Source organism: Xanthomonas sp. 1678, from assembly GCF_031455575.1.
In the GTDB taxonomy this organism is placed as follows: domain Bacteria; phylum Pseudomonadota; class Gammaproteobacteria; order Xanthomonadales; family Xanthomonadaceae; genus Xanthomonas_A.
This window is the reverse complement of record NZ_JAVDSZ010000009.1, coordinates 167,669-225,339: the sequence shown is the minus strand read 5'-3', so window position 1 is coordinate 225,339 and position 57,671 is coordinate 167,669. Positions and strand designations below refer to the sequence as shown.

Here is a 57,671-nt window from a genome sequence, read left to right as displayed (position 1 = left end):
CTATCCGGAGCTAACGCTCGTGGCAGCGCCCGCCGTCAGAGCGGCGCCACCGCAATGGTCTGCTGCAGCACGTGCTGCGCGCCCGGGGCCAGGTCGATCACCTCGGGGCCGGCGTTGGCCGCTTCCAGGCAGACGAACTGGCGCCAGTGGGCGCCGACGTCGGCCATCTTCTGCGCGCCGGCTTCGCCCGGGTTCCAGGCCACCAGGGTGCGGCTGCCGGCGGTGGCGATCTGGATGCGGCGCTGCAGGCCCGGGTCGAGCAGCGTGTAGCGGCCGCCGGCGCCGGTGTAGATGCGGTCGCTGCGACCGGGATCGCGCGGGTCGTGCAGGCTCCAGTCGCCGTGCTGGCGGTGCGGCGTGGCGTAGCCTTCGAACTTGTCCAGGTAGTCGAGTCCGTCCAGACCCTGCACGCGCACCTGAGTGGCGTCGGCGACATGGAAATAGTTGTGCAGCGCCTGGGTGAAGCGCGCCGGCTCGGAGCCGACGTTGTCGGTGATCAGGCGCTGCTCCAGGGTCGTGCCGATGCGCAGTTGCATGCGCAGGCGCAGCGGCAGGTCGTCGAAGTCCGGCGGCGCCAGGGTCAGCACGATGCTGCCGTCGGCCTCGCGGCGCGCGTCGCGCAGTTGCCACGGCACGGTGCGCACGAAACCGTGCGCCGGCACGTCGTCGGATTGTCCCTGGCGGCCGAAGTACGGCCAGCACACCGGGGTGCCGCCGCGGATCGGCGTGGGCGTGGGCTGCGCGCTCGGCGACAGCCACATCACCTCGGTGCCGCCCTTGGGCACGAACGACAGCAGCTGACCGCCGAACAGGCTGATCGCGGCGGTGGAGTGCGGGGTTTCCACCAGCAGCGAGGGATAGCCGTGGAAATCGCCTGTGCTCAGGCCGGGGATCTCGGACATGGGATGGATGCTCCGTGGCGCGGGGGATTGGACGAAGGCCGGGTAGCGCGCCGGCACGCGGAAGGCGGTGGCCGGCTTGCCGCCGAATGGCGTGGTGGGTGCGGGTGACGGCGCGGGCGTGGGCGGCGTGGCGGCGGGCGCCTCGCGGCGCAACGCATCGAGGATGCGCTGCCCGGCGCGGCCGTCGGCCGGTTGCAGGCCCAGGCGCTGCTGCTCGGCCTGGATCGCGCGGCGGCTGACGCTGCCGATCATGCCGTCGGCCTGGCCGATGGCGTGGCCGCGCGCCAGCAGCAGGGTCTGCAGTTCGCGCCGCTCGGGCCGGCCCAGACCGGGATCGTCGGTGGGCCAGGCAGTGGCCAGGCCGGGCTTGCCGCGCAGCTGGTCGGACAGCAGCGCGATCGCCAGCGCATAGCTTTCTGCGGCGTTGTAGGCGTAGATCGCGTCGTAGTTGCGGAACACCAGGAACGCGGGGCCTTTGCTGCCGGCCGGGATCAGCACCGCGGCCGGCGTCTGCGGCGCCAGCGCGGGCAGCTCGAGCGCGCTGCCATCGACCGCGGTCAGGCCGCGCGCGCGCCAGTCGGACAGCGCACGGCGCTGGGTGCGCCCGGCCAGGGCCGGATCGAAGCCGGCCGGCAGCGTCACCTCCACGCCCCACGGCTGCCCGCTCTGCCAGCCGGCCAGCTTCAGGTAGTTGGCGGTGGAGGCCAATGCATCGGGAATGCTGGCGACCAGGTCGCGGCGGCCGTCGCCATCGCCGTCGACGGCGACGCGGGCATAGGTGCTGGGCATGAACTGGGTATGCCCGAAGGCGCCGGCCCAGGAGCCGGTCAGGTTGTCGGGTTGCAGGTCGCCGGCCTGCAGCAGCTTCAGCAACGCGAACAGTTCGCCGCGGAAGAACGGCTGGCGGCGGCCGTTGCACGACAGGGTCAGCAGCGACACCAGCAGCGGGCGCTTGCCGGAGACGCGGCCGTAGTCGCTCTCCACGCCCCACACCGCGACCACGGTCTCCGCGTCCACGCCGTACTGCTGCGCCACCCGCGCGATCAGCTCGCGGTGCGTGGCCAGCATCGCGCGGCCGTCGGCGACGCGCTGCGTGTCCACCAGCCCGGCCAGGTAGTCCCAGATCGGCGTGGTGAATTCGGGTTGCGCGTCGAGCAGCGGCAGCACGCTCATGTCCGGCTGCACGCCAGCGGTGAAACGGTCGAACGCGGCGGCGGTCACGCCGGTCTTGGCGGCGGCGCCGCGCAGCGTGGACAGGCAACCGGCGAACGCGGGATCCGGCGCCAGCGGCGGCGTGGGCAGGGTCTGCGCGGCGGCACAGGGCGCGGCCAGCAGCAAGGCCCAAGCGAAACGCATCATCGAAACTTCCTCGCCGACGGCAGACTGCGCATCATAAACAACCGTGGCGAATGCGCCGCTCACGGCGGCCGGCTTGGTCTGCGGGCGCACGATAGAACGCACGCGGGCTGCATCGCCGGATGATCCCGGCAACGCGCGTCGTCCGCGCTGCAAGCCGCAGTGCGTTGGCCGGCAGTCAGTCCAGCGCGTCCAGGTAATACCAGCGGCCGTCCTCGCGCACGAAACGGCTGTGTTCGGTCATGCGCACCGCGCTGCCGCCGCCGATGCGATAGCGCGCCAGGAACGCGACCTCGGCCGTGTCGGCGCCAGTGGCCAGCACACTTTGCACGGTCAGGCCGAGCCAGGTGGTCTGCGTGTCCAGCGCCAGCTCGGCCGGGCGCGTGGACGGGTGCCAGCTGGCGCGCAGGTAGTCGGCGTCGCGGCGCACGTAGGCGCAGTAGCGCGAACGCATCAGCGATTCGGCATCGGGCGCGGCGGCGCCGGCATGGTAGGGCCCGCAGCACTGCGCGTACTCGCGCGGGCGGCCGCAGGGACAGGGATCGGCGAGGCGGGGGACGGACGGAGGCATGCGCCGATTGTGCCGGCAGCGGCGGCGCGGCGCACGCCGACGCTGCCGTGCGCGCCCGCCCCGGCTATGCTTGCGCGCCCCCCGCCCGGAGCGCCGCCTTGCTGGAGCTGATCCCGACCGAACTGCCGTGGCTGCTGTGCATCGCCTTCGTCGCCGGGCTGGTGGACGCGGCGGTGGGCGGCGGCGGCCTGATCCAGTTGCCGGGGCTGTTCGCGACGCTGCCGCAGCAAGCGCCGGCGGTGCTGCTGGGCACCAACAAGTTCAGCGCGATGGCCGGCACCGGCGCGTCGGCCTGGCGCTATGCGCGCAGCGTGCGCTTCCCGTGGCGGCCGGTGCTGTACGCCACGGCGGCGGCGTTCGCGTTCTCCTTCCTTGGCGCCACCGCGGTCAGCCTGTTGCCGAAACAGGCGGTGCGGCCGCTGATCCTGATCCTGCTGATCGCGATGCTGGCCTATACGCTGGTCAAGAAGGACTTCGGCGCGTTGCACCGGCCGCGCCAGATCGGCCGCCGCGAACTGGCCATCGCGCTGGCGATGGGCGCGGCGATCGGCTTCTACGACGGCTTCTTCGGGCCCGGCACCGGCAGCTTCCTGATCTTCCTGTTCATCCGCTTCTTCGGCCTGGATTTCCTGCGCGCCTCGGCCGCCTCCAAGGTGGTCAACCTGGCCACCAACCTGGCCGCGCTGTGCTTCTTCGTGCCCAGCGGACAGGTGCTGCTGGCGGTGGCGGTGCCGATGGCCGCGGCCAACGTCGTTGGCGCGGTGGCCGGCACCCGGCTGGCGCTGCGCGGCGGCACCCCGCTGATCCGGCAATTGTTCCTGGTACTGGTGGTGGTGCTGATCGGCAAGATGGGCTGGGACCTGCTGCGCTGAGCGCAGCGCCCCTTGCCGCGAGATGCCTTGCGTGCAGGGCTACTTGCGCTTGGCGCCGCTGCGCGCGGTAGTCGCTTTAGTCGCCTTGCGCGATGTCGCCGCCGCGGCCGTCTTGTTCGGCTTGCCTGGCGCCGGCTTGGCAGCGGCACGTGCGGCGGCGGGTCGCTCGGCCCGCTTTGCAGACGGCGCGCGGGCGGTCTTCGCTGCCGCGGTGGGCTTGGCCTTGGCTGATGCCTTCTTCGCTGCCGCGCGTGGCGCTGCGGTGGCGGGCTTGGCCGGCCCGGATGCACGCTTGCGCGGTGCCGGCGCGGCCGGCGCGCTTGGCGTGGCGTCCTCGGTCGCGAGCGGCTCGCCGCCCGCCATGGCCGCCGCCGGCGCATCGGTGGCGGCGACCATCGCCGCGTCACGCGCCGGCGTATCGTCGCTGCGCGAGCGCTCCGGCAGCTTGAGTCGATGCGCCTGTTCGTCGTACTCGATCAGCAGCACGCCGGAATTGTGGCGGCCGCTGATCTCGACGAAGCAGGCGCCGCCGATGAACGGCTCCAGCGTCATCACCGATTTGAGCGGCGTGGCCACCACCATCTGGAAACCGAAGTTCTCGAAGATGTTCATCGCCAGCGCGGTGAACTCGTTGTCGGCCTTGTCGAACGCCTCGTCGAGCACCACCGCGCAGTAGCGCGGCAGCTCGCCGTCCTCGCCGCCGAGCTGGTAGCGCAGCGCCGCGGCCAGGCAGGTGGTGGCCAGCTTCTGCCGCTGCCCGCCGGACTTGCCGGCGCCACTGCGGTAGATCTCGACCTGGGCGCGGGTCTGCGCATCCAGCTCCACGCCGATGAATTCCACGTGCAGGCGCACGTCCAGCACCTGCTCGCGCCAGCGCCGCAGTTCCGGCTCCTGCGCGCCGAGCCGGGCGACCAGGTCGCGCAACGTGGCGAACTGCGCTTCGGCCAGCGCGCGGTCCTCGGTCTGCTGGTGCGACAACACCGCGCGCAGCTGCTGCTGGAACTCGTGCACCTCGGCCAGGCGGCGATCGCCGACTTCGATGGTGAGGATGGTGCCGCGGTTGAACGGCACCTGTTCCAGGCTGGCGTTGACCTCGTCCATGCGCTGCTTGATGCCCTTGTGCGCCTCGGCGGTATGCCGCTGCAGCGCGAGCAGGTTGTTCTTGCTCTGGGTCTGCAGCAACTCGAAGAAGCGGCCTTCGTGGCGCGGCAGGCCGTCGCTCTCCAGCCGCTCCAGGCGCGCGAGGAAATCGTCGGCGCTGGCCAGGCTGACGGTGAAATCGCCGCTGTCCTCCGGCCATTGCTGGCAATACCTGCGGAAGCACTCCAGCAGCTGCGCGCTGAGCCTGCTGTCGCGGCCCTGGCTGTCGGCCAGTTGCTCGGCCAGGCCGCGTTCGACCACGCGGAAGTGCGCCTCCAGGTTGTCCAGCGACAATGGCGCCAGCTCGGCCAGGCGCTGCCGCAGGCCTTGCAGCTGGGTGGGCGTGAGCGATGCGGCGGCGCCACGTCCGGCGCAGGTCTCGCGCTGCGTCTCCAGCCGGCTGCGCTCGCGCGCCAGCTGCGCGCGTTCCAGGCGCACGTCCTCGTAGGTGCGCTTGGCCTGGTCGCGACGCGCGCGCGCGGTGTCGATCGCCTGGCCCAGCGCGCGCAGGCCGCTGTCGCCTTCGCGCAGTTGGGTGAGCTGCTCCTCGATGTCGCTCAGGCGCTGCAGCTTGGGCCCGACGTCGATCTCGTCCCAGGAGCGCTCCACCAGCGTGTGCGCGGCGAGCTGCCGTTCCTGGTCCTGCTCGCGCCGCTTGCGCAACGCGGCCACATCGGCCTCGCAGTCGGCGATGCGCTGCGCCAGGGTCTGGCCCTCGCGCTCGTAGAGCTTGAGCTTGTCGCGATTGTCGTAGCCGAGCAGCCAGCGCTTGCGGTCGCCGACGGCGTGGCGATCGTCCTTCTCGTAGCGGTCGCCCGGATGCTTGACCTGGCCTTCGCGGGTGATCGCGCGGTCGGCGTTGCGCAGCGCGGCGGCGCTGTCGACGCAGGCGTAGTCGAAGCGGCGCGCCAGTTCGTTACGCAGCCAGTCGGCGAAGGCGTGCTCGCGCAGCTGCAGCTTGCCCGGCAGCGACTGCGGCTCGGGGTCGCGCGGATGCAGCGCATCGTTGCGGCGCACCCGGTAGTACACCAGGCGCGTGCCCAGGTGGGTGCGGTTGACCCAGTCGCTGACCTGCGCGTAGTGGCGCTCGTCCACCAGCAGCGATTGCGCGAAGCCCTGCAGCACGCGTTCGATCGCGCCGCGCCAGGCGGCCTGGTCGTCGCGCACCTGCAGCAGTTCGCCGACGAACGGCAGCGCCGCCTCGCTCAGGCCGGTGTCCTCGCACAGCCGCGCGCGCAGCGCCTGCATCGGCGCCGGGATGCTCGACGGCGCGCGCTTCAGCGCCTCGATCTCGGCGCGGATCTCGGCGAAACGGCGCTCATCATCGCGGCGCGCACCCATGCGCTCGGCGATCGCCTCGTCCAGCGAACTGGCCTGTTCGCGGTTGCCGTCCAGCAGCCCGCGCGCATGCGCGACCTGCTCGGCGAAGCCGCTGGCCCCGGCGGCCAGCGCGGTGCCGAGCTGGCGACAGGCCTGTTCGATTTGCGTCCGGCGGCGCAGCCGCTCGTCGCGCTCGCGTTCGACCCGGGCGCGTTCGCGCTCCAGCGCCTCGACCTGCTCGCCGCCGGCCGCGCGCTGCTCGCGCTCCAGTTCGGCCAGTTTCTGCTCGTGGTTGTCCAGCGACTCGCGGCGTTGGCCCTCCTCGCCGGCCAGGCCGCGGTCCTGGGTGTCCAGCTCCTGCAGGCGCGCATCGAGCAGCGCCACGCGCTGCTGCTCGCGATAGCCGTCCACGCCCAGCTGCAGTTCGCGCAACTCGCCGACGCTGTGGCGCAGCGCCATCAGCGCCGCGTGGTGTTCGCGCGCCGGGCTCAGCGTTTCCACCTGGCGGCGCGCGGTGACCACCGCGTGGTGCGCGCCGTCGAGTTCGGCGAAGTCCTCCACCAGCCGGTCGGCGGCCTCGAACGTGCGCGGCTCGTCGAGCATGAAGCCGCGCAGGAAGGCGTTGAGGTCGCCCAGGTTCTTCGCCGACTGGGTCTTGTGCAGCAGCCGCAGCGCCATCTCGTTGCCGATGCCGAGCAGGTGGCGGAAGCGCTCGGCATAGCCGGCGAAGCCATCGAAGTGGGCCACGTCCTCGCCCAGCCGCGCCTTGAGCTTGCGCAGGTCCAGGTCGAAGCCGTCGAGCTCGCGCGCCACGTCGAACGGACGCTGCGCGACCATGTAGTGGCGGCGCACGTCGGCGGCGGCGTTGCCGCTGCCGGCGATCCAGAACAGGCGTATCAGGCTGACCGCTTCGCCGTGCGCGTTGCGGTATTCCAGCGCCAGCGCCGACCAGGTCGCGCCCTTGCGCAGGTATTGCGTGGCGATCTCGCCGGATGCGCTGTCCTGTTGGTCGGCCCACGCGCCGCGCACGTACGACACCAGGCTGCGGTCGCGCCCGCTGCGCTCGGCCTCGCGCGCGGCGGCGTTGAAGTCGACGATGCTCGGCGGCGTCAACAGCGCCGACATCGCATCGAGCAACGTCGACTTGCCCGAGCCGGAGCGGCCGACGAACAGGAAGCCCTTCTCCGCGATCGGCACCTCGGTCAGCCCGTTGAATGTTCCCCAGTTGTGCACCTGCAAGCGGCGCATGCGGAACTGCTGCGCCCGCTGCTCGGCGAGCGCATCGGCGAACAGCGATTGGCCCGGCTGCGCCGGCAGGAGGTTGGACTGGGAATTCATGGCTCACTCACCAAAACAGGACGACGGGGAACGCACAGACGGGTCATCACCAACGTTTGAAGCGGGTTTTCCAGGTGTTGCGGGGACGCGGGGGCGTTGTGCGCGATGGAGTGGACAGTCACGTGGGCTGTGGACCTGCCGTGCGCTCGGAAGACGCGAGGGCAGTCGCCTTCTTTCTCGCACACGCAAGAACAAGATGACTTGGGCTCGCGATGATGGGGGTAAAAGCCCGTGCTCCACTGCACTCTTCAAACACCACCACACGCCGTACCCTCATCCGCCCTCCGGGCACCTTCTCCCGGAGGGAGAAGGGAACGGCTGGCGGCCTCTCCTTCTTGCGCGGGCGGCGACGTTTCCCGAAAGAGGGCATGGCGCCGGGGGAGAAGGATCATTCCGCTGCTGTCTCCCCCACGCGCAGCTCGCGGTACGCCTGCGCCAGTGCCTGCACGTCCTCGGCCGAGAACAGCAGCTTCAGCACCGGCGACACCTCGTAGCGGTCCTCGCTGCCGCGCAGGCGCGACAACAGCTGGTTCTCGCGCATCTTGCCGATCGCGGTCATCACCCGTCGCGCGAACCCGGCACGGTCGGTGGACACGTTCTTCTCGTACACCGACAGCGCTTCGAGCAGTTGCGCCTCGTCCACCACCGCGCGCTCGCCGCGGGTGTCGGCCTCGGCCAGACGCTGGCGCAGGAACAGCAGCAGCACCGACTCGATGAAGGTCAGCGGCGCGCTGCGCAGCAGCGTCGGCGCCTCCAGTTCGGCGGTGTCGGCCTGGCGGGTGAACGCCACCCCGCCCTCGCGGTCCAGCACCAGTTCCAGGAACAGCTCGCACAGCACGCGGCGGATCGCCGGCTCGTGGCGCAGCAACGCCGGCCACAGCGGCCCGTGCCGTTGCGCGTCCACGCTCGGCCCGGCCAGCAGTTGGCACAGCGCGCGGCGCGCGTCGAACGGCAGCGTGCCGGTATCGCCGAGGAACAGCGTGCCCTCGCCGTGCGGCGCGCCTGCCGCTGCCGGCACGTCGGCGTCGCCGCTGCCGCCTGGGTCGGCGTCCAGGCGTCCATCGTCAGACCAGTTCATTGCGTTTCTCCCGGGTGAACCACACCAGCGGAATGCGCGCACGCCGCAGCGTGCCGTCGCCGCCTTCCCACTGCACCGTTTCCAGTTCGCCGTCGATCACCACGCCGTGGCGGGTGCCGAGCGACAGATAGCCGATGACGCTGCCCAGGCCCTGCGCCGCCGGACGCTGCTGCAGCGCATCGCCGATGGTCAGCCGCGGCTGTTGGCCGAGCAGCTCGTGCAGGTCGCGGCGCAGCGCGCGCACGTCGATCTCCGACTGCGCGACCAGGTCGCCGACGCTGTCCAGCGAAATCTCCGCCGCGTCGGCGGCATGCACGCGGCCGTCGACCTGGGCCAGGCGCGGATCGTGCAAGCGCCACTGCGACAGCGAGCGCAGGCGGCTGCCGCTCAACGCCAGCGTGTAGCCGGTCGCGGCGGCGGCGTGCAGGCTGTCGCGCAGCTGCAGCGCCTCGCCCTGGGCCTGCTTGAGCAACTGGTTGAGGCGGCGCTGCTCCAGGTAGCCGCGACTCTGCACGAAGCCGCGCAGGCTGCGCGCGAAGTGCTGCATCACCGTGTGCACTTCGCCGCCGCGCTCGAGCAGGGTGCCGGTGAGCCCGCGCAGGAAGGCGCGCTCGCGGCGGTCTAGCCGGCGCGCGAAACCGCGCGCGAGCAGCGCGTCCAGCGCCTGGTCGAGCTGGCCGCTCTGCTGCGCATCGTTGAGCAGGTTCCAGAACGCCTGGAAGCTGCGCCCGGCCTCGCTGTCGGCGATCACGTCCACGCCGTCGAACAGCTGCTGCAGCACGTCGCCGCGCGCGCCTTCGTCGTCGATGATGCGCTCGCGGAATTCGCGGTTGAGCCGCTCGAAGTCGTCGCGGACGCGGTGGAAATCCTCGGCCAGTTCGTCGGACAGGTGGATCAGGTCGCGCGCGCGTTCCAGCGCGCGCTTGCCGTCGAGCGCGGCGACGCGGCCGGCGGCCACCCGCTCGATCTCCGCATCGATGCGGTCGCGCTCGGCGCGCAGCGCGGCCAGGCGCGCGTCCGGATCGGACTCGGTCTGCCCGGCCAGCTGCACCAGTTGCTGGATCACCAGCGACAGCCGGCTCTCGGTGGCGTTGCTGGCGCTCTCGCGCAGCCCGGCGATGAAGCGGATCGCCTGCGCGGCCGCGCGCGACAGCTCGTACTCCTCTTCGGTCGCGCCTTCGGGCAGGCGCCGTTCCAGCCAGCCCTGGGCCAACCAATGCGCGAGATAGGCCTGCGCGGTGCGCGGCAGGTCGCGCGAGAGCTGGTCCGCGCGCAGCGCGTCGAGCTGGCGCTGCAGGCGCTCGTGCAGCACCGCCGACGGCAGCCGGCGGTCGCCGTCCAGCAGCAGCGTCTGCAGCAGGCCGATCAGTTCCGGCGCGTGGTCGGCGGCCAGCAGCTTCCACAGCGGCCGTTCGCGCAGCAGGCGATAGCCGGCGATCCGTTCGTGTTGCTTCATGCGCGCCGCGACCGCCGCCCCCGCCACCGCTGGCTCAACGCTTGCCGCTGCCGTCGATGAAGCGCAGGAATTCGGCGCGGGTGCGCGCGTCCTCGCGGAAGGTGCCGAGCATCTTCGAGGTGACCATGCTGACGCCGCGCTTGTGGATGCCGCGGGTGGTCATGCATTCGTGCGCGCCTTCCACCACCACGCCCACGCCCAGCGGCTGCAGCACGTCCTGGATGCACTGCGCGATCTGCGCGGTCATCTTCTCCTGCACCTGGAAGCGCCGCGCATAGGCCTCGACCACGCGCGCCAGCTTGCTGATGCCCACCACCTTGCCGCGAGGCAGGTAGCCGACGTGGACCTTGCCGATGATCGGCGCCATGTGGTGCTCGCAATGGCTTTCGTATTCGATGTCGCGCAGCACGATCAGTTCGTCGTAGCCGGCCACTTCCTCGAAGGTGCGCAGCAGGTACTCGCGCGGATCGGCCTGGTAGCCGCTGAACCAGTCGCCATAGGCCTCGGCCACGCGCCGCGGCGTGTCCAGCAGGCCCTCGCGGTCCGGATCCTCGCCGGCCCAGCGCAGCAGCGTGCGCACGGCGGCTTCGGCCTGGTCCTGGGTGACGGGGGAATCGGGGGTCTTCTTGGAGTCGGCCATGAGCGAAAACGCCCGTGAGGGGGGCTGCATGGTACCCGAGTCGCCTGGGCGTCGCCGAACGCGGCGGCGGGGAGTGCAGCGGTCGAGGATGCGGTCGCGGCTGAAGCCGCTCCTACAGTGCACCCGGCCGGCCTTCCGCACGCCCTCTGTGGGAGCCAATTCAGTCGCGACGAGGGAAGCCGCGGGACTGATGACCGGTCGCGTCGGGGCTGAAGCCCCTCCCACAGTGCACCCGGCCAACCTTCCGCAAGCCTCTGTGGGAGCGACTTCAGTCGCGACGAGGGAAGCCGCGGGACTGATGATCGGGTCGCGTCGGGGCTGAAGCCCCTCCCACAGTGCACCCAGCCGGCCTTCCGCAAGCCCCTGTGGGAGCGACTTCAGTCGCGACGAGTGGAGCCGCCGGTCGAATGACGCCGGGACCAGTCGCGGCTGAAGCCGCTCCTACAGGGAGTTGCGATCGGCCGGCCGGGTGCACTGTAGGCGCGGCTTCAGCCGCGACGGGCGCAGCGGCGAGGCTTCAGGCGACGGAGACGGTCTGGGCTGAAACTCGAAGGCGGTCGCAAGACTTCCCGCGGTGCACGACAGCCGCGGCCAGCCAGGCCACGCGCGCCTCGCTAGTCGGCCGCTTCCGGCGCGGCAAGACCCTTGCTGTAGATGCCCGAGCGGTCGAAGCAGCAGGCGCGGCGCTTGCCGGAGGCGAGCATGTCGCAGGCGGTGGCGATGCGCTTGGTCCGCGTCTCGGCCTTCTTGCCCGAGGTGATCCAGAAGATCCAGTCGCGCCGCGCCACCGCGGTAAGGTCGTCCCACTGCGCACGCGCCGCTGGATGAGCGGCCAGCGCCTGGCGCAGGTCAGGCGGCACCGCCGGTTCCGGCTCCACCGCCACCGGCGCGATCTCCAGCACGACCGTGTCGCCCACCGCGACCCCAGCGGCCTGCTGCAGGGCCTCGTCCACCTTGAGCCAGTGGCTGCCCTGCCCGTCGGGCGCCAGCGTGGCCTGGAACGGATGGCCGGCGAGCGTGCCGTCCACGGTCACCATGCCGCGCGCCGGCAGTTTCGCGCTCGCCTGCGCCGGCAGCAGCAGGAATGCCCAGGGCGCACCCGGCGGCGTCGCCGGCTGCAGCAGCTTCGTCTCAAAGCGGATCGTGGCGGTGACGGTGACCTTGCTCATGCCAGGACGATAGCACCGGCGGACTCGGTGGTTGGCCGCATGGCGTCGAGGCCTCGGGCAGCGCGGTCAGCCCGCCAAGGACACGACCACGGTGCACCGGCCAGGCGGCCTCGGCCTACCTGGAAGCGGGACGGGCGCGGCCTGGCCACGCCCGCCCGACGCCCCGTCAGCTGCGAGCGGCTCGCGCCAGCTTGCGCTCGTGCATCGCGCGCTCGTCGTCCAGCCAGTTCGCGCCCTTGTTGGTCAGGAAGAACATGTAGACCACCAGCGATACCGCGATCACCGCCGTGGCGTACCAGACGAAGGTGGTCACGTGGCCGGTCTTCAACGAGGCCTGGTACAGCAGCGGTGCGGTGCCGCCGAAGGCCGAGTTCGCCAGCGCATAGCCCAGGCCCACGCCCAGCGCGCGGATATGGGTGGGGAACAGCTCAGCCTTCACCACCGCGTTGATCGAGGTGTAGCCGGTCAGGATCACGAAGCCGCCGGTCAGGATCGCGAACGCGGCCAGCCAGTCGGTCTGCTTGGGCAGCTCCAGCACCAGGAACCAGGTGTAGAGCACGCCGCCGATGCCGAAGAACACCAGCAGGGTCTTGCGCCCGACGATGTCCGACAGCCAGCCGCCGACCGGCTGCATCAGCATCAGCACGGTCAGCGCGACCAGGTTGATGATGGTTCCGGCCATCACGTCGTTGCCGGCGAACGCGGTCTGGATCATCTTCGGCCCGGTCACCGAGTAGGTGTAGAAGGCGATGGTGCCGCCCGCGGTGACCAGGAAGCACAGCAGCAGCGGCCGCCACTGGCGCACGAACAGCTCATGCAGCGAGCCGGCCGAGCGGGCGCCGCCTTTCTTGGCCTCGGCGATGGCGTCGGAACCCAGCGACTCGTCCATCGTGCGGCGCAGCCAGAACACCACCAGCGCGCCGATGCCGCCCAGGCCGAAGGCCAGGCGCCAGCCCCACTCGGACACCCAGCCCTTGTCGAAGAAATGCAGCATCACCAGCAACGTGGCCTGCGCCAGCACGTGGCCGCCCACCAGGGTGACGTAGTGGAACGAGGACAGGAAGCCGCGCCGGCCCGGGATCGCCGCCTCGGACATGTAGGTGGCGCTGGTGCCGTACTCGCCGCCGGTGGCGAAGCCCTGCAGCAGCCGCGCCAGCAGCAGCACGATCGGCGCGGCGATGCCGATCGTCGCCACGGTCGGGGTGACCGCGATGACGAACGAGCACAGCGCCATCAGCGACACCGAGATGGTCAGCGCCAGCCGGCGGCCATAGCGGTCGGCGAAGCGCCCGAAGTACCAGGCGCCGATCGGCCGCATCAGGAAGGTCATGGCGAAGATCGCCCAGACGAACATCGTCGCGTTCTTGTCCTCCTTGGAGAAGAACTGCGATTCGAAATAGGTGGCGAAGACCGAATAGACGTAGACGTCGTACCACTCGACCAGGTTGCCGGCCGAGCCCTTGAGCGTGTTGGACACCGAGCGGCGAAGGCTGCCGGGAGCGGCGCCGGAACCGGAACCGGAGACGACCGTGGGCGTGGGGGATGCGCTCATGCGGTGGGACCTGCAGGGTGGACAAGCCTGGGAGTATAGGCAGCGTTCGTATGGGTCATGTCGCGGTGGCCGGCCCGCCGCGGCGGAATCGGCTGATGTTGCCGCCGCTGCAGCGATGCGCTCCGCGCGCAGCAGGGTCCGTCCGAGCGGCGCAGCGGTTGGCGCTCCAGGCCACCAGCGCAGGTACATCCCCGCGTGCCGCGATCGCTTGCAACGCGGGCGCAGCCGACGTTCCACGTCGGGCAGTTCGGGGGGCGCTACGACTCCAGATCCCGGCTCCCACCTCCCGGCCAGCGCCGCGAACACGGCCAGCCCGCGGAGCGCGAACAGGGCACTCCCTGGACAGGTAAAGCAGCATCCGAGGCCGCTGACAACCGTCCGGACGGCACCGCGCCTGCGAAGGGCTGGGACAGACAGCCAATTCAGGCAGCTGACCGCACTCAGAATCGCGCCATTTCACTTCGCCCATGTGACGAATATCATATTTTCCTCTCCTTTTCGCGACGGAGTCGGCATATGGATAGTGACGTGGCCGCATTTACGGACAAATCGGGATTCCGGCTCACCGGGCCGCTGACGGCGCTTCCCAGGCGGCCGCTCGGCCTCAGGCGCAAGCTCAGGCGCACCGCCCACGTCTTCGTCACCCGGCTGCCGTGGCGCTGGCAGGAGCGCCTCTACTTCCTCGATACCTTCGGCCGCTGGCCGAACCTGTACGCGCCGGTCTGTTTCAACGAGAAGGTGCTGTACCGCAAGTCGGTGTACGGCGACCACGAAACCTATCGACGGCTGACCGACAAGATCGCCGTGCGCGACTACGTCGCCGCCCGCATCGGCGCTCGCTACCTGATCCCGCTGCTGTTCAGCACCACCGATCCCACCTCGCTGCTGACCTTCCCGCGCTGGGTGCACACCGTCATCAAGCCCAACCATGGCGCGGGCATGGTGGAGGTACTGCTCGACGAGCCGGACGACCGCCGCAAACAGGCCCTGCTCGACAGCTGCTCGCGCTGGCTGCAGACCGACTACTCCAAGGTGGTGCGCGAGATCCACTACCGCGGCATCCCGCCGTGCATCCTGGTGGAGCAGTACATCGGCGACGGCACCCAGGCGCCGGTCGACTACAAGTTCCACATGTTCAAGCAGCCCGACGGCAGCTTCCAGTACGTCCTGCAGGTGATCTACAACCGCTCGCAGCCGCCGCTGGCGATGACCTTCTTCGTCAACAACCTGGACGAACCGCACCACCGCATCCGCGACGCGGGGCAGGCGCCGCCGTGCGGGCAGGCGCTGCTGCAGGAGGCGCTGGAACTGAGCAAGACACTCGCCGTCGACTTCGATTACGTGCGCGTGGACTGGTACATCCAGGAGGGCCGGATCTATTTCGGCGAACTCACCTTCACCCCGGGTGCGGGACTGGTGACCGGATTGGATCGTGGGCTGGACCGGATCATGGGCGACATGTGGGTGCAGCCGCGCGCGCCGGAGAAACCGACGTTCTCCGCTCTCTGGCGCAAACCGGTCATGGCCATCGGCCCGAACCAGTAGCGCGAAGACCGACACGTTCGTTGCGATCGCGCGACGTCGGCCCATCGGCCTGCGCAAGGCGCGTGAAAAGCGCATGGCGACCAGCCCAAGAACCGGCGTCGACAGAGCCGATGCCAGCGGCGATTTGATCTAATGCCGTCGCAAGCATCGACAGGACACCCGCGTGACCTCTTTCGACCCCGCGACCCGCCCCTTCCGCATCGCCGTGCCGACCGAGCAGGTCGAGGACCTGCAGCGCCGGCTACGCACAGCGCGCTGGCCGATGCCGCTGGACGATACGGCGTGGGAGGACGGCACCAGCCTGGCCTTCCTGCGGCGGCTGGCCGAGCATTGGCAGCATCGTTTCTCGTGGCCGGAACAGGAAGCGCGGCTGAACCGGATGGCGCACTTCAGAACCGAGATCGACGGCTACGACCTGCACTTCGTTCACCAGCGCGGCCAGGGACCGGCGCCGTTGCCGCTGCTGCTGACGCATGGCTGGCCGGGGTCGTTTGCCGAGTTCGAGCGGATCCTGCCGATGCTGACCGATCCCGAGCGGCATGGCGCTGCGGCCGAGGACGCGTTTGACGTGGTGGTGCCGTCGCTGCCGGGATTCGGCTTCTCCGCGGCGCCTCCGCGGGCGGGAACCAGTTCGCGCACCGTCGCCCAGTTGTGGCGAACGCTGATGCAGCGGCTGGGCTATGCGCGCTTCGGCGTACAGGGAGGCGATATCGGTGCCGGCGTCTGCACCTGGATGGGTTACCTGCATCCGCAGGACGTGGTCGGCCTGCATCTCAACTACATCCCCGGCAGCTACCGACCGTCGCTCACCGCCGAAGACGACCCGCTGGCGCCCGAGGAGCAGGCATACCTCGACCGCGCGGCGGCGTTTTCCGCGGCCGAGGGCGCCTATGCCGCGCTGCAGGCCACCAAGCCGCAAACCCTGGCGTTCGCGCTGACCGACTCGCCGATCGGCCTTGCCGGCTGGATCGCCGAGAAGTTCCGCAGCTGGAGCGACTGCAACGGCGACCTGGAACGCGTGGTGCCGCTGGATACGCTGCTCACCGACATCTCGCTGTACTGGTTCGGCAACGCCATCGATGCGTCGCTGCGCATGTACAAGGAAAATCGCCTGGCGCCGCTGCACTTCGCGCACGGCGAGCGGGTGCTGCCGCCGCTCGGCTTCGCACGGTTTCCCAAGGAGCTGCCCACGCCGCCGCGCCGCTACGTGGAGCGCGTGTTTCGGGTGCAACGCTGGACGCAGATGTCCGCCGGCGGCCACTTCGCCGCACTGGAACGCCCCGCCGAACTGGCCGAGGACATTCGTGCGTTCTTCCGTCCCTTGCGCGGGCGCTGACCGCGCCAAGGCGCAACGGCCTGGTCGTGTGGCGATGTGGTCGAAGCAGACGCGCCACCGTCGCCGTCCTGGCAGCCGATCGAGATCCCGCCGCGAAGGCCAACCTGCGTTCCAAGGCCAAGGGCATCCAGGCCTGTCGTTTGGCAGTGGAGATCGGCCATCAGGCCGGTCGATGGCGCCGTGCCGTGCGCACCTCGGCGCGGCCCGGCCGGACGATGGCGTCCCGCCAGCACTAACAGCGCCTAAGCGTGCTGCGACCCGACAAATGAACGGAGCCTCGCACGCGTTACGATGGCGCCCCCACCGGCCGCACCCTGCAGACCCCCCATGAAGGCCCGCACTCCCGACGCAGCCGCGGCGGCATGAGCAACGCGTCGCATCGCGCGGACCCCCGGGCCAAATCCTGGGGCGAACGCCTGGAGCCCTGGATTGCCGCGCTCGTCAGCGCCGTGCTGCACCTGCTGATGCTGCTGCTGTTGCTGCTGGCCGACCCGCCCACCATGACCACCCCGCAAGGCGCCGCCAGCGGCGGCCGGACCAGGGTGGATTTCATCGGCGCCACGCGCCAGCCGGTGCATCCGGCCAAGACGCCGCCCTCGCCCACCCCCGCGCAGAAGCCAGTAGCGGCCAAGAAACGGCGCGCCACCTCGCCGGTGCAGTCCACGCTGGTCGCGCAGTCCGACCATCCCGTGCCACCGCCCGATCCGACCGCCACGGCCAGCACGCCGGCACCGCCTGCGCCCACGCCGGCCGAGCAGCCGGCGCCGCCGCAGCCGGACCCTGACGCGCAGCAGCAGGCCCAGGCCGCCGCCAGCGCACCCGAACCGACACAGCGCCGCGAGACCTGGACCGGGCGGCCGCCAGGCGCCATCGATGAAGACCTCGGCCCCAACGAAGCGGGGCTGGTTCGCGACGGCGGCGGCCGCGGCGGCCGTCGTGGCGACCCCAGCGACGCCGGCCCCAGCATGGAACTGGGCGGCTACCTGGTCTATTACGACCTGCGCAGCGAAACCCTGCTGCGCGCCTGGATGGATCAGGGCATGAAGGAATTCTTCATCCTGCTGCCCGGCACCCAGTACCGCATGGCCTGCCCGCTGGAGATCGCGATGAAGCGCGGCTCCGGCAAGTGCCGCGCGCTGCCGCCGGATTCCCCTGAACTGAAAGCCATTGGCGATGCCCGCGAGGTCATCACCATGCTGCAGGTCTACAAGCAGGGCGAACTGGTGTGGCGCGGCCCGGGGCCGTACAAGTAAGCGGCCAGCAACCCTCCCGGAGAGGAGTTGGGAAAGGGCCCGGCGCGACCGGCAAAAGCCCCTCTCCCCCCGGGAGAGGGGTTGGGGTGAGGGTACGGCGCGAAAGCGTCTCGCGGAGTTAGCTGCACGAGGCTTCGCCCGTACCCTCATCCGCCCCTGCGGGGCACCTTCTCCCGAGGGGAGAAGGGGAGCAACCTAGCCCCTCTCCCCCCGGGAGAGGGGTTGGGGTGAGGGTCCGGCGCGAAAGCGTCTCGCGGAGTTGCTACACGAGGCTTCGCCCGGACCCTCATCCGCCCCTGCGGGGCACCTTCTCCCAGTGGGAGAAGGGAACAGCCGCTAGCCCCTCTCCCTCCGGGAGAGGGGTTGGGGTGAGGGTACGGCGCGAAAGCGTCTCGCGAAGCTGGCTGCACGAGGCTTCGCCCGTACCCTCATCCGCCCCTGCGGGGCACCTTCTCCCAGTGGGAGAAGGGAACAGCCGCTAGCCCCTCTCCCGCCGGGAGAGGGGTTGGGGTGAGGGTACGGCGCGAAAGCGTCTCGCGGAGTTGGCTGCACGAGGCTTCGCCCGCACACTCATCCGCCCCTGCGGGGCACCTTCTCCCAGTGGGAGAAGGGAACAGCCGCTAGCCCCTCTCCCCCCGGGAGAGGGGTTGGGGTGAGGGTACGGCGCGAAAGCGTCTCGCGGAGTTGGCTGCACGAGGCTTCGCCCGTACCCTCATCCGCCCCTGCGGGGCACCTTCTCCCAGTGGGAGAAGGGAACAGCCGCTAGCCCCTCTCCCCCCGGGAGAGGGGTTGGGGTGAGGGTCCGGCGCGAAAGCGTCTCGCGGAGTTGAGTGCACGAGGCTGCGCCGATCCCCGCACCTAGCGTTGCTGCACAGATGCAGCGGCGCTTCCGACTCCTGGTGCCTGCGGCATATCGAAACGTTCGCTCACCTTCTACAACGATGCCAACACGTGGCCGCCCGTCCAGCAACTGAAAGCATGTCTTCAACGCAAAGCCAAACCCAGCGTCGACGCGCGTACTGCCGCGTCCGGCTCGCTTGCACGAATCGCAAGCTATCTACGCTTGCCGACAAGTATTTCGCGTGTCGCCACGCGATCGCAGAACCCTTGCACACGCCCGCCATGCCAGCGACAAGCGCCATCACGCCCCATTTGCAATTGCCCAACCGGGTTGTTGTTAGAGTGCCGGCGCGTCCCTGGCAGCGGCCCGCCTGCGCATCACAGCGGTCCGCAACGTTTGGAATCTTTCGTTCGAATAGGAGTTGTCACGTGCCCTGGAAGTCCACTGTCGCAATGCTCGCCCTGTCCACCGCCGCCCTGCCGGCCTTCGCCCAGCCCGATCGGCAAGTGGTCGAAGACATGGTGACCCGCTCCGCCAATGTCTGCCCCGGCCACAGCACCGAACGCACCACGCCCACCGTGAAAGCCGTCCCCGTCGGCGCCTTGCGCGTCATGCTCGAGCGCGGCCTGGTGATGTGCCCCGACCGTCGCCTCGACGCCGAGGCGCCGGCCGTGTTCTACGGCAGGCTCGGCGTCTTCGCATGGAACCCCGACGTGGCGGCCAGCTCGGGCGTGATCGTCAAGCAGATCGGCAGCATGACCCGCAGCGACGAATTCCCCACCGAGACCTTGGTCTGGGACAGCAAGGGCACCGCGCTCAAGCAGCAGACCGTGCCGATGTTCGAGCCGAGGCCGGGCGCCGCGGTGCTGTACAAGGTGCGCTAAGCCCGGCTTGCGCGCTGCGTTCGAACGGAGGGGTTAGCGGCATTCTCGTTCCCTGAAAGCGCAGGCCGACCGCTGTTCCGAATCTCTTGTCATCGCGCCGCGCGCCGGTCGAAGCAGCCCGGCGCGCCGCTCTTCTTCAGCCGGCATCGGCACCGAAGTCGGCGCGCGTAGGCGCCGCCGCCCGCGTGCAGCGGCGCACGGCGTCGACCAGGCGATGGCCCAGCGCATGGAGCAGCAACGGCACCGTCCAACTGCTCCACAGCAAGATCGCGATCAAATCGGGCGATGGCGTCATGCCCATGCCGATCGCACCAGGCAGCGTCAGCCGGAACGCCACCGGCGCCAACGTCACCAGATACGCCCGCACCATCCACCGCCGGTGCCGCTCCACCTGGCCGCGTCGGATCGCCACGAATCCCATCGAACCGGCGACCAGCCACGCCACACTGGTCGCGGCAAATGCCACGCGGATCGCCAGCGGCGCCGGCGACGTGGCGATCAATCCGACCGCCCCGACCATCGCCACCAGCATGCCGACGAAGTACGCGCGCCCCAGCCAGCGATGCAGCCGCGGAAACCTGCGCCAGCGCTGCGTGGCGAACTGCAGCGTCCCGAGCAACAGGCCCACCGCCCCACCACCGAGATGGCACCACAACCAGCCGCGCCGGGTCAGGAACATGGCATAGGCGGGCGAATCCAGCGCCGCGTACTTGAGATAGACCGAATGCACGAACTCCACGCCCAACGCGGCCAGCGCCAGCCACAGCAACGCCCAGCCCACGCGCGCGGCCGGCCTTGCGCGAGGCGCGGCAACACCCTGGCGAATCGGATCGAGTTTCATGCACGGCTCCTGCGGCCTGCCTGCCCTCGGCAGCGGCACGCTAGCATGGAAGCGCGGCGGATCGCGGCCGCCGCCGGATAACGCGCCGCAAGGAAACGGAGGAACGCGCCCAGCGCGGCTCCCCCGTTCCGTCATGCAGCCCGTGTTCCGACATTGCCGCGAATCGACGCCGCCCGCCTCAGTCCGCGCCAGCCATGCGCACCACCAGTTCGCCGTCCCGCACCTCGATGCGCAGCGTGCTGCCGATGGCGAAGCCCAGTTGCTCCAACCAACGCCCGCGCAAGCGCAGCGACGGCACGCGCTGGTTGCTGGCCGCGTAGTAGCCATAGCCGACCGTGCACCGCTGCGGCGGGCGCGGACGGCGGGGTGCACGCGGCGGGCGTGCAAGATCGGCGGCGTTGGCCGCAGCGACCTCCTCGGGCGTCAGCATCGGCGAGAGCATCGGCTCGACGATGGTCCAGCGAAGGGACGGCGGCTGGCGCGGGGCACGCTTGCGCGGTGCGGCGGCGCTGCGAGAGGGCGGCTTACGCATGGCGCTGCTCTCCTGGCGAAACCGCATCGACGCCGTTACCGCAGAGCCGCTGCTCGTGGATCTCGTCCACGACGCCGCGCACCGCGCGGGCGGCAGCGAAGATGCTCTCGCCCAGGATCGGCACACTCTTGTCGTCCAGCGGCGCACCGCTGCACACCGCCACCATGTCGCTCTGCGCGGTGATGGTGCGCAACAGCGCGTGGAACTGGTCGAGCTGCTGCAGGGTGACGCCGAAGGTGAAGGGCTCTTCCTGCGTGGGTAACGTGGCCGCTGGCGCGGTGTGCCGCAGCGCGGCGGTGGTGCGGGCTTTCGAAGTCGTCATGGCATCCGTCCTCGACGTGGGCGGACGGGGTGTCCGCACAGCCAACGTAGCGCGCTCTTTTTGATATCCAAAAATCAGATATTCACTGGGAGCTTCAGCCGCGCAACGACCCTCGTGACCGTAACCTCGAAGCGGTGCCGTCTGCTCGACCGCTGTCCTGAAGCACCTCGTGTCTCGTTTCGTAGACGACGCAATCGCCAGGCGGACAGCTGCTGATTCTGGCGCTATGTTTGGTTCTGGGACGGGGGTCGCATGGGACGCAAACGGGGAAATACCGCTTTTGATGCGCTGGCTGCGTTGTCGTGGCCGCTTGGGCTAGCGGTGGGCATCGCTGGCTTTCTTGCCGTGCGCTATGGACTCGCATGGTGGCTTTCCCAGCACGGCGGCATGTTGGCACAAGGCATCGCGCAGCACTCGGACAGCGCGCTCGCGCCGCTTGCATGGATCGTGCTGCTCGTCTGCTGGATGGCTGCGCTGCTCTCCTTTCTAGGCGCACGCCACCGCCGCCGCTTGCTGGACACCCGCACCACCCTGGAGAGCCTCGCTGCCGGCGGCTGGCGCCAATTCGAACTACTGGTAGGCGAAGCCTTCCGCCGCCAGGGCTACAGCGTGGAGGAAACCGGCCTGGGCGGTGCCGACGGCGGCATCGACTTGGTCCTGCGCAAGGACGACCGTCGCATGCTAGTGCAATGCAAGCAATGGAAGCGGCAGCAGGTCGGCGTCAGCGTCGTGCGCGAGATGTATGGGCTACTAGCGCATCACCAAGCACACGCTGTGAAGATCGTTTGCATCGGTAGCTATACGAAAGACGCGGCACGGTTTGCACAGGGTAAGCCGATTGAGCTGATCGGTGGCGAGCGCTTGTTAGAGATGATCCAGACTCCGCAACGCGGCGGCGCGGCTGTGGCATCTCTCAACTCAAGGATCGAGCCAGCGCTTGTCCCGGCGATCCACGCTTCTTCTCCATCACCCACGTGCCGACAGTGTGGGAGCGCAATGGTACAGCGGACCAACAGGAGTACGGGCGAAACCTTCCTTGGGTGCAGTCAGTTCCCGCGATGTCGAGGAACTGGATAAGTGAACCTGACCCCGATACTCGCTGCAGCCAGTTCCCGCGATGCCGAGGAAATGCAGCATAAGACTCATACATGGGTTTCGCCATTGACACTGGCCGTAAAATCCAACTTCATTAACCTGCCTCAGGGGATAGGTAGATGCCGACAACACTTGCTGGATCTGTTTGGAGAAAATGGGATCTCCATGTTCATACACCCGAATCGTTCTATCAAAACTATCCAGGAACGAAAGAGGAGGCTTGGGAGGCATTTTTAGCCGACCTAGAAGCACTTCCACCAGAGTTCAAAGTCATCGGAATTAATGACTATGTCCTCGTTGAAGGCTATGAGAGGGTACTCAAGGAAAAGCGCGAACAAGGCCGACTAAAAAACATTGACCTGATCCTCCCGGTTGTTGAACTGCGTCTCGACAAATTCGGCGGCACAGTATCGTCTGTAAAGACTGGCGCTACTTGGAGTCGCATCAATCTACATGTAATTTTCGACCAAGTCGAAGCCCAATTCATCCGCGAACAATTTCTATCCGCGATCTCGCCTCATTACAATCTAATTCCTGGCTCTTCGGGAGAAGGCAAATGGAAAAGAACAATTTCACGAGATAGTATTGAGGCCTTGGGACAAGCCATCATAGATTCCGTTCCTGCAGACCAGTACAATAAATTTGGCAATGCGCTGATCGAGGGCTTCAATAACTTAAGTACGAGCGCCGAAAGCGTCTATAAAGCACTAGAGAACGATGCACTGACGGGAAAACATGTTGTTGCCGTTGGCAAGACCGAGTGGGAGAACCTTAAGTGGAACGACCACACTATTGCAGAGAAAAAGACTCTCATTAATAGCGCACATCTTGTCTTCACGGCAGCGGAAAACGTCATCCGCTACAAAGATGCCCGCACCAAACTTTTCGAAAACGGCGTGAACGATCGTCTACTTGATTGTTCTGATGCTCATTGGCTGAGTACTTCGAAGGACAAGGATAGGATCGGAAATTGCTTCACCTGGGTCAAGGCAGACCCTACTTTTCTCGGGCTATTGCAGGCCATCGAGGAATTCGACGCGCGCATCTTTGTCGGTGAAAGCCCGCCCAAGCGGGCACTCGTAGAGGCAAACAAGACTAAGTTTATCAAGACCGTTACTGTTGGTAAGAAACCAGAATCCAACTTGGCCGAAACGTGGTTTGATCTGAAACTGCCACTGAACAGCGACTTGGTTGCAGTCATCGGAAATAAGGGCAGTGGCAAGAGCGCTTTTTCTGACGTTATAGCGCTAGCGGGCTATACAAGGAACTTTGCAAGGTTTTCGTTCCTAACTCCTTCCCGATTCCGGGGCTCCAAAGGGCGATTGGCATCGCAGTTCAACGCAACGTTGACATGGCATGACGGCACCACAACCTCCATGGATCTCGACAAGGATCCTTTAGTTGGCAGCATTGAGCGGGTCAAGTATCTCCCTCAAATGTATCTTGAAGATCTCTGCAATGAGCTCGGCGACCGTGGATCTCATACCTTCGATGCCGAGTTGCGAAAGATCATCTATTCGCACGTTCCAGAGGAAGATCGACTATCACAACCTTCTATGGACATGCTTCTTGATTTCAGGGTTACGGAGATCAATAAGGCTCGCCAAGCATTGAAGCAGGATGTGTCCAAGATCAACCTACAGATACTTGAATACGAACGTCGGATTTCGCCGGAATTTAAATCATCACTGGAAGAACAACTGGCAGCAAAGAAGGCCGAACTTTCTGCGCATGAAGCATCCAAGCCGCAGCCGGTAGAGGATCCAAACGAGTTGCCCGAGGCTCTTGAGGAGTCCAAAGCTGCATCAGCCGAGATTGAAACCTTAGAACTTTTTATTCAAGAAATCGAGAAAGAGGATTTAGCCCAGCGTGATAAGAAATCCGCTGCAACACGACGTGAAGCCGTAGCACGCAAAATTCAGCAGGCTCTCATTAATTTTGGCAAGCAGCGCGACACTTTCATCTCGGAGCTAAAATCATTGATTGAAGAACTCAACATTGAGTTGCCTGTTGAGTCTTTACTTCGCGTGGAGATTGATATTAACCCCGCAGAGTCGATCGCAAAGGATGCACAAGCGCAAATTGTCGAGATAGAAGCAGCGATACAGAGCTATGCTCCAGGGAGCATCCACCAGCGTAGAAAGGAGGCAATAGCTGCGATTGCTACCGCCAAGAGCAAGTTGGACGAGCGACAGCAACAATTCGTTCGCTACAAGGAGGAGTTGGCATCTTGGGAGCGGAGGAAAGTCGAAGTCAACGGCAGTGCGGATAGACCCGGCACTATTGTCTGGCTAGCAATTGAGATTGCGTCCCTCTCGGATGTACCCGCTCAGTTGGCTGCCCTTAAAACAAAGAGAGCTCAGCTAGCGAGTGAGATTCATGGCCAAATCTGTGCAATGGTTAATGAGTACAAAAGGCTCTATGGCCCAGTACAGGCCTTTGTAGCGGCTGCTCAGCAGATGGATATGGAGCTTCCTCTGGTGTTCAGCGTTCGCATTGAGGATATTGGGTTCGAGGATCAGTTTCTGGGGAGACTGAACCGCCAAGTGAAAGGATCATTCTCCGGAGTTGATGAAAGCATTCAGCGCCTGCGCAGCATGCTTAGTGACATTGATTTCGATAGCTCAGCGGAAGCTGTGGCGTTTGCAACTCACATCGACGAACTGCTTCATGTTGACCGGCGCGATGGGCAGGTGGAACGTGAGACGAGATTGGCAGACCAGTTGCGAAAAGGTGTCGATCCATTGGAAGTTTTAGACTACATTTTCGGATTAGAATATCTAAATCCACGCTACTCACTGACATATGCAGGCCAAGAGATCGGCCAACTTTCGCCCGGTGAGCGCGGGTTATTGCTTTTGGTTTTCTATCTTCTCGTGGACAAGGATGACATTCCAATTATTATTGATCAACCTGAGGAGAATCTTGATAATCAGACTATTTACAAAGTCCTCGTGAAGTGCATCAAGCAGGCAAAGGATCGCCGACAAGTGATTATGGTTACCCACAATCCCAACCTTGCAGTGGTATGCGATGCAGAGCAAATCGTCTATGCATCATGCGACAAGACAGCCAGCAAGTTTGATTACGAAGCGGGAGCGATAGAACAACCGGACATCAATGACCGTGTTGTGCAGATACTTGAGGGGACAAAGCCTGCATTTAAGAACAGGCAAGCAAAATATCGAATGCTGTAAACGTCCGTCGTCAATTAAAAACCGGGGTCAAAAACGGGGTCAGGTTCACTTCCTACTGCCGATGCGTAGGAGTCCGAGGGCGTAGGAAGGAACCCGGGGTCAGAGTGCACTTCTTCCTGGCCACCATCGCCGTGGACGTCGGCTCTAGTCCATCATCTGGGTTGTCCGATTGACGGCTAACCAGAGCGCGCACAGAATCCGGCAAACAGGGTCAAGTTCACTTCCTGTGGCCGTTGCCCCACTCCGCTTCGGACAGAAGCGGAGCTTCTAGTCGATATCGAAAGTTTCGGCAAAGCGACTCGGCATGCTGCCAAGCAGCGCCTCCAGGTAGGCATAGGGCTTGATCGCATCGAGCCAGGCGAAATAGCTTGCCTCCGACACGTGCCTGCGCACACCGGCCAGGACCGCGTGACAACGATCCGGTGACAAGAATGGCAGTGGCGGCGGCTCTGGCTCGTAGACGCCCGAGAAATCGCCCTTCAACGTGTGCGCTCCATGCCACAGAACCTCTGCTGGCGTACCGGAATCGAGATCGGCCAGTTCCACCACACGCCCCGACAGTAAAGGATGGGCGGCTAACAACCAGCCATACAACTGCGTAGTCCATAGCGGGCAACGGATGGCGAATACCGAATCGAGCCAGTCAGCGAGTTCGTGGTTGGCCAAGTACTTCACACAGAAGAACATGCCCGCCGAGAAGTCGCCACACGCCACGCTCCACGCCATGCGCTCCCCCCACCCGTGAACGGATCCTCCGGCGCAGAGACCGCCAGCCGGCCTCCGGCCCAGCGAGAGGGGGTCCATCAGGCAGCGGCCCAACGTCTGCCTCGCATCGTCGGCGAACCCAGGGTATGGCTCATCGATACCGCGCGGATTCACGGCCATGAACGCCGTGACGAGGTGCTGATACAGGCTGTCGAACGACTGTTCCAGGTGGCGGGGAACGAGCTGGGCCAACAAGTAGCGATACCAATTGGTCCACTCGTCCATGGGGCCGAAGCTGGAATTTCCGGAAGCGATTTCCTCAAGCGGTACGCGCAGCTCCTCGAGCGAGAAGCCCTCAAGATCAGCGAGCAGGAAGTCGAACATGCGCCGTTCTTCACCCATGAACCACGCTTCGCCCATCGGATGTGCTGGGCGGCGCAACTGATGGCGCATGCGTTGGACACAGCCGGAATTCAGCCCGTCGCCAGGACGCCAGATGAAAGGATGCGCAATCTCGGGCTGTGGAAGCTGATGCAATGTGGCCATGTGGCGATTCTAGCCTTCACTTCCCGCTGGCCCAATGCATAGCGGCCCAATGGCGTAGGACGCATTGCGCCATGCCCATGGCGAAGGGTGCGGGCTATGTGCACCGAGCCATGCAATCCATCAAGGCCGCCGCCAAGTGAACCTGACCCCATTCCTCGTGCTCGGTGCTGCCCTCACTGGCGATTCTCTTATCTTGGGCGATTTGCTGTTACACCCACGACGGTAGCAATTCGGCCGTGTGACAATATGCCGAGCAATTTGGGATGGTCGGTAATGTCGACAAAATGGTCCGATCGAGTAAAGGGGTGGGCAAAAAGCCGAGTGATCTTGTTCGCCGCCAGCTTTAGCTTGGGGGCTGCGGGTGCTGTTCTGGTCCTTGGCATCCCTGGCGCTTGCGGCAGCTCGGCTGAATGGGCTTCGGCTTTCGGTACCTGTGCGGCCGTGGCGGTTGCTCTCTCGTTGGCATCTGCCGAGGGGAGGCGCCGACAGGTCGAAGCTGCTAATCAAGCTCGCGGAATGCTCGTATTGCTCTTCACGACAGTGGTTGACTGGGAGAAGAGCTTAACCAAGCTTGCCAAGCTCACCGAAAAGCGAAGGGCAATGGCTGTGCTCGAATCGTTCGAGGAAGAAGGGGGCGACGCGTTGCGTACGCCTCTGACGCTGGACAGATACCTGGAGCGGATCCATGTCGTGGGTCCGGCAGCAGCGCCACTGTCTAAAGCGGTGATAAGCGCAACGTTCGCGCGTCGCATGGAGGCCGAAGTGCGGGAGGCATTCGCGACTCCAGGAGCCAAGAGCGAACAAGTGTTGGAGAACTTCCAGATGTTCGTAAGTGTCGCCGCGGATCAGCTCGGGATTGCGATTGGGCAGATGGGGGACTACCTCCACATGGGTAGCCGCTAATTCCGCGCATCGAAGTCCGCTGGACGTGGAAGTCGGGGGCAGAGTGCACTTCTTCCGACCACCATCGCCTGGCGGATGGACCTCTGCACCAGCTAATCACCGGGTAGTCAGATTGACGGCTAGCCAGAGCCCGCCACAGAATCCGCTCCCGCCCCACAGTGGGTTCTCTTCGCCGTTGCGCCTCATGCAGCACGCTCCCCCCGGGTACGACTGTCCGTTCTGCGGTATCGCCGCCACGCTGCCCTCGCCTGCGCCGGAATCGGCGGTTGTCCTGGTGGATGCCAACGTGTTCGCCTTGGTGCCGACGCACCACTACGCCGGCATCCAAGGCAACTGCCTGGTGATCCCGCGTGGCCACTACGAGAACGTGCTGGACATGCCGGACGAGCTGGGCCGCGAGGTCTTCCGCGCCACGCGGCGCCTGGCGCACGCGATGCTGGCGGCCTTCGGCTGCGAAGGCATCTCCACGCGCCAACACAACGGGCCGGCCGGCAATCAGGATGTGTGGCACTACCATCTGCACGTGTTCCCGCGCTATGCGAACGATGGGCTGTATGGCGGCGAAAAAGTGCGCTACGCCACCGAGCAGCGAATTGCGCTGGCCGCCCGTCTCCGGGCTGCTTTGCCGTAACGTGCCCTTTTGGACTGCCTGCATCCAGCAACAGCGCGCCCTTGGCCACGGCGCCTTCCGCGCCATGGTCAAGGCCAAGGAGGCCGGCCGCTTCGCTGGCATCAGGCCCGCGCATCGGCACGCAAACCCACCACGGCCACTGGCAAGTGAACCTGACCCTGTTACTCGTTAGACTCGCTTGCCTTGAACACGGCCATTTGGCCTCTGCCAGTAATCCCCTACAGCGCAACCGGAGTGATGTGGAATGACCATGAGTCAATGGATGACGTATTCGCGTGGTGCCCGCATCAAGCGCCTGGCCCCTCTGCTTATTGGCGTCCTCGCCGCGCCAGCGGCGCATGCGCTCGACGCGGCGCAGTGGCAGGCCCTCGCGCCCGCGATCCAGGCCGCTGTGGAATGCCGGGCAAAGCCCGATACCGCCAGTGCGGCGTGGAAGGCGCTGCCCCGCGACGAACACGGTGGCATTGGGCCGATCACGCCGCCCGCCCCCTTTGCGGTGTTCGGCCTGCCGGTGAAGGCAGTGTCCATCTTCATCGACCCGAACGGCGAACTTGGCGAGAGCTACACCGCCGACCTCGGCGCCAGCGCTGCGGTGGCGCGCAAGTCGGCAAAGCTCGGCGCCAACGGGCGCACCACCAAGATGGGCGACCTCACCCTCTCCGAAGACAGCCCGCCGAAGCTGACCTGCACCGTTGCGGGCAGCTACGACGAAAGCGGCTATCAGGAAAACTGACGCCTCGCTGCGTGTTGCGGGAAACAAAAGCCGGGGCCAGGTTAAATTCCTACCGCCCAATGCGTAGAAGCCCAATGGCCTAGGAGGCCAGTGCTCGATACCTATAACGACAGGTATCGGCCACGCTCATCGGCATGGCGCGACGTCCCCGCCGCGATCTTCCTGGCATTCCGCAGCACATCGTGCAACAAGGAAACGACCGCCTGCCGTACTTTTGGGGATGACGACGACCGCGTCCGTTACCTCCCTTTGCTGCATGACGCCCTGCATGCCTGGCCCGTCACTCGCCTTCTGGAGTTGTCCGCATCCGCTATCTGGCTGTGGCCATGCTTCCGATGCGTGGAGGTGCCAAGCTGAACACCCGAGCGCCCGCATAGAAAATAAAGTTGCGTTTCCCCTCAGGAAATGTAATTTAATCTTCCATGGCTAAACGTACCCCGCCCACGATGCCCCGTGCCCAGCGCCAGATCCGCGACCTGGGCGAGCGCCTGCGCGCCGCGCGCATGCGCCGGCAGATGACCCAGGCCGAACTCGCCGCCCGGGTGGGCGTGAGCGTGCCCACGGTAGGCAAACTTGAGCGCGGCGACCCGGCCACCAGCCTGTCCACCATGCTGCGCGTGTTGACCGCGTTGGGCCTGGACAAGGACATCGACCTGCTGGCCCGCAACGACGAGGTCGGCCGCCAGTTGCAGGACAGCCAGCTGCGCCGCACGAATGCGAAGCGGGAGAGCACGCCGTGAGCCGCGCGGCCGACGACGTGCAGGAGCTCACCCAGGTTGAGGTCTGGCTGGACGATGCCGCGCTCGGCGGCCGTGCCCTGGTCGGCCACCTGACCCGCCGGCCCAGCCGCACGGGCGACACGCTCCAGTTCCACTACACCGACAGTTGGGCGAACCAGGCCGCGCCGATCCGCGCCTTTGCGCTGGACCCGCAGTTGCCGCTCCACCGCGGCCCGTTGATCGCGCGCGACGGCGCCAGCGCGCTGACCGGCGCGTTCGTCGACTGCTCGCCCGACCGCTGGGGCAAGCGCCTCATGGACCGGCGCGAGGTCATCGACGCGCGCGAGCAAGATCGCCGGGTGCGCGCGCTGCGCCCATGGGACTACCTGATCGGCGTCGGCGACGCCTCCAGGATGGGTGCGCTGCGCCTGCGAACGGCCGACGGCCGCTACCTGGACGACCATGCCCTGAGCGCTCCGCCGATGACCGAGCTGCGTGCGCTGGAGGCCATTGCGGTGCGCGTGGAACGCGGCGACACCGACGACAGCGACCACGACATCAAGTGGATCAAGCAATTGGTGGCGCCCGGCGCGTCGCTGGGCGGCGCCAGGCCCAAGGCCAGCGTGCGCGATACCGATGGGACGCTGTGGCTGGCGAAGTTCCCTGCCGCCGACGATCGCCACGACGTGGGCCTGTGGGAATTCGTGACCTACCGGCTCTCGCTGGCGGCGGGCGTCGCGATGCCCGCCGCGCGCCAGCTGGCCCTGTCCGACCTGGGCACCACCTACGCGGTGCAGCGCTTCGACCGTGCCGGGGCCGAACGCCGCGCCTACGCCTCGGCCTTCACTCTGCTGGACGTGGACGACAGCGAGGGCAGCAGCTACGCCGAGATCGCCCATGCCATCGAGAATCACGGTGTGGCCTCGGCGATCGCCGACGACCTGCATCAGCTCTACCGCCGCGTCGCCTTCAACGTGCTGATCGGCAACCGCGACGATCACCTACGCAACCACGGGTTCCTGCGCGAGCCCGGTGGCTGGCGGCTGTCGCCGGCCTTCGACGTGAACCCCAATCCCGACAAGGACGCGCACGTGCTGGCCATCGGCCTGGACGATCCCACCCCCGACACGCGGCTGCTGCTGGACACCTGCGCGTACTACCGCCTGAGCAAGGCGCAGGCGGGCGAGATCATCGAGCAGGTGCGCACGGCCATGCGCGGCTGGAAAGAGGAGGCCCGGCGCTGCGGAGCGCGCGGCGCCGAGATCGCGGCGATGGACGCGGTCATCGACGCTGAGCGCTGAGATGCACGCAAGCACACGTTCCCGCCCTTCCTCGCCGGCGTAGTCAACGAAGTGGCCTACGCGCGCTGGTTGAACCGCAAGGCGATGGCTCACGTGCGGCGTGACCGGTTGCGCGGCCGCGCCTGCACCCGCGTGGCGTACAAGGACGCCATCCATGCCGCCGTGTTGGTCAGCGGCGGCAAGGACCACTACACCGGCGAGCCGTTGGACTGGTCGCGGATCAGCACCTACACGAACGGCGACTCGCAGACGGGCCGGCACGCCTACAAGCTGGGCTTCGCGCTGCTGCCCACCGTCGACCATGTATCCGCCTCGGCGACGGAGGCCAGTTTCAAGATCTGCGCGTGGCGCACCAACGATGCGAAGAACGACCTGTCGGTGCCGGATTTCGTGGCGCTGTGCCGACGCGTGCTGGAGCATCACGGCTACGCGGTGACGCCGCCGGCCAGCTGACGCGGCGCGAGGAGCCCTTCCGCACGAACGTCGGTCGATCGACCGCTGAGCGGCGGCAAGGCTGGGACCCGCGCGGTTCTTGCGCGCCGATAGATCGTCAACCCACCGCCTGCGCGCGCCTCCAGTCGCGCGGCGTCTGGCCCACGTGCGCCTTGAACGCGCGCGACAGCGCCGCTTCGCTGCCGTAGCCCACGTCGGCAGCCACCACCTTCAGTGGACGGTCCTGGCGCAGCGCCTGCTGCGCCAGGCTGACCCGCCAGCCCTGCAGGTACTGCCCGGGCGTGATGCCCACCGTGTCACGGAACGCGCCGGCGAACACGCTGCGCGACATGCCCGCGGCGGCGGCCAGGTCGTCCAGCGTCCACTCCTGCGCCGGCGATTCGTGCATGGCGACCAGGGCGTGGCGCAGCCGCGGATGCGCCATCCCCGCCAGCATGCCGCCGCGCACCTCGCCACGCTCCATCAGCTGGCGCAGGATCAGGATGATCAACGCTTCGAACAAGCGGTTGATCAGCGCGTGGCGCCCGCAGCGCTGCGCGAACGCTTCGTCGAACAGCAGATCCAGCACGGGTGAGCCGCCGTCGATCGCGTGCAGCGGCAGGCAGATGAACTCCGGCAGCGATGCGGCGATCGGATTGCCCGCGCCGCCCTCGAAGCGCACGTTGGCGCAGGCCATGTCCGCGCCGCGCACCGGATCGGTGACGAAGCGGTGCGGCATCGGCCGCGGATACAGCAGCAGGCTGGGCACCTCCACGCGGTGCGACGCGCTGCCATGGAACACCTCGACCGCGCCCTCTTTCACAAGGTGCAGTTGGCCCGGGCCGTCGTCGGCCTCCAGCAGGTTGACCCCGCACAGGGGGCCGGCATGGAACATCTGGGCGGTCACGGAGAAGCGCTCCAGCAACACGGCGAGCCGGTCGGTCATCGGGACTCTCGGTCAAGTTTTCAGGACGATACGTGGCCAATCGTATCGCCCCGGCGCGCAAAGTACACCTCGCCAGCCCGGCACGGCCCACCCGCCGCCCACCTTCCTCTTCCTTCCACCCAAGGATTCCAAGCCATGAACGCTCTCACCCGCTCCGTCGCCGTCGCGCTCTTCGCCCTCACCGCCCAGGCCGGCTTCGCCGCGCAGGCCGCTCAACCCCAGCAGAACGCCACCGTCCAGCGCGCCGCCATCGTGAGCGGCAGCTACGTCACCACCCCGGACGGCGTGCAGCTGTACTACAAGGACTGGGGCCCGAAGGACGGCCCGGTGGTCACCTTCAGCCACGGCTGGCCGCTGAACTCGGACAGCTGGGAATCGCAGATGCTGTTCCTGGCCTCCAAGGGCTACCGCGTGGTCGCCCACGACCGCCGCGGCCACGGCCGCTCCAGCCAACCGTGGGACGGCAACGACATGGACCACTATGCCGACGATCTGTCTGCAGTGATCGAAGCGCTGGATCTGAAGGACGTCACCCTGGTCGGGTTCTCCACCGGCGGCGGCGAAGTGGCGCGCTACATCGGCCGCCATGGCACCGGCCGGGTCAAGAAGGCGGTGCTGGTCAGCGCCGTGCCGCCGATGATGCTGAAGACCGCCGACAACCCGGGCGGCCTGCCGATCGCCGTGTTCGATGGCCTGCGCAAGGGCTCGCTGGACAACCGCGCGCAGCTGTACATGGACATCGCCTCCGGCCCGTTCTTCAACTTCAACCGCCCCGGCCACACGCCGAACCCGGCGCTGATCCAATCGTTCGTGGCGCAGGGCCTGCAGGCCGGCCACAAGAATACGTACGACTCCATCGCCGCGTTCTCCGCCACCGACTTCCGCGCCGACCTGAAGAAGTTCGACGTGCCGACGCTGGTGATCCACGGCGACGACGACCAGATCGTGCCGCTCGACAGCTCGGGCAAGGCCTCGGCCGCGCTGATCAAGGGCGCCAAGCTCATCGTCTACCAAGGTGCGCCGCATGGCCTGGCGGACACGCACAAGGACCGCCTCAACCAGGACTTGCTGGATTTCCTGAGCAAGTGATCGTTGCATGGCAACGGGCCCGGGCAGTCGATGCCCGGGCTCGTTGCTTTTTGGCGATCAGTGGAAGATCCCCGCATCCGGCCAGCATCATCGGCCGCTTTTCTGCCAGCTCATCCAGCGAATGATCCTGCTGCAGATCTTCGCGCACGTAATCCAGCAAACTGCTCAGCAACGCGTCCTGCAACTGGCATCCCACCTGATGCCGACCCGGTGCCCGCGACGCCGCCCTAAGCGTGCGGCGTGCGCGAGCCGATGCCCTCGATAAACAACCCGATCAGGTGCGCGATGCGCGTCTTCGGCGAGCCGAGCTGCTCGGTGGCCAGCGAGGTGGCGGTGGCCACCACGACGAGGTCGTCGAAGCTGACGTCGCGGCGGACGACGCCGGATTTCTGCGCGAGCCGCAACAGCCGGCGCCCCTCCTTGCTGATGGCGTCGCACCCCGGGGTGCCGCTCTGCAGCATCGCGCCGAGCGAGGCGGCGAGCCCGCGATAGACGCTGGTGTGCACCACCAAGTCCTCGAGATATGCGCGTAGCGCGGCCAACGGATCGAGCGTACTGGCGCGCGCGTGGCTGACCGCGGCCAGCGACAGGAAGTGCTCGCTGTAGGCGGCCGCGAACAGCGACTCGCGCGTGGGGAAGCGCCGATAGAGCGTGCCGATGCCGACGCCGGCGCGCTTTGCGACGTCTTCCATCGACGCCTCGGCGCCGCGCTCCAGGAACACCGCTTCGGCCGCGGCGAGCAGGCGCTCGCGGTTGCGCTGGGCATCGGCGCGCAGGGGGGTGTCGGTGGTCAACGTGGGCTCGTTCGGATGGCTTGTGGAAACGGAGGCTACCTCCATATACTAAGTGGAGCAATCCTCCACTTATACAGAAAGGAACGATTTATGAGCAGTCGATTCGAGGGCAAGGTTGTGGCGATCACGGGCGGCACCGACGGCATCGGGCTGGCGACGGCGAAGGCCTTCGCCGCGGAAGGCGCGCAGGTCTACGTCACGGGACGGCGCCAGGACCGGCTGGATGCCGCCCTGGCGGAGATCGGCCACGGCGCGTTGGGCGTGCAGGGCGACGTGGGCGTGCCGGAGGACCTGGACCGGCTGTACGCGCGCATCCGGCAGGACCATGGCCGGCTGGACGTGGTCTTCGCCAACGCGGGCGTGTCCGAGTCCGCGGCGCTGGGCGAGATCGACGAAGCGCACCTGGACCGCCTGCTCACGATCAACCTCAAGGGCACGGTGTTTACGGTGCAGCAGGCGCTGCCGCTGATGACGGCCGGCGGTGCGGTGATCCTGGCCGGCTCCGCGGCGGGCAGCATGGGCATTGGCGGGCTGTCCGTGTACAGCGCGACGAAGGCGGCCATCCGCGCCCTGGCGCGCACCTGGACGACCGACCTGAAACCCCGCGGCATCCGGGTGAACGTGGTCTCGGCCGGCATGGTCCACACGCCCTCCATGCAGAGCTACCTGGAGCGCAATGCAGGCGCGGAGGACGCGTTGACGCAGATGATCCCGTTCGGCCGCCTGGGCACCCCGGAGGAGATCGCCGCGCCGGTGCTGTTCCTGGCCTCGGACGCGGCGAGTTTCGTCGCCGGGCACGAACTGTTCGTCGATGGCGGGGTCATGGCCGTCTAGCTTGCTGCGTCGGCGGCAGGTCCACCGTTCCAGGCTCGTCGGTCATCCGCACGTGCAGCGGCAGCGGAACTCGAGCGTGTGGCGAACGCTGGGCGAGTCCGGGATGGTGCCGAGCGGGCGGTGCATGGTACTGGCGGCGTCGGGCAGCGCGTTGCAACGCTGGTCCGGCGCCGCTGGCGACGCAGCCCCGCCCTCTTGACCTCCCATACATCCAGGCTTCCTCATCCTCGCCGTGACTTTCACACCGGAGCGCCGAGATGACGAAATGGATGGGTGCCGCGCTGGCCGCGGCGATGCTGATGACCGCCTGCGCCAAGGTGGAGGGCGAGAAGTTCGTCGGCCACTGGGTCAACGTGCAGTCGCAGGACGACGTGATGGAGATCGAGCGCAACGGGGAGTCCTTCATGGTGCGCAACACCACGCCGCGGTTCTTCAGCCGCAAGCCGAAGACCGAGAACTACCCGGCCATCTACAAGGATGGCGTGCTGCAGGTCTCCAACGACGGCGAAACGGTGAACTTCGCCATCGACCACGCCAATGGCCACCTCAGCACCGGCAGCGACGAGTACCAGCGCGTTCCGGCCAAGTGAGCGGTCGCCGGGATACATGCTCTCGAACGTAACGCGTGCGCCGCTGCTGTTTCGGGCAGCTGCGCACGACCAAGAAGTTGTGCCATGTTGTTTGCAACATGGCCCTCGCCTCTTGGTTTCTCGAAACCTACTCGAGGTTCTTGGTGCCCGGCCGCCACCAGCGCGCCAACCAGCCAGGCGCGCCCATGCCGCCGAATGACGTTCCGCTGGAGTGGTCGTCCGGAAAGCTATGCCGACGCTACGCAAGCCGACCCGGCCATCGGCTTCCCGGGCAGATGCGCTCGAGCATGTGGCAACAACGAGGCCGTCTCAAGGACCGGGGATGCGCGTCCAGTGCGCTCCATCGAACGCTGCAAGGTGCCGTTCGCCGGATGACCACAGGCACTGCGCATTCGCGTCCAGGTACCTGAAGGTCTGATCGCCGGGAAGTCCTGTCTCGACCCTCTCCAGCTTGTCGCCTTGTAGCGTGTAGAGCGCATTGGTGGTTGAAAGCCAGAGTCGATCGCCGAACCAGGCCATGTCCCAGAATGTCTCTTCGGTGAGCTCGTGCTCGATGCGCTCCCAGCGGTCGGCACGGCCTCGCATGACGATGCCCGACTGGCCCGAGATGTAGACGGCTCCATCGGATGCGCACAGCACGTTTTCCAGGATGCTGTCGGTCGGGCTTTCGCGTTGCTGCCAGACACCATGTCGGCAACACCAGATCTCGCCCTGGTGGCCGACGGCATAGATTTCGTCTTCGTCGAAGCCGTCGATGGATTCGAAGCCATTGAGCCGATCGGCGGCCGGATCTTCGACCACTCCTTCATCGCAGCGCTGCCAAGCCCTGTCCTTACGCACATAGACCTGGCGGCCGAAGCCTGTGGCATAGACGCTGCCACCGATGGGGCGGATGTCGCGCAGCAGGCCGTGCTTGCTGGGTTTCTCCTCGCCCGTCTCCTCGTAGGCCTGCCCGTCGGGCGCAGCGCGATGAACGCTGCCATCGGCGCATAGCGTCAGAATTTCGGGAGCAGCGCCGCGAACCGCGCATATGCCGGCGGAAATCGCTCGAACGTAGAAGTTGTCCCATTTTCCGGTCCATCGAAAGACTCGGGTGCCGGGCTCGCGCTTGGAGTAGGCGAGCACATAGACGCGGCTCTCATCGAAGACTGCCACTCGGCTCAACGTCCAATCCAATGTTTGCGTCATTTCGTCCCTGTTTCAGTTGAATTGCCAAGCACTGGTGGCGATCTCTGGGATCAACGTGGGCCAGTGCGTTGCGATTGTCTTGAAGATTGGGGCGTGTGTCCTCACCCGGATCTGCCCCTGACATCTATGCGATAGGCGCTCAACTGCGCTTCCAGACACCAAACGATGAAGTGCGCCGCAGTGTCTTGGCCGGCATCGCGCCAGTCGCCTCCCCGCACGTTTAGAACAACGTGCCCTGCGTGGGCGTCGTGGGTGCCAGGGATGCCTCAACGGCGACCGGCACGTCTGCTTCACCCAACCGCCACGCCAACCCCGAGATCCGCGCCGCATGTCGCGCCAGCGCGGCGCGCAGCACGGCTTCGCTGGCAGCCAGGTGCAGGGTCTGCCGGGCGCGGGTGATGCCGGTGTAGACCAGTTCGCGGCTGAGCACGCGCACGTCGCGCGTCGGCAGCTGCAGCCACACTTCCTCGAACTCGCTGCCTTGCGCCTTGTGCACGGTCATCGCGAAGGCGCTTTCGTGCGCGGGCAACGCGGCGGGGTGGAAACCGCGGACCTGGCCGTCGCCCTCGCCTTCGAACCAGGCTACCAGGGCGCCCTGCGCGTCCCTGAGGCAGATGCCGACGTCGCCGTTGAACAGGCCATGGCGGTAGCTGTTCTCGGTGATCAGCAGCAGCCGGCCATGGAACCAGGGCGAGGCGGCGCCGAGGCGGCGGGCACCGGCACCGCTGTCGGCCAGCAACTGTTCGATGCGGGCGTTGAGGCCGCGCGCGCCTTGCGGGCCGGCACGCACGGCGCTGAGCAGGCGCAGGCGCGCGGCGTCGCGCAGGGCATGGGCGGGATCGGCGGCGTCGGCCAGGGCGCGCCAGTGCGCGAGCAGGGCATCGCGGCGGGCGGCGAGCGGGTCTTCGCTGTCTTCGTGGAAGTGCACGCCGGCCAGGGCGCCGCTGCGTAGCAGGGCCAGGGCGGTGTCGGCGTCGCCGGCGCGCACGGCGTCGGCCAGCGGCGCCAGTGCGAAACCCTGCGCCTGGCGGTAGCCGCGCAGCAGGTGCACGCGATGCCCGGACAGGCCGCCGCCGCGGGTATCGGCGTGGGTGTGGCCCAGCAGCGGCTGCAGCGCTTGCGCGTCGTCCGGCTGCAGGGCGTCGCCGGGACCGGCGGCCTGCAGGATGGCGGCGAGGACGTCGCCGGCTTCGACCGAGGGCAACTGGTCGGCGTCGCCGAGCAGGATCAGTTGGGTGCCGTCGGCGACGGCTTCGACCAGCTTGCACATCAGCGGCAAATCGACCATCGAGGCTTCGTCGACCACGATCAGGTCGAACGGCAGCGGGTTATCGGCGTCATGGCGGAAGCGCGGCAGGTCGGGGATCACGCCGAGCAGGCGGTGCAGGGTGCTGGCGCCGGCCGGCAGTGCGGCGGCCAGGGTCGGCTCGATGCCGCTTTCGATGGCGCGCGCCACGGCGGTGCGCAGGCTCTCGGCCATGCGTTCGGCGGCGCGGCCGGTGGGCGCGGCCAGGGCGATGCGCGGGGCAGCGCTGTCCGTGGCCTGCGCCTGGGCGATGCGCAGCAGCAGCAGGCGGGCGATGGTGGTGGTCTTGCCGGTGCCGGGGCCACCGGTGACCAGCAGCAGGGTGCGGCGCAGGGCGAGTGCGGCGGCCTGGGCTTGGCGGTCGGTGGGGTGGTCGGAGGCGGACGTGCCCTTACTCCCGCTTCGGGCACCCTCTTTCCCTCGGGGACTTCCTTCGGTCGCCGATGGGAGCGGGAACAGCTGCGCGAACAGCGGGGCGAGCGCGGCGACGTCGAAGGCCGGCAGCGGGTGCGCGGCGATGCGGCGCAGGCCCTGCGCCAGGCGACGCTCGTATTCGCGGTAGCGGCGCAGGTAGAGCAGGCCGTGTTCCAGCACCAGCGGGCAGTCGGCAGCCGATGGGTCCTCCTGCGCGGGCTGGGCGATCCAGCGCGAGGCGGACAGGGCGCGTTGCCAGTCGGTCGGGTCCGGGAGTTGCGGCGGCGGGCCGTCGCGCGGGTCGAGCAGGACGCTGGCGCGGGCCGGGTCGAGGCCGGCGTGGCCACTGGCGACGGCAAGCGAGGCCAGGGCGGCGGCGGACAGGACCAGGTCGGGGGTGTCCGGGGCCAGGCGGCTCAGGGTTTGGGCGAAGGCGTGATCGAGCGTGCGGAGGGTGCCGCTGCGGTGGAGGGCGCTTAGGAGGTTGGGTTGGTTCACGGGGTGGGCGCTCCGTGGGCGGACGTACCCTCACCCCAACCCCTCTCCCGGGGGGAGAGGGGCTCCAAAGCGGCGCCAGCGGACAGGGCGTCGGCGGCTTCGAGGAGCGTGGGGTCGAAGGCGTCATCCAGGGTATTTAGCGCGCCGCTGCTGTGGAGGGCGGTCAGGAGGTTGGGTTGGTTCACGGGGTGGGGGGCTCCGTGGGCGGACGTACCCTCACCCCAACCCCTCTCCCAGGGGGAGAGGGGCTCCAAAGCGGCGCCGGCGGACAGGGCGTCGGCGGCTTCGAGGAGCGTGGGGTCGAAGGCGTCATCCAGGGTGCTTAGCGCGCCGCTGCTGTGGAGGGCGGCCAGGAGGTTGGGTTGGTTCACGGGGTGGGCGCTCCGTGGGCGGACGTACCCTCACCCCAACCCCTCTCCCGGAGGGAGAGGGGCTCTAAAGCGGCGCCCGCAAATAGGGCGTCGACGGACTCGACCAGGTCGGGGTCGAAGCGCCAGGCGTGCACGCCCGGCGATGGGTCGCGCGTGGCGTCCAGGCCGCGGCAGAATAGGTAGCGCACGCCGCCGAAGTCGCGGGCGTAGTCGTAGGCTTCGTCCAGGCGGAAGCGCAGCCAGCGGTGCAGCGCGACGGTGTAGATCAGCGCCTGCAGTTCGTATTCGCTGTGCGCCATCGCCCGTGCCAATGCGTCGGCGTCGTAGCTGGGCAGGCGGTTGGACTTGTAGTCGAGCACGTACCAGCGCCCGTCGTGCTGGTAGGTGAGGTCGATCAGGCCGGTCATCAGGCCTTCCAGGCGCTTGCGCGCGCCGAAGGCCTGGCGTTCGCCGACCACGCCGAAGCGGTGCAGCAGCGCCAGCAGCGCGTCGACACGGGTGGGCCGCATCGCGAAGTGGAATTCCATTTCGTTGCGGCGTTGCGGTTCGGGCACCGCGGCCAGGTGGGTGCCTTCGGGCAGCGCGACGGTGAGGGTGTTGCCGACCAGGGCGGTGAGCATGGCCGCGCCGTCGTCCAGTTCGTCCTGGGCGTAGCCGCCGCGTTGCAGCGCTTCGACGATGGCCGCGGTCTGCCCGTCCGGTGCCGGCTGGCCGGGACTCCAATCGCGCCAGGCGGCGAAGTCGCAGCGTTCGAACACGTCGTGCATCGCCACGCCGAAGCGGTTGCCGGCGAAGCGGCGATCGAAGGCTTCGACGTCCAGCGTGGTCGCAACGGCCTCGCTGGTGGACGGTTCGTCAGTGCCGCCGCTGCCGACGACGGTGGCGCTGGCCATCGGGTCGGCGGCGACGCCGGCATCGGCGTTGGCCAGCTGGGTGAAGCTGTACACCCACCAGTCCGGGGCGATGTGCCGCTGCGGCACGCGCGCCGGCGGCACCTGGATCTCGGCGGCAGGCGGCAGGCGCGGCACGTTGATCGGCGGCGGCGTGGTGTCGATGGCGATCGCGCCTGTGCCGGCGGCGGCCTGCAACGCATCCAGGTCAGCGACCATCGCCGCCAGCGCGGTGCGCTCGTGCTGGTGGAACGGGCCGGTGGCGATCCACAGCGCGTGCTCGGCGCGGGTCAGGCCGACGTAGAGCAGGCGCGCGTCCTCGGCGCGCTGTTCCTGCCTCCACGCCGCCTCGGCCGTGCTCCACGCCGGATCGTCGTTGCCGCCGCTCCACTTCGACGTGTTCCAGTGCAGCTGGCGGCCGAGCGGCGGCGCGTGCACGGCGCAATGCCGGCCCGCGCCGCGGTCGCTGCGGCCGATGCCGACGTAGGGCAGGAACACCAACGGATACTCCAGGCCTTTGCTCTTGTGCAGGGTCACGATCTGCACCCGGCGCGCGTCCGATTCCAGGCGCAGTTGCTGGGTCTCGTCGCTGTCGTCGGCATTGGCGATGCGCCGCGCCAGCCAATCGACCAGGCCGTGCGGGCCGAGCGCGCGGGTGTCGGCTTCCTGCAGCAGCTCGGCCAGCTGCAGGTAGTTGGTCAGCCGGCGTTCGCCGTCGAGCAGCGCCAGCAGGCGTTGCGCGTGCGCGGCGCCGAGGTCGCCGATCAGCGCCAGCGGACCACCGCGCTGCCAGCGTTCGCGCCAGTCCAGCGCCTGTTGCTGCCAGCGGCGGTGGCGGTCGCCGTCGTGTTCCAGCGCGGCGATCGCCGCGGCGTCTTCGCCGATCAGCACCGTCGCCAGCGCCGCGCGCAGGCGGCTGTCGTCGCCCGGGTCGAGCAGCGCCTGCAGCAGGGTCAGCAATTCCAGCGCCTGGTCGGTGGCGAACAGGCTCTGCCGGCCGGCGGCCACCGCGGGAATGCCGACCGCGCCAAGCGCCTGCTGGATGCGGGTGGCCTCGCCATGGCTGCGCACCAGCACCGCGATGTCGCCGGCCTGCACCGGACGGCCGCCGACCATGGCGGTGCCGGCGCGGCCGCCGGCGAGCCAGTCGCGGATCGCGGCGACGCAGGCGGCAGTGCACAGCGCGCGTGCGCGGCCGGCGCTCCAGGGTTTGGGCTTTCCTTTGTCCGGCGGCGGCGGCTGCGGCGCGCGCCACAGGGTCAGCGCCGGCGCGGTGGCGCCGTCGCGCTGCAGCTCGGCATCGCTGCGCTTGGTGCCCGGCTGCACCGGGTGGAAGGCGATGCCGTCGGTCAGGAACGCCTGCGCGTGACCGGCCTGCGCGTACAGCGCCTCGATCGCCGCCAGCAGCGCGGGACGCGAGCGGAAATTGTGCCCGAGCGGCGGTGCCGGTTCGGCGGTGGCGGCCGCGGCCAGGTAGGTCTGCACGTCGCCGCCGCGGAAGCCGTAGATGGCCTGCTTGGGATCGCCGATCAGCGCGAGGAAGCGCGCTTGCGCCTGATCGGTCGGTTCGGTGCCGTACTCGCCGGGCGAAACGCTGCGCTCGCCGTTTTCGTTCGCGGACCCGAACACCTTGGAGAAGATCGACCACTGGCGCGCGTCGGTGTCCTGGAATTCGTCCACCAGCGCGATGGCGTACTGCGCACGCAGCCGCTGCGCCAGCGCCTCGCCCTGCGGGCCTTGCAGCGCGCGCGCCACGCCGTCGACCAGGTCGTCGTAGGTCTGCACGCGGCGCTGGCGCTTGAGCAGGGCCAGGCGCGCGCCGGCATCGTCGCGCAGCGCGTGCAGCAGGCGGATGCGGCGCCGGCCGCGCCATTCCTCCACGCGCGCCAGCGCAGCCAGATAGCCGTCGATGGCATGGCTCAGCGGCGAGGCCGGGGTGCGGTCGACGAATTTCTTGTTGGTGCCGGCGGCCAGTTCCGCGGCGGTCAGCTTGATCAGCTTGGGGTGCGGCGGCAGGCCCTGTGCGGGCGCGGCGGCGAACCCGTCGAACCAATGCCACAGCGCGGCCAGCCAGTCGGGCTTGTAGCTGACCTTACTCAGCACGCCGCCGTCGATCGCGGCCATGATCGCGTCGAAGAAGGCGATGCCATGCGCCTGGAACGCCGCGGCCAGTGCGCTGCCCGCCGCTTGCGCCGCCTGCAGCAACGCGGCGGGATCGTCGGCGGTGGTGGCGACCGCCGGCAGCAGCTGCGGATGCCGCACCAGTTCGCGCAGGTCGCTGGCCAATGCCTCGGGACCGCCCGGCCACAGCGCGACCAGGTCCTCGGCCATCGCCGCGTCTGCGGCGCGCTGGCGCCACAGGTCGGCGGCGACTTCGGCCAGCAGCTCGCGGTCGTTGGCCAGCAGTTCCGGCGCGGCGAAGGCCTGGCCGCTCTCCAGCGCGTGCTCGCGCAGCACGCGGGCGCAGAAGCCGTGGATGGTGAAGATCGCGGCGAGGTCGATTTCCTCCACCGCCTGCTGCAGGCGGCGGCGCAGGGCGGTGGGGGTTTCGTCGCTGGCGGCCAGATGCGCGGCGAGGATAGCGCGGGTGAGGATGGCGTCGGGCGCTTCCTGTAGGAGCGGCTTCAGCCGCGACTGGTCGTCGGCGATCTCGGTCGGCGGCAGGTCGCTCGAGATATCTGTCGCGGCTGAAGCCGCTCCTACAGGGAGCGCTGGGGCGTCGGGCACCAGCGTCGCCGCGAGCGCCAGGCGCTCGCGAATGCGCCGGCGCAGTTCCTGGGTGGCGGCCTCGGTGAAGGTGACGGCGAGGATCTGGCCGACGCGCAAGCGGCGCTCGACCACCAGCCGGGTGAACAGCGTGGCCAGGGTGAAGGTCTTGCCGGTGCCGGCGCTGGCCTCGATCAGGCGCACGCCGTGCAGCGGCAGGGTCAGGTACGGATCGGCGAGGGGGCCACTCATTCGGCGTCCTCCTGCGCGCCGCGCCACTGCCGCCAGCTCTCCGCCAGCCGCGCCGGATCCAGCGCGCCGCCGGCGTCGCCGCGTTCGAGCAGCGCATACAGCCGGTGGCTGGTGGCGGCGAATTCGGCGAAGCGCTGCGCATCGGCGAACGGGTCGCGGCCGCGATGCACCAAGCGCAGTTCCGGACTCGTCGCTTCGCTCCAGCCGAAGCTGGCCTGCCACTGCGCGGCGGCGTCCTTGATCGCCTTGTCGAGGTCGTCGTTGCGCGCGGCCTGGTGGTATTTCCAGCTGCTGTACGGGGCGAACGCCAGCGGCGCCTGCAGGCCCTGCCGGTACAGCCGCAGCAGCTCGGCCAGCGCCGCCTGCGCCTGTGCCTGCGACAGCGGTTCGGCCGCGTTGGCGTCCATCGGATGCGGGCCGAGGCTGTCGTCGTCTTCGAAGAAGCGCACGTAGTCGGCGCGCTCGCCGGCGGCGCGCAGCAGCAGCCACTCCAGGCCGTGACGGATCGCCGCGCGGCCGCTGACCGCGCCGACCTGCACCCGGCCCACGCCGTTGGCGTACCAACCGGGCAGGCGGCCGTGCAGGTCGATGTCGTCGATCCGCACCTGCAGCCGCTGCGAGCGTGCCGGCGCGTCGCCGCGCCACTGCGCGAACGCTTCAGCGTACGGGCGCAGCTGGCGCAGGCGCTCGTCGAGCAGGCGCCGGCCGAGTGGGCCGGACGGCAGCAGCGCGCGCGCGCGCAGGCGCGCGTACAGGCCCTCGGCTTCGTCGGCGAGCACCGCCTGCAGCACCTGTTGCTGCAGGCCGTACTGGTCCAGCCCGCCGCTCGGCGCCAGCAGCGGCTCCAGGTCGCTGTCCTCGCCGGCCGGATCGGGCAGGCGCATGCCCAGCCGATGGCGCAGGAACTGCCCGGCCGGATCGGCGAACAGCCGGCGCAGGTCGTCGATCGACACGCTTGCCGGCAGCGCCATGGCGTCCGCCGGCAACGCGCCCGCGACCCATGGCGCCAGCGGCTGGCGCTGCCCGGCCAGGCTGTCCACCGCCGGCCGCCATTGCCGGCGGTAGCTGAAGCGGCGCGGGTCGGCGCCGTCCTCGCCGAGCGCGCCGAACGCGGCGGCGGCGAACGGCTGCAGCGGATGGCGCACCACCAGCGCGTCGATGGCCTTGGGAGCGGCGTGGTACTGCGCGGCGCTGGCCAGCAGTTCGCTGATCAGCACCGACGGCTCGCGCGGCGTGCCGTCGCGCGCATCGGCGCCGAGGTAGCTGAGATAGAACACGTCCTGCGCCGAGGCGAACAGCTGCAGGAACAGGAAGCGGTCGTCCTCGCGGGTGGAGCGGTCGCCGTGGCGGCGGCGCGCGCTGCCCAGGTCGGCGGTAAGGCGGTTGAGCCCGGCGGCCGGGTCGCGGCGCGGGAAGTCGCCATCGTTCATGCCGAGCAGGCAGATCGCGCGGAACGGCAGCAGGCGCATCGGCACCATGCGGCCGAAGCTGATGCCGCCGGTGAGCAGCGGCGCGCGCGTGTCCGATTCGCCCAGCACCGCGGCGAAGTGCGCGCGCACCACCTCGGCCGGCACCTTGCCGGCGTAGTCGGCGCGCGCGGCGTCGCGGGCGAACTGGTCGATCAGCGTGCGCAACCGTTCCAGCGCGCGCTGCGCGCGCGGCGCTGATGGCGCCTGCGGGATCAGCGCGTCGAGCAGGCCGAGCAGGCATTCGCGCCAGTCCGCCGGGCTCATCGGCTCGGCCAGCATGGCCTGGTGGCGGTCCAGCACCCGCAGCAGCCGCAGCAGCGTGTCCAGCGCCAGCAGCGCGCTGCCTTCGAGCTGCGGCCATGGCGCCACGCCAGCGATATCGTCCTCGGCACCGCTGGCGTGGCCGAGCAGCAGCCGGTCCAGCGCAAAACGCCAGGTATAGGCATCGTCGCCGGGCGCCTGGTGCTGGTGCCGGTGCGCCGCGTCCAGTCCCCAGCGCACGCCGGCGGCGTGCAGCCAGCCGCGCAGGCGTTCCAATCCGGTTTCGTCCAGCCCGGCCGCCTCGGCGATCGGCGCGCTGGCCAGCAGGTCGAGGATCTCGTGCAGGCCGAAGCGCGACAGCGGCAGGCCGAGCAGGGTCAGGAACACCTCGGCCAGCGGCTCGCTGGCCAGCGGACTGGCGTCGGCCAGCGCGTAGGGCAGCGCGTCGTCGCTGCCGTGGCCGCCGAACACCGCGTCCAGGTACGGCACGTACGGGTCGATGTCCGGCGACAGCACCGCGATCTCGCGCGGCTGCAGCGGCGGATCGAAGCGGGGGTCGTCGAGCAAGGCGCGCAGCTGATCGTGCAGCACCTGCAGTTCGCGCAGGCGGGTGTGGCAGGCGTGCACCTGCAGGCTCGGATCGGCCAGGTCGACCGCCGGCAACGGCGGCGGCACGGCCGGCGCGCGGCGGTGGAACAGGTCGCTCTGCATGCGCCGCAGCAGGCTGTCGCCGAGGCCGCCGTCGGCCAGCGCGCGCGCGCCGGAGGCCAGCGGGTCGGCGTACACCGCGATCTCGGCCAGCGGATGCACCACTTCGTAGTCGCCGACCAGCGCCATGAAATCGCGCCCGGCCGCACCCCAAGCCTGCAGCAGCGGATTCTCCTGCACCTGCTCGGCGAACAGATCCACCGCCCCGTCCTGGCGGCGGCGCTGCCACAGCGTCTGCAGGTCGCCCCAATAGCCCTGGGTGGGCGTGGGCAGGTAGAAGTGCAGCGTGCCCACGCGCGCCTGAGTGGCGAGCACGCGCAGCACGTCCGGGGAGACGTTGAGGATGGCGAAGGCGAACAGCCGCCGCGGCAGTCCTTGCGGCAACGGGCCGTCGGGGCGCGCGTAGCGGTCCAGGAACTGGCCGATGCGACGCGCGCGGTACTGGCGGCCGCTGGCGATCCTGCGCCACAGCCGCGCCTGCGGGTCGTCCACGTCGGCGCCGCCTTCCCAGCGCAGCAGCCAGTCGCGGCGCCAGGCCTGGTATTTCTCGAACACGTTGCCCAGCTCGCCGGCCAGCGCCCAGGGCTTGAGCGCGTCGCCGTCGGCCAGGTAGCCGGCCAGCGGGGCGAGCGCCGCATCGCTGCCCAGGTCGGCCTGCAGCGCCGCGTACAGCCGCCACTGGGTGGTGGCCATGTCCAGGTCGTCGGCGGCCGGGCCGAGATTGGCCTCCAGCGCGCGCGCGACGAATTCGCCGGGGGTCAGGAATTCCAGGTTCGCGGCGACACCGTGCGCAGCGGCGAGCGTGGACTGCAGCCAGCGGCGCATCGCCACCTGCGGGATCAGCACCACTTCCGGCGTCAGCAGCGGCTGTTCCGGCACCGGCCGGCGCAGCTCCTCGGCGAGCAGGGCGGCCAGGGTATCCAGCGCATTGGACGGATACAGGCGGAAGTCGGGCGCGGAGGTGGCGTGCATGCGTGCGGCATTGTGCCGGATGCGCGCGTGCGGTGGCGTTGCGGGATGGTGGTGGCTGGCTGTTCCTTCTCCCACCGGGAGAAGGTGCCCCGCAGGGGCGGATGAGGGTACGGGCGCAGCCTCGTGCACCCAAACTCCGCGAGACGCTTCGCGCCGAACCCTCACCCCAACCCCTCTCCCGACGGGAGAGGGGCTACGGCTGTTCCTTCTCCCATCGGGAGAAGGTGCCCCGCAGGGGCGGATGAGGGTACGGGCGAAGCCTCGTGCACCCAAACTTTGCGAGACGCTTTCGCGCCGGACCCTCACCCCAACCCCTCTCCCGGTGGGAGAGGGGCTACGGCTGCTCCCTTCTCCCACCGGGACCATGGCCCCCCTTTCGGGGGAAGGTGCCCCGCAGGGGCGGATGAGGGTACGGGCGCAGCCTCGTGCACCCAAACTTCGCGAGACGCTTTCGCGCCGTACCCTCACCCCAACCCCTCTCCCGGTGGGAGAGGGGCTACGGATGCTCCCTTCTCCCACCGGGACCATGGCCCCCTTTTCGGGGGAAGGTGCCCCGCAGGGGCGGATGAGGGTACGGGCGCAGCCTCGTGTACCCAAACTCCGCGAGACGCTTCGCGCCGGACCCTCACCCCAATCCCTCTCCCGAGGGGAGAGGGGCTTATCGCGTCAGTACTTCTTTTCCACGTTGAACATCCAGGTCTGGTCGCTGCCGCTGTCGCCGTCGGTCACGCCGCGGTATTCGACGCGGGTGGACAGGCCCTGTTCGGTGGTGAACACCGCGCCCAGCCCCAGCATCAGCCGGTTGCGGTCGAACACGCTCAGCCCGGTGCGGTACAGCGGGCCGCCGCTCAGGTCGGCGTAGCTGAGCGTGGCGTCGCCGCGGCCCTGGAAGTCGCGCTGGTATTCCATGCGCAGCTGCGGGGTGAACTGGCCCCAGGACATCTCGCGCCGCCACTCCAGGCGCAGGCCGAGGTTGCCGGTGGTGGTGGACACGTCCATGTCCGCGTAGTGCAGCGCGTACGGCGCCATCGCCGCTTCGCTGTAGGCGTCCAGCGTGGCGCGGGCCATGTCCACCCGCGCATACGGGGTGATCTGCCAGTCGCCGCGCTGCAGGTCGGCGCCGGTGGACACCGATGCGATCCACTGGCTGCCGTCGCGGCCGCCTTCGGCCAGTTCGCCGTTGTCGGTCACGTAGCGGCGCAGGTCGTAGGACAGCAGCTGGTAGCCGACCAGGGTGTCGAAGAAGAAGTGCTGCCCGGGATGGACGCTGGCATACAACGCCAGCGTGTACGCGGTCGCCTTGCTGCGGCTGCCGTTCCTGCCGACGTCGCTGTCGTCGCGGCCCCAGCCCAGCCCCGCGCCCAGCGCCAGCCAGTCCGACGCCCGGTAGTCGGCACCCATGCTCAGGCCGTCGGACTGGAAGTCCACGCCGGCGCGCTGCGCCTGCTTGTCCAGGCTGCCGGAGCGGATCGCACCGCCCACCCACAGGCCGAGGTCGCCGTCGACCGCGGTCCTGGCGGTCGGCGTGCGCGTGGCCGCCGGATCGCCGGCGTCCATCGCCGTATCCGCATCCCAGGTCGGCTGGCTGCACGGCTGCGCCGTCACCCCGCGCTCGGCCTGGCGGCAGTGCGAGCTGGCCTGGAAGCTCAGGCTGTTGTCGAAGCTGCGATCGCCGCGGTGGGTCGCCTCCAGCCGGCGCTGGAAGTTGTCGATCTGCGCCTTGGCGAAACGCCGGGTCGACTCGGCCTGCGCATCGATCAGCCCGCGCACTTCCGCATCCAAAGTCGGATCCGGACGCGGCGCGACCACGAACACGATGGCCGCTTCGGCCGACGTCGCATAGGCATTGGACAGGGTGAAGCGCACCGTGGCCTGGCCGGAGAACGCCGGGTTCGGGGTGAAGGTCATGATGAAGCTGGGGCCATCGGCCGCGGCTGCGGTCGGAACACCAGTCGCCGCCGCGCCGCCGCTGCGGGTAATGGTCGCGGTGCCGGCATTGGCCGGCATGATCGCCACCAGCGCGGCAGCCACGAACGGCCCACCGGTCGCGTTGCGGGTCAGATCCACCGTCTGCGCTTCGCCGGACACCGCCTGCATCGTCGCCGACGCCGCGACAGGACGCGCATTGACGGTGATGGTGACCGTGGCCGGCGCCGAGGTGCCGCCGGCGCCGGTGGCGGTATAGCTCAGGGTGTCGGCGCCGACATAGCCGGCGGCCGGCGTGTATATCAGCTGCACGCCGTTCACCACCGCGGTGCCGTGGGTCGGCGCCGTCGTCACCGCGATCGTGTCGATGCTGCCGGTGTCGTTGCCGGTCACCGCCAGGGTCAGCGCCGTCTCGACCAGCGTTGCGCCGGTATCGTCCACCGCCACCGGTGCCGGCACCGCCGCGGCGATCGCCACGGTGTAGGCCTGTGCCGCGGTGAAGCCGTGCGCGTCGGTGACAGTCACGGTGAAGGTAGAACTGGCGATGGCGGTCGGGGTGCCCGAGAGCGCGCCGCCCGCGGCCAGGGTCAGACCGGCCGGCAAGGTGCCGGCGCTGACCGCGTAGCTGTACGGCGCGGTGCCGCCACTGGCGCTCAGGGTCTGGCTGTAGGCGTTGCCGACCGTGCCTGACGGCAATGTCGGCGGCGCGACGCTCAGCGTCGGCGCGGCGATCGACAGCGTGTACGCCTGCGCCGCAGTAAAGCTGCCTGCGTCGGTGACGGTCACGGTGAAGGCGAAGCTACCGGCAACCGTCGGGGTGCCCGCCAGCGCGCCACCGGCCGCCAGGCTCAGCCCGGTCGGCAACGCGCCGGCGCTGACCGCGTAGCTGTACGGCGCGGTGCCGCCGCTCGCACTCAGCGTCTGGCTATAGGCGCTGCCGGCCGTACCGGTCGGCAGCGTCGGCGGCGCGATGCTCAGCGTCGGCGACACGATGCTCAGGCTGTAGCTCTGGCTCGCCTGCCCGGCGCTGCCGGTGGTGCTGTCGGTCGCGGTCAGGCTGAAGTTGAAATTGCCGGCCACGGTCGGCGTGCCGCTGAGTGCACCGGTCGCGCTGTTGACCGTGACGCCGGCCGGCAATGCGCCGGCGCTGAGCGTATAGGTGTACGGCGCGATGCCGCCGGTCGCCGGGTTGATGGCGGCCGTGTACGCCTGGCCGGCAGTACCGCCCGCCAGGGTGGTGGCCGGCAGGGTGAGCGTCGGGCTGGCCACGACCAGCGCGTAGGCGCGGTTGCCGCTGGTGGGGCTGCCGCCGCTGTCGGTGGCGGTCGCGGTGAAGTTGAAGCTGCCGCTGGCGGTCGGCGTGCCGGACAGCACGCCGGCGGCGCTCAAGGTCAATCCGGCCGGCAATGCTCCCGCGCTGATCACGAAGGAGTAAGGCGCGGTGCCGCCGCTGGCACTCAGGTTCTGGCTGTAGGCGGTGCCCGCCGTCGCCGATGGCAGCGACGCCGGACCGACAGTCACCACCGCATCGTCGTTGGTGATGGTGCCGGTGCCGGTGGCGCGGGCGATGCCCGCGTTGCTGGCGCCGGACAAATCGACGCTGAAGGTCTCGTTCGGCTCGACCGCGGTATCGCCGTTGACGGTGATCGCCACGCCTTGCGCGGTGGTCCCCGGCGCGAAGGTCAGCGTACCGACGCGCGCGACATAGTCGCTGCCGGCGGTGGCGGTGCCGTCGGCGCTGGCGTAGTCGACCGATACGGTCTGGCCGCTGGCCGCGCTCAGGCTCACCGTGAAGGTGGCCGTGGTGGTGCCGCTGTTGCCTTCGTTGACGCTGACATCGTCGATCGACAGCGTCGGCTGCGCATCGTCGTTGACGATGGTGCCCTGGCCCTGGGGGTCGCTGACGCTGGCGCCGCTGACGTTGCTGACGTTGACGAAGAAGTTCTCGTTGGCTTCGTTGAGCGAGTCGCCGTTGATCAGCACGGTGAAGGTGCCGCTGCTGCTGCCGGCGGGGATGGTCTGCCCGGTCAGGCTCGAGGCGACGTAGTCCACGCCCGCAGTGGCGGAGCCATCGGCCGTGGCGATGTCGAAGCTGACGCCGCCGGCGCCGGCCGGCTGGCTCAGCGAGACGGTAAAGGTCGCGTTGCTGGTGCCGGCATCGCCTTCGTTGAGGCTCACATTGTTGATGCTCAGCGAGGGCACATCGTCGTTGGCGATGGTGCCGGTGGCGCTATCGGGCGAACCCACGCTGTAGCCGCTGCCCGCGGCCAGGCTGATCACCACGGTTTCGTCGGGTTCGACGGTGCCGTCGGCGGTCGGATTGATGGTGATGGTGCCGATGGTCTGGCCGGCGCCGATCACCAGCGGCGAGCTCACGGCCGCGTAATCGGCGCCGGACGTGGCGCTGCCGCCGACGCTGAAGGCGACCGACGTCGCGTTCACCGGGGCCTGGTCGAGCGTGACGGTGTAGACCAGGTTGGTGGCGCCGTCCTCGGACACGCTGGCCGGGGCCACCGCGATCGACGCGCTGGGCACGTCGTCGTCGAGGATGGTCGCGGTCGCCGCGGACGGGCTGCCGATGCCGTAACCGCTGCCGCTGACCACGCTCATGATCACCGTCTCGTCCGCTTCGACGGTGCCGTCGGCGATCGGCGTGATGGGGAACGTGGCGGTGGTGGTATTGGCCGGAATCACGACGCTGCCCACCGCGCCGTTGTAGTCCCCCCCGCTGGTGGCGGTGCCGCTGGAGGCGATGTTGACCGTCGTCGCCGAATTGCTGGTCTGGCTCAGCGTCACCGTGTAGGTGAAGGCCGCGCCGCTGTCTTCGTTGCGGCTGGCCGGCGCGACCGCGATGCTGGCCGATAGCGCAGGAACGACGGTGATGTTGACGGTAATGGTGTTGCTTTCTCCATCCTCCAGCGGAAAGCTGTCACTGGCGGTGGAAATTCCGTCGTGGGTATAGGTGACGATCTGGGTGCCCTGCGGGCCGCTCGGGTTCGGCACGTCGAGCGTGCCGTGCGCCGGCTGCACGCCATCCCAGCCGACGCCGATGTCGTAGATTCCCGTGCCGTCGCAGGTGGTGACGTCGATCTGCACCGAGCCGCCCTGCACGACGCTGGTATTTATCGTCGGACAGAACTGGGAGGGCGCCGCTGCAGCCGCTCCGGAATACAGCGTTGCCACCAGCAACAAGGCGAGCATTATCGGCCAGCGCGAGGCAACGCGCGCCCAGCCGAAAGAGACGGTGCATTTCGTAGACATATTCCATTTCCCCAAAGGTCGCGCCATCCCACTGACGCCGGCAACGCTCCTGGTGCCTCAGACAGCGCGAATATAGGCCTTTGCAAGGCGTATCCCCTTCGCGCCGCCCCGCATTTGAACAGTAATTTTTACTGCGGGTAAAGCAACAAATGCGCTGAGACTGTCTCGTTCATTATTATCAAGACTTGCGTGTCAGGAAATCCGTGATTAAGTAGAGCGCGCCGGGCACGATGCCCCGGCACCACAATCGGGGGGAGATCCGCATGAGCGAGTTCTTCATCGGTCAGATCATGATGACCGGTTTCGTTTTCGCGCCCAAGTATTTTGCGCAGTGCAACGGACAGATATTGCCGGTCAACCAGAACCAGGCGCTGTTCAGCGTGCTCGGGACGCGCTTCGGCGGCAACGGCAATACCACCTTTGCATTACCCGACATGCGCGGACGCACGCCACTCGGCGCTTCGCCATCGGCGGATCCGGCCTGGCAACCGCCCGCGGCGCCGGTCGGGCAGGTGGGCGGTTCCGAGAACGTCTCGCTGCTGCCGGACAATCTGCCTGCGCACAACCATCTACTGCAGGGCTCGAGCGCCGCGGGCAACAACCGCAACCCATCCGGGAACCTGTTCGGCAACAACGTCAGCACCACCGGGCCGGCGTCGGCGCTGTATGCGGCGGCGGGACCATTGGTGGCGCTGAACCAGGCGTCGATCGGCCCGGCGGGCAGCAGCCTGCCGCATCCGAACCTGCAGCCGTACACCGCGCTCAATTTCTGTATCGCGCTGAACGGCATCTTCCCCTCGCGCAGCTAAGCCGCCCTCCATCCGCGCGCCGATGGCGCGCAGTGCACCATCGACCAGGAAGGACACCATGGCCACTCCATTCATCGGCGAGATCCGCATGTTCGGCTTCGGCCGCACCCCGCAGAACTGGCAAGCCTGCGACGGCAGCCTGTTGTCGATCGCCGAATACGAAGTCCTGTTCATGCTGATCGGCACCACCTACGGCGGCGATGGGCAGAACACGTTCGCGGTCCCGGACCTGCGTGGGCGCCTGCCGCTGCATCAGGGACAGGGGCCGGGCCTGAGCAATTACGTGCTCGGCCAGATCTCCGGAACCGAAGCCGTCACTCTCATCGGCCCACAGATGCCGGCGCACACGCATACGCTGGTGGCCACGACGGCAGCCGCGACCGCCACCGCACCGGCCGGACTGTTGCCGGCCGCGGTCGCCGCTGACGTGTTCTATGCGACCGACATCACCGGCGCCACGGCGGTGGCGATGTCCACGCAATCGACCACGATCATCGGCGGCGGCCTGCCGCACGACAACCTCATGCCGACGCTGACGGTGCAGTACTGCATCTCCACCGCCGGCATCTTCCCGCAGCAGAGCTGATTCCATTCGCCGCGCCCGCCTCGCGGCGGCGCCCGTCCGTTCCATCGGAGCACTCGTTCATGACCGAACCCTATCTTGGCGAAATCCAGCTGTTCGGCTTCGATTTCAACCCCGTGGGCTGGGCGCTGTGCAATGGCGCCATGCTGCCGGTGCAGCAGAACAGCGCCTTGTTCTCGTTGCTCGGGACCGCCTACGGCGGCAACGGCAGCAACACGTTCCAGCTGCCGAACTTCTGCGGGCGTGCCAGCTGCGAACAAGGCCAAGGCCCTGGTTTGACCAGCCGGCAGCGCGGCGATACGTTCGGCGCGGCAGGAGTCAGCCTGCAGACCACGCAGATTCCGCCGCACCAGCACGCCGCCACAATGTTTGCGCAGCCGGACCGGACCAAGAAGAGCGGCACGCCCACTGCGGGCGCGGCGTTGTCGGCACTTGGCAGCAGCACCGCCCGCCCCTTCGTCACGGCAGCACCAAACGCGCAGTTCGCGCCAACGGCGCTGCAGCCCACCGGCACCGGCGCCGCACACCAGAACCAGCAGCCCTACCTGGCGGTGAACTTCTGCATCGCGCTGTCGGGAACCTACCCGGCGTTCGATTGAGGCCAGCGCGGTGGCTGCGGCTGGTTTCCCGGATCGAGGCGATCGCCTTGAAGCCCCGGCGGCGTTGCGCGCACGCGGCATCGGCCTGCGCGCGGCACGCGATGCCGACCTGCCCTGGCTGCGCGACCTGTACGCCAGCACCCGCAGCGCGGAACTGGCCGCGGTGCCATGGCCTGAGGCAGCCAAGCGCGCGTTTCTCGACCAGCAGTTCTCGCTACAGCACGCGCACTATCTAAGCCACTTCGCCGACGCCGACTTCCTGATCGTGGAAACCGCGCAGGCGCCGCTGGGCAGGCTCTACCTGCAGCGCGGCGCGACGCAACACGTGCTGGTCGACATCAGCCTGCTGCCGGCCTGGCGCGGGCAGGGTGTGGGCACCGCGCTGGTCGCGCATGCGCAAGCGCTGGCGGCCGCGGCCCGATGCCCGCTGTCGCTGCATGTGCTGCAGGCCAATCCCGCCGCCCAGCGGCTGTACGCGCGGCTGGGCTTCCTCGCCGGCGACGCCAGCGAAACCCACCTGCAGATGCACTGGCGCGCCGCCTGCGCGGCGCCGGCGCTCAGCTGAACACGGCCTGGTACAGGAAGCCTTCGCGCTCGCGCGCCACCGGCACCAGGAAGATCCCCACCTCGCCCAGGCGCGCATGGCGCATGCGGTAGATCTGTTGCGGGAACAGGAACGAGGAGGTGTTGCGGAACAGCAGCGAGAACGGCGCGCGCTGCGCGGGGGTCTTGATCGGCAAGGGCCGCGCCTCGACCAGCACGAAGGAGATCTCGCCCTCGTTCAACTCCGCCGCGAACGTCTCGTTCACGCTTCCGGCGAAATGTTCCAACGTCAGCAATTCCATGTACGACTCCCTGTCGCGGCGCCATCGCCCTGCGCATCGTGGCGGTCCGCGGCAGCGCGCACAAGGCCGGCGCTGCGCAGCGCCGCCAGATCGGCACCGCCACGCTACAGTGACTGCACGCGGCACCGCGTCCCGTCGCAGGACCGACACGGCGGCGGCACGCGCGAAGCCTTGGAGAACCTGACGACGCCCGGCGTCGACCGGCCGCCCCAGACCCAAGACACGCTGTTGCATGTACGGCGTCCCCGGACCACGCGCACGCGGGCTTCACGGATGCGACAATACTGCACGGCCCAGTTCGGTTAAGTTCAGCGGACTGGCTCAATCCTGTGTTGATTTTTCGTTAAAGGCCGCGATGGCGTCTCCCGAATCCAACTTGGTGCAGCTGTCCGGCGTGCGCATTGACCGCGGCGGGCGCGCGATCCTGCGCGACGTCTCGCTGGCGGTGCCGCGCGGCAGCATCACGGCCGTGCTCGGCCCGTCGGGCAGCGGCAAGTCGACGCTGCTGGCGGCGCTGACCGGCGAGCTGGTCCCGGTCGCCGGCACGGTCGAAGTGTTCGGCCAGCCGCTGCCGCACGGCAGCCGCGCGCTGCGCGAGACGCGCAAGAGCATCGGCGTGCTGCTGCAGGGCAACGGCCTGCTGACCGACCTGAGCGTGGCCGAGAACGTGGCGCTGCCGCTGCGCGCCCACACCCGCCTGCCCGAGCCGGTGCTGCAACGGCTGGTGGCGCTGAAGCTGCATGCGGTGGGTCTGCTCGCCGTCGCCGACGCCTGGCCGCGCGAACTGTCCGGCGGCATGGCGCGGCGCGTGGCGCTGGCCCGCGCGCTGGCCCTGGACCCGCCGCTGATGATCTACGACGAACCGCTGACCGGGCTGGACCCGATCGCCTCCGGGGTGATCATGAGCCTGATCCAGCGCCTCAACGACACCCTCGGCCTGACCAGCATCATCGTCAGCCACCACGTCCACGAGACCCTGCCGATCTGCGACCAGGCGGTGGCCATCGCCAACGGCGGCGTGGTTTTCGCCGGGACCCCGGACGCGCTGCAGGCCAGCGCCGACCCGCTGCTGCAGCAGTTCCTGCACGGCCGCCCGGACGGCCCGATCCCGTTCGATGCGCCGGCGCGCGCGCGGAGCGCCGCCTGATGGGCGCCGTCGCCTCGATCCGCGCGCTGGGCCGCGCCGGGCTGTTCTCGATCACCGTGCTGCGCGGCTCGCTGCCGACCCGCGATTTCCTGGCCGAGCTTGTCCGCGAGATCTACAAGGTCGGCGCGCGCTCGCTGCCGATCATCGCCGTCGGCGGCGCCTTTGTCGGACTGGTGCTGACCCTGCAGGGCTACCGCACGCTGCAGACCTACGGCGCCTCCGACGCCCTGTCCACGCTGCTGGGGCTGTCGCTGTACCGCGAACTGGCGCCGGTGCTGACCGCGCTGCTGTTCATCGGCCGCGCCGGCAGCTCGATCGCCGCCGAACTGGGCCTGATGCGCGCCACCGACCAGATCAAGGCGCTGGAGCTGATGGCGATCGACCCGGTGGCCAAGGCGGTGGCGCCGCGCTTCTGGGCGGCGGTGCTGACCGTGCCGCTGCTGACCGGCATCTTCTGCTCGCTGGCGATCAGCGCCAGCTACTTCGAGGCCGTGCACGTGCTGGGCCTGGACAAGGGCACGTTCTGGTCGGCGCTGTCGAGCAGCGTGGATTTCTGGGACGACTTCGGCGTGGCGATGCTGAAGTCGGCGGTGTTCGGCGGTACCGCGGCGCTGGTCGCCTCGTACGTCGGCTTCCATGCCGAGCCGACCATCGAGGGCACCTCGGTGGCCACCACCCGCGCGGTGGTGAACGCCTCGCTGCTGGTGCTGATGTTCAATTTCGTGTTGTCGGCGCTGCTGTTCCAGTAGGGACCGCACGCCGCACCGAGGCCCGCCGTCGCTGGCGGGTCACCGCTTTAACGGCCCCGGCACTGTCGCCGCGGCCCGGATGAATCAACAAGGTAGACACGTTATGGCTATCCGTGGTCCCCGTCTCGAGTTCGCCGTCGGCGCCTTTCTGCTGCTGGGCCTGGCCTCGCTGCTGGTGCTGGCGCTCGCCTCCACCAACCGCCAGTGGGGGTTCGGCGGCGGCCGCTACGAGCTGACCGCCCGGTTCTCGCAGATCGGCCAGCTGCGCCAGCAGGCGCCGGTGAAGATCGGCGGGGTGATCATCGGCCAGGTGGCCAAGATCGAGCTGGACCCGGCCAAGTTCGACTCGGTAGTGACCCTGGCCATCGACGACCGCTACAAGGACCTGCCGGCCGACACCTCGGCCGGTATCCTGACCAGCGGCCTGCTCGGCGAAAGCTATGTCGGGCTGCAGCCCGGCGGCGATCCCGACACGCTCAAGCCGGGCCAGGAGATCGCCTTCACCCAGCCGGCGGTGGACCTGATCCAGCTGGTCGGCAAGTACATGTTCGGCGGCGGCAGCGGCGGAAGTAACACCGGCGCGACACCCGCTGCCGCATCCTCCGCGAACAGCCCCACTCCCTCTACGGAAACGGAACCCAAGCCATGACCAACAAACTGCTCTCCGCCGCTCTCGCCGCTGCGCTGGCCGTCGCCGCTCCCGCCGTCGCGCTGGCGCAGGCCGCGCCCGCCGGCGCCGCCGCCCAGCAGGGTTCGGCCAGCAAGGTCGTGCTCGACAACAGCACCCGCATCCTGGCCACGCTGGAACAACGCCGCGCCGAGTTCAAGAGCAACAACGCCGCGCTCAAGCAGTTCATCGACAGCGAGATGAACAAGTCCTTCGACCGCGACTATGCCGCGCGCCTGGTACTCGGCGTGCACGGCCGCGGCGCCTCCGATGCCGACGTCAAGCTGTTCGCCGATGCGATGGCCGACAACCTGATGCAGCGCTACGGCACCTCGCTGCTGACCTTCGAAGGCAAGCCGCAGGTGCGGGTGAAGTCGGAAACCCCGCTGCCGGGCGGCCGCGGCGCCAAGGTCTCCACCGAACTGCTGCGCAGCGGCGGCGACCCGATCCCGGTCGACTACCTGGTGCGCAATACCGGCGGCAACTGGAAGATCTTCGACGTGATGGTGGAAGGCGTGTCGTACGTGCAGACCTTCCGCAACCAGTTCGACACCCCGCTGCGCACCAAGTCGATCCCGCAGGTCGCG

Annotated in this window: 43 protein-coding genes and 1 pseudogene (1 of these 44 cut by a window edge); 24 read left to right on the top strand and 20 right to left on the bottom strand. The window is 68.4% G+C overall.

The features are described from left to right. Nucleotides 1-35 precede the first annotated feature (35 nt). Nucleotides 36-2,261, bottom strand: coding sequence for a lytic murein transglycosylase (locus J2Y70_RS16795; protein ID WP_309919997.1), 2,226 nt, complete (start codon nucleotides 2,259-2,261; stop codon nucleotides 36-38). Nucleotides 2,262-2,436: 175 nt separating this feature from the next. Then, nucleotides 2,437-2,829, bottom strand: coding sequence for a YchJ family metal-binding protein (locus tag J2Y70_RS16790; protein WP_309919994.1), 393 nt, complete (start codon nucleotides 2,827-2,829; stop codon nucleotides 2,437-2,439). A 98-nt stretch (nucleotides 2,830-2,927) separates the two neighbouring features. Here J2Y70_RS16790 and J2Y70_RS16785 point away from each other — a divergent pair, with 98 nt between their 5' ends. Further along, nucleotides 2,928-3,701 carry a TSUP family transporter gene (locus J2Y70_RS16785; RefSeq protein WP_309919991.1) on the top strand — a complete coding sequence of 258 codons (774 nt, stop codon included), beginning with the start codon at nucleotides 2,928-2,930 and terminating at the stop codon, nucleotides 3,699-3,701. A gap of 129 nt (nucleotides 3,702-3,830) precedes the next feature. On the opposite strand, the pseudogene J2Y70_RS16780 reads toward J2Y70_RS16785, so the two are convergent. From J2Y70_RS16780 to J2Y70_RS16755, 6 genes and pseudogenes are all read right to left on the bottom strand, one after another. Beyond that, a pseudogene (locus tag J2Y70_RS16780) lies at nucleotides 3,831-7,499 on the bottom strand (ATP-binding protein); the annotation flags it as partial. Between the two features lie 388 nt (nucleotides 7,500-7,887). Then, nucleotides 7,888-8,577 carry a DUF4194 domain-containing protein gene (locus tag J2Y70_RS16775; RefSeq protein WP_309919988.1) on the bottom strand — a complete coding sequence of 230 codons (690 nt, stop codon included), beginning with the start codon at nucleotides 8,575-8,577 and terminating at the stop codon, nucleotides 7,888-7,890. Next, entirely contained in the window at nucleotides 8,564-10,033 is a 1,470-nt protein-coding gene (locus J2Y70_RS16770) for a DUF3375 domain-containing protein (RefSeq protein ID WP_309919986.1), read from the bottom strand. The genes J2Y70_RS16775 and J2Y70_RS16770 overlap by 14 nt, the downstream gene beginning before the upstream one ends. A 34-nt stretch (nucleotides 10,034-10,067) precedes the next feature. Beyond that, nucleotides 10,068-10,673 (bottom strand): GTP cyclohydrolase I FolE, encoded by a 606-nt coding sequence (folE, locus tag J2Y70_RS16765; RefSeq protein WP_263396336.1) that lies wholly within the window; start codon nucleotides 10,671-10,673, stop codon nucleotides 10,068-10,070. Nucleotides 10,674-11,287: 614 nt separating this feature from the next. Then, nucleotides 11,288-11,842, bottom strand: coding sequence for a YdeI/OmpD-associated family protein (locus J2Y70_RS16760; RefSeq protein WP_309919983.1), 555 nt, complete (start codon nucleotides 11,840-11,842; stop codon nucleotides 11,288-11,290). A gap of 166 nt (nucleotides 11,843-12,008) precedes the next feature. Then, complete coding sequence (locus J2Y70_RS16755) at nucleotides 12,009-13,394, bottom strand: MFS transporter (protein ID WP_309919981.1); 1,386 nt, start codon at nucleotides 13,392-13,394, stop codon at nucleotides 12,009-12,011. Nucleotides 13,395-13,967: 573 nt separating this feature from the next. Here J2Y70_RS16755 and J2Y70_RS16750 point away from each other — a divergent pair. The 4 genes from J2Y70_RS16750 (at nucleotide 13,968) to J2Y70_RS16735 (ending at nucleotide 19,253) form a co-directional block, all read left to right on the top strand. Next, nucleotides 13,968-14,939 (top strand): ATP-grasp fold amidoligase family protein, encoded by a 972-nt coding sequence (locus J2Y70_RS16750; RefSeq protein ID WP_309920018.1) that lies wholly within the window; start codon nucleotides 13,968-13,970, stop codon nucleotides 14,937-14,939. Between the two features lie 163 nt (nucleotides 14,940-15,102). Continuing rightward, a complete protein-coding gene (locus J2Y70_RS16745; protein ID WP_309919980.1) occupies nucleotides 15,103-16,275 on the top strand; it encodes an epoxide hydrolase in 1,173 nt (390 codons plus the stop codon). Between the two features lie 362 nt (nucleotides 16,276-16,637). Further along, a complete protein-coding gene (locus J2Y70_RS16740) occupies nucleotides 16,638-17,528 on the top strand; it encodes a type II toxin-antitoxin system RelE/ParE family toxin (protein WP_309919978.1) in 891 nt (296 codons plus the stop codon). Nucleotides 17,529-18,821: 1,293 nt separating this feature from the next. Beyond that, nucleotides 18,822-19,253, top strand: a complete 432-nt coding sequence (locus tag J2Y70_RS16735; protein WP_309920015.1) for a hypothetical protein — start codon at nucleotides 18,822-18,824, stop codon at nucleotides 19,251-19,253. A gap of 136 nt (nucleotides 19,254-19,389) precedes the next feature. On the opposite strand, the gene J2Y70_RS16730 is transcribed toward J2Y70_RS16735, so the two are convergent. The 3 genes from J2Y70_RS16730 to J2Y70_RS16720 all read right to left on the bottom strand — a co-directional run bounded on the left by J2Y70_RS16730 (nucleotide 19,390) and on the right by J2Y70_RS16720 (nucleotide 20,948). Further along, a complete protein-coding gene (locus J2Y70_RS16730; protein ID WP_309919976.1) occupies nucleotides 19,390-20,094 on the bottom strand; it encodes a DUF2306 domain-containing protein in 705 nt (234 codons plus the stop codon). Nucleotides 20,095-20,272: 178 nt separating this feature from the next. Next, nucleotides 20,273-20,626, bottom strand: coding sequence for a SymE family type I addiction module toxin (locus tag J2Y70_RS16725; protein ID WP_309919974.1), 354 nt, complete (start codon nucleotides 20,624-20,626; stop codon nucleotides 20,273-20,275). Continuing rightward, nucleotides 20,619-20,948 carry a hypothetical protein gene (locus J2Y70_RS16720; RefSeq protein ID WP_309919972.1) on the bottom strand — a complete coding sequence of 110 codons (330 nt, stop codon included), beginning with the start codon at nucleotides 20,946-20,948 and terminating at the stop codon, nucleotides 20,619-20,621. Before J2Y70_RS16720 ends, J2Y70_RS16725 begins: the two co-directional genes overlap by 8 nt. 252 nt (nucleotides 20,949-21,200) lie before the next feature. Here J2Y70_RS16720 and J2Y70_RS16715 point away from each other — a divergent pair, with 252 nt between their 5' ends. Together J2Y70_RS16715 and J2Y70_RS16710 are read left to right on the top strand one after the other, a co-directional pair. Beyond that, nucleotides 21,201-22,025 carry a restriction endonuclease gene (locus J2Y70_RS16715; protein ID WP_309919970.1) on the top strand — a complete coding sequence of 275 codons (825 nt, stop codon included), beginning with the start codon at nucleotides 21,201-21,203 and terminating at the stop codon, nucleotides 22,023-22,025. 137 nt (nucleotides 22,026-22,162) lie between these two features. Continuing rightward, nucleotides 22,163-25,240 (top strand): TrlF family AAA-like ATPase, encoded by a 3,078-nt coding sequence (locus J2Y70_RS16710; RefSeq protein ID WP_309919967.1) that lies wholly within the window; start codon nucleotides 22,163-22,165, stop codon nucleotides 25,238-25,240. A 267-nt stretch (nucleotides 25,241-25,507) separates the two neighbouring features. Here the strand turns inward: J2Y70_RS16710 and J2Y70_RS16705 are convergent, their stop codons facing one another. Next, complete coding sequence (locus J2Y70_RS16705; protein ID WP_309919964.1) at nucleotides 25,508-26,491, bottom strand: hypothetical protein; 984 nt, start codon at nucleotides 26,489-26,491, stop codon at nucleotides 25,508-25,510. A gap of 516 nt (nucleotides 26,492-27,007) precedes the next feature. On the opposite strand from J2Y70_RS16705, the gene J2Y70_RS16700 reads away from it, so the two are divergent. The 6 genes from J2Y70_RS16700 to J2Y70_RS16675 all read left to right on the top strand — a co-directional run bounded on the left by J2Y70_RS16700 (nucleotide 27,008) and on the right by J2Y70_RS16675 (nucleotide 31,231). Beyond that, nucleotides 27,008-27,394, top strand: coding sequence for a hypothetical protein (locus J2Y70_RS16700; protein ID WP_309919962.1), 387 nt, complete (start codon nucleotides 27,008-27,010; stop codon nucleotides 27,392-27,394). Nucleotides 27,395-27,578: 184 nt separating this feature from the next. Continuing rightward, the gene (locus J2Y70_RS16695; RefSeq protein ID WP_309920012.1) at nucleotides 27,579-28,025 is read left to right on the top strand and encodes an HIT family protein; all 447 of its coding nucleotides are present in this window, start codon (nucleotides 27,579-27,581) and stop codon (nucleotides 28,023-28,025) included. A 244-nt stretch (nucleotides 28,026-28,269) separates the two neighbouring features. Further along, a complete protein-coding gene (locus J2Y70_RS16690; protein WP_309919960.1) occupies nucleotides 28,270-28,758 on the top strand; it encodes a hypothetical protein in 489 nt (162 codons plus the stop codon). A gap of 446 nt (nucleotides 28,759-29,204) precedes the next feature. After that, a complete protein-coding gene (locus J2Y70_RS16685; RefSeq protein WP_309919958.1) occupies nucleotides 29,205-29,498 on the top strand; it encodes a helix-turn-helix transcriptional regulator in 294 nt (97 codons plus the stop codon). Beyond that, on the top strand, nucleotides 29,495-30,778 hold the full coding sequence (locus tag J2Y70_RS16680) for a type II toxin-antitoxin system HipA family toxin (RefSeq protein WP_309919956.1): 1,284 nt from the start codon (nucleotides 29,495-29,497) through the stop codon (nucleotides 30,776-30,778). Before J2Y70_RS16685 ends, J2Y70_RS16680 begins: the two co-directional genes overlap by 4 nt. Before the next feature lie 51 nt (nucleotides 30,779-30,829). Further along, on the top strand, nucleotides 30,830-31,231 hold the full coding sequence (locus tag J2Y70_RS16675) for a hypothetical protein (RefSeq protein ID WP_309919953.1): 402 nt from the start codon (nucleotides 30,830-30,832) through the stop codon (nucleotides 31,229-31,231). 97 nt (nucleotides 31,232-31,328) lie between these two features. On the opposite strand, the gene J2Y70_RS16670 is transcribed toward J2Y70_RS16675, so the two are convergent. Beyond that, nucleotides 31,329-32,156: an AraC family transcriptional regulator gene (locus J2Y70_RS16670; RefSeq protein ID WP_309919951.1), complete on the bottom strand. Its 828-nt coding sequence runs from the start codon at nucleotides 32,154-32,156 to the stop codon at nucleotides 31,329-31,331. Between the two features lie 135 nt (nucleotides 32,157-32,291). Between J2Y70_RS16670 and J2Y70_RS16665 the strand changes: the two genes are divergently transcribed. Further along, complete coding sequence (locus J2Y70_RS16665) at nucleotides 32,292-33,245, top strand: alpha/beta hydrolase (protein ID WP_309919949.1); 954 nt, start codon at nucleotides 32,292-32,294, stop codon at nucleotides 33,243-33,245. Nucleotides 33,246-33,472: 227 nt separating this feature from the next. On the opposite strand, the gene J2Y70_RS16660 is transcribed toward J2Y70_RS16665, so the two are convergent. Beyond that, nucleotides 33,473-34,039: a helix-turn-helix domain-containing protein gene (locus J2Y70_RS16660; protein ID WP_309919947.1), complete on the bottom strand. Its 567-nt coding sequence runs from the start codon at nucleotides 34,037-34,039 to the stop codon at nucleotides 33,473-33,475. 90 nt (nucleotides 34,040-34,129) lie between these two features. Between J2Y70_RS16660 and J2Y70_RS16655 the strand changes: the two genes are divergently transcribed. Both J2Y70_RS16655 and J2Y70_RS16650 read left to right on the top strand, forming a co-directional pair. Then, nucleotides 34,130-34,873 carry a glucose 1-dehydrogenase gene (locus tag J2Y70_RS16655; protein ID WP_309919945.1) on the top strand — a complete coding sequence of 248 codons (744 nt, stop codon included), beginning with the start codon at nucleotides 34,130-34,132 and terminating at the stop codon, nucleotides 34,871-34,873. A 257-nt stretch (nucleotides 34,874-35,130) separates the two neighbouring features. After that, entirely contained in the window at nucleotides 35,131-35,463 is a 333-nt protein-coding gene (locus J2Y70_RS16650; protein WP_309919943.1) for a hypothetical protein, read from the top strand. A gap of 309 nt (nucleotides 35,464-35,772) precedes the next feature. On the opposite strand, the gene J2Y70_RS16645 is transcribed toward J2Y70_RS16650, so the two are convergent. From J2Y70_RS16645 to J2Y70_RS16625, 5 genes are all read right to left on the bottom strand, one after another. After that, a complete protein-coding gene (locus tag J2Y70_RS16645) occupies nucleotides 35,773-36,651 on the bottom strand; it encodes a hypothetical protein (RefSeq protein WP_309919941.1) in 879 nt (292 codons plus the stop codon). 220 nt (nucleotides 36,652-36,871) lie between these two features. Beyond that, nucleotides 36,872-38,869, bottom strand: coding sequence for an exodeoxyribonuclease V subunit alpha (gene recD / locus J2Y70_RS16640; RefSeq protein WP_309919939.1), 1,998 nt, complete (start codon nucleotides 38,867-38,869; stop codon nucleotides 36,872-36,874). A 367-nt stretch (nucleotides 38,870-39,236) separates the two neighbouring features. Beyond that, nucleotides 39,237-43,088 carry an exodeoxyribonuclease V subunit beta gene (recB, locus tag J2Y70_RS16635; protein ID WP_309919937.1) on the bottom strand — a complete coding sequence of 1,284 codons (3,852 nt, stop codon included), beginning with the start codon at nucleotides 43,086-43,088 and terminating at the stop codon, nucleotides 39,237-39,239. Continuing rightward, a complete protein-coding gene (gene recC / locus J2Y70_RS16630) occupies nucleotides 43,085-46,498 on the bottom strand; it encodes an exodeoxyribonuclease V subunit gamma (RefSeq protein ID WP_309919935.1) in 3,414 nt (1,137 codons plus the stop codon). Before recC ends, recB begins: the two co-directional genes overlap by 4 nt. 666 nt (nucleotides 46,499-47,164) lie before the next feature. Then, the gene (locus J2Y70_RS16625) at nucleotides 47,165-51,685 is read right to left on the bottom strand and encodes a putative Ig domain-containing protein (RefSeq protein ID WP_309919932.1); all 4,521 of its coding nucleotides are present in this window, start codon (nucleotides 51,683-51,685) and stop codon (nucleotides 47,165-47,167) included. A 263-nt stretch (nucleotides 51,686-51,948) separates the two neighbouring features. Between J2Y70_RS16625 and J2Y70_RS16620 the strand changes: the two genes are divergently transcribed. From J2Y70_RS16620 to J2Y70_RS16605, 4 genes are all read left to right on the top strand, one after another. Beyond that, entirely contained in the window at nucleotides 51,949-52,494 is a 546-nt protein-coding gene (locus J2Y70_RS16620; protein ID WP_309919930.1) for a tail fiber protein, read from the top strand. Nucleotides 52,495-52,552: 58 nt separating this feature from the next. Continuing rightward, nucleotides 52,553-53,080: a tail fiber protein gene (locus J2Y70_RS16615; protein WP_309919928.1), complete on the top strand. Its 528-nt coding sequence runs from the start codon at nucleotides 52,553-52,555 to the stop codon at nucleotides 53,078-53,080. 59 nt (nucleotides 53,081-53,139) lie between these two features. After that, nucleotides 53,140-53,676 carry a tail fiber protein gene (locus J2Y70_RS16610; protein ID WP_309919926.1) on the top strand — a complete coding sequence of 179 codons (537 nt, stop codon included), beginning with the start codon at nucleotides 53,140-53,142 and terminating at the stop codon, nucleotides 53,674-53,676. Nucleotides 53,677-53,740: 64 nt separating this feature from the next. Then, a complete protein-coding gene (locus J2Y70_RS16605; protein WP_309919924.1) occupies nucleotides 53,741-54,241 on the top strand; it encodes a GNAT family N-acetyltransferase in 501 nt (166 codons plus the stop codon). On the opposite strand, the gene J2Y70_RS16600 is transcribed toward J2Y70_RS16605, so the two are convergent. Beyond that, on the bottom strand, nucleotides 54,234-54,521 hold the full coding sequence (locus J2Y70_RS16600; protein WP_309919922.1) for a hypothetical protein: 288 nt from the start codon (nucleotides 54,519-54,521) through the stop codon (nucleotides 54,234-54,236). The two genes, J2Y70_RS16605 and J2Y70_RS16600, sit on opposite strands and share 8 nt — an antisense overlap. Nucleotides 54,522-54,876: 355 nt before the next feature. On the opposite strand from J2Y70_RS16600, the gene J2Y70_RS16595 reads away from it, so the two are divergent. From J2Y70_RS16595 to J2Y70_RS16580, 4 genes are all read left to right on the top strand, one after another. Then, complete coding sequence (locus J2Y70_RS16595) at nucleotides 54,877-55,668, top strand: ABC transporter ATP-binding protein (RefSeq protein WP_263396365.1); 792 nt, start codon at nucleotides 54,877-54,879, stop codon at nucleotides 55,666-55,668. Further along, nucleotides 55,668-56,417, top strand: a complete 750-nt coding sequence (locus tag J2Y70_RS16590) for an MlaE family lipid ABC transporter permease subunit (RefSeq protein ID WP_003466288.1) — start codon at nucleotides 55,668-55,670, stop codon at nucleotides 56,415-56,417. Before J2Y70_RS16595 ends, J2Y70_RS16590 begins: the two co-directional genes overlap by 1 nt. A 103-nt stretch (nucleotides 56,418-56,520) precedes the next feature. Then, nucleotides 56,521-57,066, top strand: coding sequence for an outer membrane lipid asymmetry maintenance protein MlaD (mlaD, locus tag J2Y70_RS16585; RefSeq protein WP_263111720.1), 546 nt, complete (start codon nucleotides 56,521-56,523; stop codon nucleotides 57,064-57,066). After that, nucleotides 57,063-57,671, top strand: the 5' portion of a protein-coding gene (locus tag J2Y70_RS16580) for an ABC transporter substrate-binding protein (RefSeq protein ID WP_309919919.1). Its footprint extends 60 nt past the window's final position; the window shows 609 of its 669 coding nt (coding positions 1-609); its start codon is at nucleotides 57,063-57,065; the stop codon falls past the right edge of the window. Before mlaD ends, J2Y70_RS16580 begins: the two co-directional genes overlap by 4 nt.

What these genes read in the sequence shown, in the direction of transcription:
- J2Y70_RS16795 (WP_309919997.1), bottom strand. Translation starts at nt 2,261, where the DNA reads ATGATGCGTTTCGCTTGGGCCTTGCTGCTGGCCGCGCCCTGTGCCGCC.
- J2Y70_RS16790 (WP_309919994.1), bottom strand. Translation starts at nt 2,829, where the DNA reads ATGCCTCCGTCCGTCCCCCGCCTCGCCGATCCCTGTCCCTGCGGCCGC.
- J2Y70_RS16775 (WP_309919988.1), bottom strand. Translation starts at nt 8,577, where the DNA reads ATGAACTGGTCTGACGATGGACGCCTGGACGCCGACCCAGGCGGCAGC.
- J2Y70_RS16770 (WP_309919986.1), bottom strand. Translation starts at nt 10,033, where the DNA reads ATGAAGCAACACGAACGGATCGCCGGCTATCGCCTGCTGCGCGAACGG.
- folE (WP_263396336.1), bottom strand. Translation starts at nt 10,673, where the DNA reads ATGGCCGACTCCAAGAAGACCCCCGATTCCCCCGTCACCCAGGACCAG.
- J2Y70_RS16760 (WP_309919983.1), bottom strand. Translation starts at nt 11,842, where the DNA reads ATGAGCAAGGTCACCGTCACCGCCACGATCCGCTTTGAGACGAAGCTG.
- J2Y70_RS16755 (WP_309919981.1), bottom strand. Translation starts at nt 13,394, where the DNA reads ATGAGCGCATCCCCCACGCCCACGGTCGTCTCCGGTTCCGGTTCCGGC.
- J2Y70_RS16740 (WP_309919978.1), top strand. Translation starts at nt 16,638, where the DNA reads ATGAGCAACGCGTCGCATCGCGCGGACCCCCGGGCCAAATCCTGGGGC.
- J2Y70_RS16735 (WP_309920015.1), top strand. Translation starts at nt 18,822, where the DNA reads ATGCTCGCCCTGTCCACCGCCGCCCTGCCGGCCTTCGCCCAGCCCGAT.
- J2Y70_RS16730 (WP_309919976.1), bottom strand. Translation starts at nt 20,094, where the DNA reads ATGAAACTCGATCCGATTCGCCAGGGTGTTGCCGCGCCTCGCGCAAGG.
- J2Y70_RS16725 (WP_309919974.1), bottom strand. Translation starts at nt 20,626, where the DNA reads ATGCGTAAGCCGCCCTCTCGCAGCGCCGCCGCACCGCGCAAGCGTGCC.
- J2Y70_RS16720 (WP_309919972.1), bottom strand. Translation starts at nt 20,948, where the DNA reads ATGACGACTTCGAAAGCCCGCACCACCGCCGCGCTGCGGCACACCGCG.
- J2Y70_RS16715 (WP_309919970.1), top strand. Translation starts at nt 21,201, where the DNA reads ATGGGACGCAAACGGGGAAATACCGCTTTTGATGCGCTGGCTGCGTTG.
- J2Y70_RS16710 (WP_309919967.1), top strand. Translation starts at nt 22,163, where the DNA reads ATGCCGACAACACTTGCTGGATCTGTTTGGAGAAAATGGGATCTCCAT.
- J2Y70_RS16705 (WP_309919964.1), bottom strand. Translation starts at nt 26,491, where the DNA reads ATGGCCACATTGCATCAGCTTCCACAGCCCGAGATTGCGCATCCTTTC.
- J2Y70_RS16700 (WP_309919962.1), top strand. Translation starts at nt 27,008, where the DNA reads ATGCTCGTATTGCTCTTCACGACAGTGGTTGACTGGGAGAAGAGCTTA.
- J2Y70_RS16695 (WP_309920012.1), top strand. Translation starts at nt 27,579, where the DNA reads ATGCAGCACGCTCCCCCCGGGTACGACTGTCCGTTCTGCGGTATCGCC.
- J2Y70_RS16690 (WP_309919960.1), top strand. Translation starts at nt 28,270, where the DNA reads ATGACCATGAGTCAATGGATGACGTATTCGCGTGGTGCCCGCATCAAG.
- J2Y70_RS16685 (WP_309919958.1), top strand. Translation starts at nt 29,205, where the DNA reads ATGCCCCGTGCCCAGCGCCAGATCCGCGACCTGGGCGAGCGCCTGCGC.
- J2Y70_RS16670 (WP_309919951.1), bottom strand. Translation starts at nt 32,156, where the DNA reads ATGACCGACCGGCTCGCCGTGTTGCTGGAGCGCTTCTCCGTGACCGCC.
- J2Y70_RS16665 (WP_309919949.1), top strand. Translation starts at nt 32,292, where the DNA reads ATGAACGCTCTCACCCGCTCCGTCGCCGTCGCGCTCTTCGCCCTCACC.
- J2Y70_RS16655 (WP_309919945.1), top strand. Translation starts at nt 34,130, where the DNA reads ATGAGCAGTCGATTCGAGGGCAAGGTTGTGGCGATCACGGGCGGCACC.
- J2Y70_RS16650 (WP_309919943.1), top strand. Translation starts at nt 35,131, where the DNA reads ATGACGAAATGGATGGGTGCCGCGCTGGCCGCGGCGATGCTGATGACC.
- J2Y70_RS16645 (WP_309919941.1), bottom strand. Translation starts at nt 36,651, where the DNA reads ATGACGCAAACATTGGATTGGACGTTGAGCCGAGTGGCAGTCTTCGAT.
- recB (WP_309919937.1), bottom strand. Translation starts at nt 43,088, where the DNA reads ATGAGTGGCCCCCTCGCCGATCCGTACCTGACCCTGCCGCTGCACGGC.
- recC (WP_309919935.1), bottom strand. Translation starts at nt 46,498, where the DNA reads ATGCACGCCACCTCCGCGCCCGACTTCCGCCTGTATCCGTCCAATGCG.
- J2Y70_RS16625 (WP_309919932.1), bottom strand. Translation starts at nt 51,685, where the DNA reads ATGTCTACGAAATGCACCGTCTCTTTCGGCTGGGCGCGCGTTGCCTCG.
- J2Y70_RS16620 (WP_309919930.1), top strand. Translation starts at nt 51,949, where the DNA reads ATGAGCGAGTTCTTCATCGGTCAGATCATGATGACCGGTTTCGTTTTC.
- J2Y70_RS16615 (WP_309919928.1), top strand. Translation starts at nt 52,553, where the DNA reads ATGGCCACTCCATTCATCGGCGAGATCCGCATGTTCGGCTTCGGCCGC.
- J2Y70_RS16610 (WP_309919926.1), top strand. Translation starts at nt 53,140, where the DNA reads ATGACCGAACCCTATCTTGGCGAAATCCAGCTGTTCGGCTTCGATTTC.
- J2Y70_RS16600 (WP_309919922.1), bottom strand. Translation starts at nt 54,521, where the DNA reads ATGGAATTGCTGACGTTGGAACATTTCGCCGGAAGCGTGAACGAGACG.
- J2Y70_RS16595 (WP_263396365.1), top strand. Translation starts at nt 54,877, where the DNA reads ATGGCGTCTCCCGAATCCAACTTGGTGCAGCTGTCCGGCGTGCGCATT.
- J2Y70_RS16590 (WP_003466288.1), top strand. Translation starts at nt 55,668, where the DNA reads ATGGGCGCCGTCGCCTCGATCCGCGCGCTGGGCCGCGCCGGGCTGTTC.
- mlaD (WP_263111720.1), top strand. Translation starts at nt 56,521, where the DNA reads ATGGCTATCCGTGGTCCCCGTCTCGAGTTCGCCGTCGGCGCCTTTCTG.